The organism is Runella zeae DSM 19591 (assembly GCF_000423565.1).
Classification (GTDB): domain Bacteria; phylum Bacteroidota; class Bacteroidia; order Cytophagales; family Spirosomataceae; genus Runella; species Runella zeae.
Window position 1 is genome coordinate 136,866 of record NZ_KE384044.1, and the last position, 52,959, is coordinate 189,824.

General features: G+C 42.6%; 50 protein-coding genes, 1 other RNA gene and 1 pseudogene (1 of these 52 cut by a window edge). 32 read left to right on the top strand and 20 right to left on the bottom strand.

Annotation, left to right across the window (positions count from 1 at the left end; translation table 11 throughout):
- A protein-coding gene (locus G563_RS0130405) for a circularly permuted type 2 ATP-grasp protein (protein ID WP_028668658.1) crosses the window boundary here: on the bottom strand, nucleotides 1–23 show its beginning. The gene continues 1,408 nt to the left of window position 1, outside the view; the window shows 23 of its 1,431 coding nt (coding positions 1–23); its start codon is at nucleotides 21–23; its stop codon lies beyond the left edge, outside the window.
- Between the two features lie 196 nt (nucleotides 24–219).
- Between G563_RS0130405 and G563_RS0130410 the strand changes: the two genes are divergently transcribed.
- Nucleotides 220–1,770, top strand: coding sequence for a DUF5723 family protein (locus G563_RS0130410; protein WP_157585737.1), 1,551 nt, complete (start codon nucleotides 220–222; stop codon nucleotides 1,768–1,770).
- On the top strand, nucleotides 1,767–2,525 hold the full coding sequence (locus tag G563_RS0130415) for an enoyl-CoA hydratase/isomerase family protein (RefSeq protein ID WP_028668660.1): 759 nt from the start codon (nucleotides 1,767–1,769) through the stop codon (nucleotides 2,523–2,525). The genes G563_RS0130410 and G563_RS0130415 overlap by 4 nt, the downstream gene beginning before the upstream one ends.
- Before the next feature lie 8 nt (nucleotides 2,526–2,533).
- Here the strand turns inward: G563_RS0130415 and G563_RS0130420 are convergent, their stop codons facing one another.
- From G563_RS0130420 to ade, 4 genes are all read right to left on the bottom strand, one after another.
- Nucleotides 2,534–3,487 carry an endonuclease/exonuclease/phosphatase family protein gene (locus G563_RS0130420; RefSeq protein ID WP_157585739.1) on the bottom strand — a complete coding sequence of 318 codons (954 nt, stop codon included), beginning with the start codon at nucleotides 3,485–3,487 and terminating at the stop codon, nucleotides 2,534–2,536.
- Complete coding sequence (locus tag G563_RS0130425; RefSeq protein ID WP_028668662.1) at nucleotides 3,472–4,734, bottom strand: replication-associated recombination protein A; 1,263 nt, start codon at nucleotides 4,732–4,734, stop codon at nucleotides 3,472–3,474. Before G563_RS0130425 ends, G563_RS0130420 begins: the two co-directional genes overlap by 16 nt.
- Before the next feature lie 91 nt (nucleotides 4,735–4,825).
- The gene (locus G563_RS0130430) at nucleotides 4,826–5,407 is read right to left on the bottom strand and encodes an RNA polymerase sigma factor (protein ID WP_028668663.1); all 582 of its coding nucleotides are present in this window, start codon (nucleotides 5,405–5,407) and stop codon (nucleotides 4,826–4,828) included.
- A 96-nt stretch (nucleotides 5,408–5,503) separates the two neighbouring features.
- Complete coding sequence (gene ade / locus G563_RS0130435) at nucleotides 5,504–7,150, bottom strand: adenine deaminase (protein WP_028668664.1); 1,647 nt, start codon at nucleotides 7,148–7,150, stop codon at nucleotides 5,504–5,506.
- Between the two features lie 150 nt (nucleotides 7,151–7,300).
- Here ade and G563_RS0130440 point away from each other — a divergent pair, with 150 nt between their 5' ends.
- The 5 genes from G563_RS0130440 to G563_RS36300 all read left to right on the top strand — a co-directional run bounded on the left by G563_RS0130440 (nucleotide 7,301) and on the right by G563_RS36300 (nucleotide 13,390).
- Entirely contained in the window at nucleotides 7,301–7,636 is a 336-nt protein-coding gene (locus tag G563_RS0130440) for a hypothetical protein (protein WP_028668665.1), read from the top strand.
- Nucleotides 7,637–7,717: 81 nt separating this feature from the next.
- Nucleotides 7,718–9,952, top strand: coding sequence for a DUF5916 domain-containing protein (locus G563_RS0130445; protein ID WP_028668666.1), 2,235 nt, complete (start codon nucleotides 7,718–7,720; stop codon nucleotides 9,950–9,952).
- A 7-nt stretch (nucleotides 9,953–9,959) separates the two neighbouring features.
- Nucleotides 9,960–10,922 carry an aldo/keto reductase gene (locus G563_RS0130450; RefSeq protein WP_028668667.1) on the top strand — a complete coding sequence of 321 codons (963 nt, stop codon included), beginning with the start codon at nucleotides 9,960–9,962 and terminating at the stop codon, nucleotides 10,920–10,922.
- Between the two features lie 210 nt (nucleotides 10,923–11,132).
- Complete coding sequence (lepA, locus tag G563_RS0130455) at nucleotides 11,133–12,920, top strand: translation elongation factor 4 (RefSeq protein ID WP_028668668.1); 1,788 nt, start codon at nucleotides 11,133–11,135, stop codon at nucleotides 12,918–12,920.
- On the top strand, nucleotides 12,920–13,390 hold the full coding sequence (locus G563_RS36300) for a Uma2 family endonuclease (RefSeq protein WP_051211306.1): 471 nt from the start codon (nucleotides 12,920–12,922) through the stop codon (nucleotides 13,388–13,390). The genes lepA and G563_RS36300 overlap by 1 nt, the downstream gene beginning before the upstream one ends.
- On the opposite strand, the gene G563_RS0130465 is transcribed toward G563_RS36300, so the two are convergent.
- Entirely contained in the window at nucleotides 13,385–13,885 is a 501-nt protein-coding gene (locus tag G563_RS0130465; RefSeq protein ID WP_169579825.1) for a biopolymer transporter ExbD, read from the bottom strand. The two genes, G563_RS36300 and G563_RS0130465, sit on opposite strands and share 6 nt — an antisense overlap.
- Nucleotides 13,886–14,041: 156 nt before the next feature.
- Here G563_RS0130465 and G563_RS0130470 point away from each other — a divergent pair, with 156 nt between their 5' ends.
- The 5 genes from G563_RS0130470 to pth all read left to right on the top strand — a co-directional run bounded on the left by G563_RS0130470 (nucleotide 14,042) and on the right by pth (nucleotide 19,304).
- Nucleotides 14,042–15,667, top strand: coding sequence for a pyruvate dehydrogenase complex dihydrolipoamide acetyltransferase (locus G563_RS0130470; protein WP_028668670.1), 1,626 nt, complete (start codon nucleotides 14,042–14,044; stop codon nucleotides 15,665–15,667).
- A gap of 282 nt (nucleotides 15,668–15,949) precedes the next feature.
- Nucleotides 15,950–16,492, top strand: a complete 543-nt coding sequence (gene hslV / locus G563_RS0130480; RefSeq protein ID WP_028668671.1) for an ATP-dependent protease subunit HslV — start codon at nucleotides 15,950–15,952, stop codon at nucleotides 16,490–16,492.
- A gap of 328 nt (nucleotides 16,493–16,820) precedes the next feature.
- Nucleotides 16,821–17,867 carry a sensor histidine kinase gene (locus tag G563_RS36305; protein ID WP_051211307.1) on the top strand — a complete coding sequence of 349 codons (1,047 nt, stop codon included), beginning with the start codon at nucleotides 16,821–16,823 and terminating at the stop codon, nucleotides 17,865–17,867.
- Between the two features lie 47 nt (nucleotides 17,868–17,914).
- Complete coding sequence (locus G563_RS0130495) at nucleotides 17,915–18,664, top strand: LytR/AlgR family response regulator transcription factor (protein WP_028668672.1); 750 nt, start codon at nucleotides 17,915–17,917, stop codon at nucleotides 18,662–18,664.
- A gap of 79 nt (nucleotides 18,665–18,743) precedes the next feature.
- Nucleotides 18,744–19,304, top strand: coding sequence for an aminoacyl-tRNA hydrolase (pth, locus tag G563_RS0130500; RefSeq protein WP_028668673.1), 561 nt, complete (start codon nucleotides 18,744–18,746; stop codon nucleotides 19,302–19,304).
- Nucleotides 19,305–20,094: 790 nt separating this feature from the next.
- Here the strand turns inward: pth and ssrA are convergent.
- The 3 genes from ssrA to G563_RS0130510 all read right to left on the bottom strand — a co-directional run bounded on the left by ssrA (nucleotide 20,095) and on the right by G563_RS0130510 (nucleotide 22,390).
- Nucleotides 20,095–20,469: a transfer-messenger RNA gene (gene ssrA / locus G563_RS37510) on the bottom strand.
- A 121-nt stretch (nucleotides 20,470–20,590) separates the two neighbouring features.
- Nucleotides 20,591–21,943, bottom strand: coding sequence for a flavin monoamine oxidase family protein (locus G563_RS0130505; protein ID WP_028668674.1), 1,353 nt, complete (start codon nucleotides 21,941–21,943; stop codon nucleotides 20,591–20,593).
- Nucleotides 21,944–22,045: 102 nt separating this feature from the next.
- Nucleotides 22,046–22,390, bottom strand: a complete 345-nt coding sequence (locus G563_RS0130510; RefSeq protein ID WP_028668675.1) for a winged helix-turn-helix transcriptional regulator — start codon at nucleotides 22,388–22,390, stop codon at nucleotides 22,046–22,048.
- Nucleotides 22,391–22,555: 165 nt separating this feature from the next.
- On the opposite strand from G563_RS0130510, the gene G563_RS0130515 reads away from it, so the two are divergent.
- The 6 genes and pseudogenes from G563_RS0130515 to G563_RS36310 all read left to right on the top strand — a co-directional run bounded on the left by G563_RS0130515 (nucleotide 22,556) and on the right by G563_RS36310 (nucleotide 26,106).
- Nucleotides 22,556–23,314, top strand: a complete 759-nt coding sequence (locus tag G563_RS0130515; RefSeq protein WP_028668676.1) for a type 1 glutamine amidotransferase domain-containing protein — start codon at nucleotides 22,556–22,558, stop codon at nucleotides 23,312–23,314.
- 4 nt (nucleotides 23,315–23,318) lie between these two features.
- Nucleotides 23,319–23,693 (top strand): VOC family protein, encoded by a 375-nt coding sequence (locus tag G563_RS0130520; RefSeq protein WP_028668677.1) that lies wholly within the window; start codon nucleotides 23,319–23,321, stop codon nucleotides 23,691–23,693.
- A 164-nt stretch (nucleotides 23,694–23,857) separates the two neighbouring features.
- A complete protein-coding gene (locus G563_RS0130525; protein WP_028668678.1) occupies nucleotides 23,858–24,508 on the top strand; it encodes a hypothetical protein in 651 nt (216 codons plus the stop codon).
- 24 nt (nucleotides 24,509–24,532) lie between these two features.
- Entirely contained in the window at nucleotides 24,533–25,471 is a 939-nt protein-coding gene (locus G563_RS0130530; RefSeq protein WP_028668679.1) for a bestrophin family protein, read from the top strand.
- Nucleotides 25,472–25,487: 16 nt separating this feature from the next.
- Nucleotides 25,488–25,565 (top strand): annotated as a pseudogene (locus G563_RS39005) (NAD(P)-binding domain-containing protein); the annotation flags it as partial.
- 55 nt (nucleotides 25,566–25,620) lie between these two features.
- Nucleotides 25,621–26,106: an NAD(P)-binding domain-containing protein gene (locus G563_RS36310; RefSeq protein ID WP_229598591.1), complete on the top strand. Its 486-nt coding sequence runs from the start codon at nucleotides 25,621–25,623 to the stop codon at nucleotides 26,104–26,106.
- A 3-nt stretch (nucleotides 26,107–26,109) separates the two neighbouring features.
- On the opposite strand, the gene G563_RS36315 is transcribed toward G563_RS36310, so the two are convergent.
- Nucleotides 26,110–27,219, bottom strand: coding sequence for a PQQ-binding-like beta-propeller repeat protein (locus G563_RS36315; RefSeq protein WP_051211308.1), 1,110 nt, complete (start codon nucleotides 27,217–27,219; stop codon nucleotides 26,110–26,112).
- 62 nt (nucleotides 27,220–27,281) lie between these two features.
- A complete protein-coding gene (gene tsaB / locus G563_RS0130545; protein ID WP_028668680.1) occupies nucleotides 27,282–27,965 on the bottom strand; it encodes a tRNA (adenosine(37)-N6)-threonylcarbamoyltransferase complex dimerization subunit type 1 TsaB in 684 nt (227 codons plus the stop codon).
- Between the two features lie 146 nt (nucleotides 27,966–28,111).
- Here tsaB and G563_RS0130550 point away from each other — a divergent pair, with 146 nt between their 5' ends.
- The 4 genes from G563_RS0130550 (at nucleotide 28,112) to pgmB (ending at nucleotide 32,227) form a co-directional block, all read left to right on the top strand.
- Complete coding sequence (locus tag G563_RS0130550) at nucleotides 28,112–29,476, top strand: UDP-N-acetylmuramate--L-alanine ligase (protein WP_028668681.1); 1,365 nt, start codon at nucleotides 28,112–28,114, stop codon at nucleotides 29,474–29,476.
- 120 nt (nucleotides 29,477–29,596) lie between these two features.
- Complete coding sequence (locus G563_RS0130555) at nucleotides 29,597–30,637, top strand: aminoglycoside phosphotransferase/kinase family protein (protein WP_028668682.1); 1,041 nt, start codon at nucleotides 29,597–29,599, stop codon at nucleotides 30,635–30,637.
- Nucleotides 30,638–30,667: 30 nt separating this feature from the next.
- Entirely contained in the window at nucleotides 30,668–31,522 is an 855-nt protein-coding gene (locus G563_RS0130560; protein WP_028668683.1) for a TIGR01459 family HAD-type hydrolase, read from the top strand.
- 54 nt (nucleotides 31,523–31,576) lie between these two features.
- A complete protein-coding gene (pgmB, locus tag G563_RS0130565) occupies nucleotides 31,577–32,227 on the top strand; it encodes a beta-phosphoglucomutase (RefSeq protein ID WP_037328602.1) in 651 nt (216 codons plus the stop codon).
- Between the two features lie 203 nt (nucleotides 32,228–32,430).
- Here the strand turns inward: pgmB and G563_RS0130570 are convergent, their stop codons facing one another.
- Both G563_RS0130570 and G563_RS0130575 read right to left on the bottom strand, forming a co-directional pair.
- A complete protein-coding gene (locus tag G563_RS0130570) occupies nucleotides 32,431–34,026 on the bottom strand; it encodes a peptide chain release factor 3 (RefSeq protein ID WP_028668685.1) in 1,596 nt (531 codons plus the stop codon).
- A 63-nt stretch (nucleotides 34,027–34,089) separates the two neighbouring features.
- Nucleotides 34,090–35,799, bottom strand: coding sequence for a hypothetical protein (locus G563_RS0130575; RefSeq protein WP_028668686.1), 1,710 nt, complete (start codon nucleotides 35,797–35,799; stop codon nucleotides 34,090–34,092).
- A gap of 56 nt (nucleotides 35,800–35,855) precedes the next feature.
- On the opposite strand from G563_RS0130575, the gene G563_RS0130580 reads away from it, so the two are divergent.
- From G563_RS0130580 to G563_RS0130590, 3 genes are all read left to right on the top strand, one after another.
- On the top strand, nucleotides 35,856–36,362 hold the full coding sequence (locus tag G563_RS0130580; protein WP_028668687.1) for a SixA phosphatase family protein: 507 nt from the start codon (nucleotides 35,856–35,858) through the stop codon (nucleotides 36,360–36,362).
- A 48-nt stretch (nucleotides 36,363–36,410) separates the two neighbouring features.
- Entirely contained in the window at nucleotides 36,411–36,593 is a 183-nt protein-coding gene (locus tag G563_RS0130585) for a hypothetical protein (RefSeq protein ID WP_028668688.1), read from the top strand.
- An 87-nt stretch (nucleotides 36,594–36,680) separates the two neighbouring features.
- Complete coding sequence (locus G563_RS0130590) at nucleotides 36,681–37,613, top strand: SGNH/GDSL hydrolase family protein (protein WP_028668689.1); 933 nt, start codon at nucleotides 36,681–36,683, stop codon at nucleotides 37,611–37,613.
- Between the two features lie 87 nt (nucleotides 37,614–37,700).
- Here the strand turns inward: G563_RS0130590 and G563_RS0130595 are convergent, their stop codons facing one another.
- From G563_RS0130595 to G563_RS0130605, 3 genes are all read right to left on the bottom strand, one after another.
- A complete protein-coding gene (locus G563_RS0130595; protein ID WP_028668690.1) occupies nucleotides 37,701–38,249 on the bottom strand; it encodes a DUF2911 domain-containing protein in 549 nt (182 codons plus the stop codon).
- Nucleotides 38,250–38,288: 39 nt separating this feature from the next.
- Nucleotides 38,289–39,644 (bottom strand): M20/M25/M40 family metallo-hydrolase, encoded by a 1,356-nt coding sequence (locus G563_RS0130600; protein ID WP_028668691.1) that lies wholly within the window; start codon nucleotides 39,642–39,644, stop codon nucleotides 38,289–38,291.
- A gap of 64 nt (nucleotides 39,645–39,708) precedes the next feature.
- Complete coding sequence (locus tag G563_RS0130605) at nucleotides 39,709–40,167, bottom strand: hypothetical protein (RefSeq protein ID WP_051211309.1); 459 nt, start codon at nucleotides 40,165–40,167, stop codon at nucleotides 39,709–39,711.
- An 86-nt stretch (nucleotides 40,168–40,253) separates the two neighbouring features.
- On the opposite strand from G563_RS0130605, the gene G563_RS0130610 reads away from it, so the two are divergent.
- The 3 genes from G563_RS0130610 (at nucleotide 40,254) to G563_RS36320 (ending at nucleotide 42,240) form a co-directional block, all read left to right on the top strand.
- Nucleotides 40,254–41,204 carry a helix-turn-helix transcriptional regulator gene (locus tag G563_RS0130610; RefSeq protein ID WP_037328646.1) on the top strand — a complete coding sequence of 317 codons (951 nt, stop codon included), beginning with the start codon at nucleotides 40,254–40,256 and terminating at the stop codon, nucleotides 41,202–41,204.
- An 83-nt stretch (nucleotides 41,205–41,287) separates the two neighbouring features.
- On the top strand, nucleotides 41,288–41,719 hold the full coding sequence (locus G563_RS0130615; RefSeq protein ID WP_028668694.1) for a VOC family protein: 432 nt from the start codon (nucleotides 41,288–41,290) through the stop codon (nucleotides 41,717–41,719).
- A gap of 68 nt (nucleotides 41,720–41,787) precedes the next feature.
- Entirely contained in the window at nucleotides 41,788–42,240 is a 453-nt protein-coding gene (locus G563_RS36320) for a GyrI-like domain-containing protein (RefSeq protein ID WP_051211310.1), read from the top strand.
- A 66-nt stretch (nucleotides 42,241–42,306) separates the two neighbouring features.
- On the opposite strand, the gene G563_RS0130625 is transcribed toward G563_RS36320, so the two are convergent.
- Nucleotides 42,307–43,152 (bottom strand): cupin-like domain-containing protein, encoded by an 846-nt coding sequence (locus G563_RS0130625; RefSeq protein ID WP_028668695.1) that lies wholly within the window; start codon nucleotides 43,150–43,152, stop codon nucleotides 42,307–42,309.
- A gap of 406 nt (nucleotides 43,153–43,558) precedes the next feature.
- Here G563_RS0130625 and G563_RS0130630 point away from each other — a divergent pair, with 406 nt between their 5' ends.
- From G563_RS0130630 to hemL, 3 genes are all read left to right on the top strand, one after another.
- Nucleotides 43,559–45,307, top strand: a complete 1,749-nt coding sequence (locus G563_RS0130630; RefSeq protein ID WP_037328604.1) for a phospho-sugar mutase — start codon at nucleotides 43,559–43,561, stop codon at nucleotides 45,305–45,307.
- A gap of 280 nt (nucleotides 45,308–45,587) precedes the next feature.
- Nucleotides 45,588–47,270 (top strand): ABC transporter substrate-binding protein, encoded by a 1,683-nt coding sequence (locus G563_RS36325; RefSeq protein ID WP_051211311.1) that lies wholly within the window; start codon nucleotides 45,588–45,590, stop codon nucleotides 47,268–47,270.
- Nucleotides 47,271–47,405: 135 nt separating this feature from the next.
- Nucleotides 47,406–48,695, top strand: coding sequence for a glutamate-1-semialdehyde 2,1-aminomutase (hemL, locus tag G563_RS0130640; protein WP_028668697.1), 1,290 nt, complete (start codon nucleotides 47,406–47,408; stop codon nucleotides 48,693–48,695).
- 63 nt (nucleotides 48,696–48,758) lie between these two features.
- Here hemL and G563_RS0130645 read toward each other — a convergent pair whose 3' ends face one another.
- From G563_RS0130645 to G563_RS0130655, 3 genes are all read right to left on the bottom strand, one after another.
- On the bottom strand, nucleotides 48,759–49,157 hold the full coding sequence (locus G563_RS0130645; protein WP_028668698.1) for a type II toxin-antitoxin system VapC family toxin: 399 nt from the start codon (nucleotides 49,155–49,157) through the stop codon (nucleotides 48,759–48,761).
- The gene (locus tag G563_RS0130650) at nucleotides 49,154–49,390 is read right to left on the bottom strand and encodes a type II toxin-antitoxin system Phd/YefM family antitoxin (protein WP_028668699.1); all 237 of its coding nucleotides are present in this window, start codon (nucleotides 49,388–49,390) and stop codon (nucleotides 49,154–49,156) included. The genes G563_RS0130645 and G563_RS0130650 overlap by 4 nt, the downstream gene beginning before the upstream one ends.
- A 126-nt stretch (nucleotides 49,391–49,516) precedes the next feature.
- Entirely contained in the window at nucleotides 49,517–51,448 is a 1,932-nt protein-coding gene (locus tag G563_RS0130655; RefSeq protein ID WP_028668700.1) for a heparinase II/III domain-containing protein, read from the bottom strand.
- A gap of 419 nt (nucleotides 51,449–51,867) precedes the next feature.
- On the opposite strand from G563_RS0130655, the gene G563_RS0130660 reads away from it, so the two are divergent.
- On the top strand, nucleotides 51,868–52,959 hold a 1,092-nt coding region (locus tag G563_RS0130660), incomplete at its 3' end, for a carboxypeptidase-like regulatory domain-containing protein (protein ID WP_028668701.1).

A 52,959-nucleotide genomic window follows, 5' to 3' on the forward strand; every position in this document is an offset into this window, starting at 1 on the left:
TAATTCTTAAATGAAAATTGCATAATGGCAAAATATCGTAGGTGAGTTATTTGTTTTACCGAACAAGATATGGACAAATTAACAATTTAGCCAAATTTTCTATAACATATTTACAGAATTGCTTTATATATTGCTTTGGTTTCATAAATTATTGGATTATATCGTACTTTGCATCAACTTTTTACGTTTTCAGTCTTGACAATAAATCATATCAATTTTGTGAGAATAGCGCGACATTTGGTTTTGGTTATTATGGGATTGTTGGTAGGCGTTTCTAGCTATAGTCAACATTGGTTAGGCCTTTCTTCTAGCAATTATGCGGGCACAAACGCCCTTTATCTTAATCCTGCACACGCGGCTGATTCTCGCCATAAGCTTTATATCAATCTTATTGGGAACGATTTTTTTTTAATCAATAATTACCTGCGATTTGATGCGCCTTATTCTTTTTTGGGACTTATTACCAACACTGTTCCTAAAAAATACCGTAGTGAGCGCGGCTTGATTATCTGGCGCGAATCTTACTATGCCGAGCGTCTCAATGGCAAACCCAAGCACCTACATACGGGAGGCGACCTCCGAGGGCCTTCTTTTTTGTATTCTTTTAACAACAATCGTTTTGCGATTGGGCTTACATCTCGTGGGCGTTATTATCTCAATGCTACTAATGTGTCAGAAGAAACGGCGCGCGTTATTAGATATGGTACTAAATTTGTTGAACTTCAAGAAAAACTTTTTACTAACCAAAGCGCTTTGGTTTCAATTAATGGCCTCATTGAGCTAGGTGCTACTTTTGGGGCAGTGATTAAGGACGAAAATGAGTATTTTTTGAAAGTTGGTGGTACAGTCAAACGTCTCGTGGGAGTTTATAACCTTCATACAGATTTAAAAAACACCAACTATGAAGTACTCGTAGACGACCTAAATCCAAATCAACAATTTATCTTAGCTCGTCAACTGGAAATATTATACGGATACACCTCAGAGGGGGCTTATTCAAATATAAGCCCTAGTCCCAGTTTTTTGTTTGGTAAAAAATCTGCGGGAGGAGGCTGGGGCCTTGATTTAGGAATTGTGTATGAATTTCGGCCAGATTATCGAAAATTCAAAAGCTATGTTCCTCGTAGAGGGCGCGAGTCAGATTTTCATAATAATAAATATAAAATCCGTATATCAGCTGCCTTAAACGACGTAGGCGCTGTTCGCTATCGAAATCCAGATTATATCAGAGAAGTAGCTGTAGATACTACAACACTCAACCTAACAGCACGTGATTTTGGTAACATTAAAGGAACAGAAGGGTTATTTGTTGCAATAAATCGAAACCTTAATGTACGTCCCGCTGACAACCCCCGCCCCTTTACGGTGGGACTACCCACCTCAGCCAATGTAAGTGTAGATTATCATATTCAGGACAATTGGTACGTAAATGGCTTGTGGGTACAAGGATTAAGAGGCAGCAATAACCTTCACATCAAAACACAGTCGGTATTGGCGGTGACTCCTCGCTACGAAACCCGTTGGTTTGAAGTAGCTACCCCTTTGGCAATGATAGATAATTATCGAGTATTTACGGTAGGTTTGGCTGCTCGTGTTGGCCCACTAGTACTTGGTACCGACCACTTAGGTGGATTGTTAGACATAGGCAAACCCCAAGGACTCGACTTTTATTTTAGTCTCAATGTACCTATTCTTTATTCTAAACCCAAAGAAGTAACTCAGTGCTTTGACCCCTCTCCTAAAAAAAGGCTATTCAAAAAAAATAAATGATGGAAGCATACGTCACTACGGATATTTCGTCAGAGGGAATCGCTACCATTACGTTTTTTCACCCCTCCCAAAACTCCCTGCCTAGCCATATATTGTCGCTATTGGCCGAGACGATTACTCACACTAGCACTAATCCCCTCACCAAGATTATCATTCTTCAAAGTGGCGGCGAACGTACTTTTTGCGCGGGTGCCAGTTTTGATGAATTAGCATCCATCCAAACACCCGAAGAAGGTACTCATTTTTTTTCGGGTTTTGCGAATGTCATCAATGCCTGCCGTACAAGCCCTATCTTGATTTTGGGGAGAGTACAAGGAAAAGCAGTAGGTGGTGGCGTAGGAGTGGCCGCTGCTACTGATTATTGTTTTGCCACCCAACATGCCTCCATTCGTCTGAGCGAATTGCTCATCGGGATTGGGCCTTTTGTGGTAGGGCCTGCCATTGAGCGCAAAATAGGTATCGCGGCATTTACTGAACTTACCCTGCATCCTTCTAATTTTTATTCGGCCTCTTGGGCAAAAGAAAAAGGGCTTTTTGCCGAAGTGTATGATGATATTCCAGCACTCGACGAGGGCATAAGCAACTTTGCTCATCAACTTATTCAATACAATCCTGAAGCGTTAAAGGCGCTTAAAAAGGCATTTTGGGAAGCCACGGAGCATTGGGATAGCCTCCTGAAACAACGAGCTGCCATGAGCGGAACCTTAGTGCTGTCGAGTCATACTCAAAAAGCAATCGCAAATTTCAAAAAATAACCCCTTTTTTAGGGGCAAAACCGCAGCCCTATCTCCAAAGGCAAGTGATCCGACTTGGTCGGTTTTTCTATTTTAAAACTCGTGGTCTCCAACAAAGAATTGGTCAAGCAATGGTCAATCGGAATTCTCAATGGTAAAAAACTAGTAGGCCAAGTAGGCTGTACCCCAAATCCCTGACGGCTATTTTTTAGTCCAGTCTCTGAAATAAAAGATTCGTAAAAAACCGACCAAGGGGTAAGATTCAAATCCCCGATTATCACAGTTGGATTTTTTTCGCGTTTTATGATTTCTGCCATTTGTTTTACCTGTCGATTACGTATCAAAAAATCTTCCTTCCAAAGAGGATTGTAAGCATGACAAGCAATAATGGTCAGCGTTTTTCCCTGTACTTGGGTTGTAAGACGCATCATACCTTTGGTTTTGAAAGCTACCGCTGTATCCAATAATACTGGGACTTGACTTCTGATTACGACTCTAGTATTGGCTTTGGCCAAAACATCAAACCCATAAGGATATTGCTTCCCCAAAGTACTATCTAAATGCTGGATAAATGCCGGGGTAGCTTCATTGATAGAAATAAACAAAGGCTTATTGCTGACAATACGATTGGTGATAAAAGCATAATCTTTGTTTTTATAAAGTATGTTGGCATGATAAATCCTAAAATCAGCGGTCGTAGAGATATTTGCTTTAGAATAATCCAACCAAGGTATCACAAACCATCCATTCAAACCCAATGAAAATAAAGCGAGTAATAGTTGAAATGCGTCTCTACGTTTTTTTTGATATAAATATTGTCCCAAAAACCATAAACTAAGTCCCAAACTCAATAAAAAGTACTGAACTCGAAAGCTAGCAAAATGGTCTAGCCACCGACTATGCCGTCCCCAAAATCCTAAAAGCGAAGCTACAACTACCATCCAAACTCCTAGCAAAAGCGCCTTGTTTAGTATCCGTACCATTCGCCCCACCATTTTTGCAATTGTTTACGGATTTCATTTTCACGGGGGTTTTGACCTGGTTGATAGATCTGTGTTCCTTTCAATTCATCAGGCAAAAAATTCTGTTCAGCAAAATTACCTTCATAATTGTGCGAATATTGGTAATTTTTGCCATAGCCAATCTCTTTCATAAGTTTGGTGGGGGCATTGCGTAAGTGAAGCGGAACAGGCAGATGCGCCGTTTTTTCGGCCAATGCCAACGCTTCATCAATCGCCAAATAACTGGCGTTACTTTTGGGAGAGGTAGCCAAATAAATCACTACTTGCGACAAAATAATTCTGCTTTCGGGAAACCCAATCGCTTTTACGGCTTGCAAACACGCATTGGCCATGATGATGGCGGTAGGGTTGGCGTTGCCAATGTCTTCCGAAGCCAAAATCAACATCCGCCGCGCAATAAATTCGGGGTCTTCACCCGCATGAATCATCCTTGCCATCCAATAAAGCGCCGCATTGGGGTCACTACCTCGCATTGATTTGATAAAAGCCGACGCAATATCATAATGCTGTTCGCCCGATTTGTCGTAGCGGGCCAAGTTTTGTTGAGCTACTTCCGTCACCGATTCGTCGGTGACTATTATCGTTTCTTCACTAAAATGCGCATTGACTACTAGCTCAAATAGATTAAGAAGTTTGCGCCCGTCTCCCCCCGAAAGACGCAACAAAGCATCATACGACTCAAATTGGATTTGCTTCTTTTTCAGCACTTCGTCTTTTTCGGCGGCCTGATGTAGCATCCTAATCAGGTCATCTTTGGAAAGCGTATCTAGGATATACACTTGGCATCTCGACAACAAAGCGGAGTTCAGCTCAAAAGAGGGATTTTCGGTAGTAGCCCCAATGAGCGTGATTTGGCCTTTCTCAACAGCCGCTAGCAAAGCATCTTGTTGACTTTTGTTATAGCGATGGATTTCGTCAATAAAAACAATCGGCGAAAACAAGCCCGACGAGCGCCCCAAGACCTCCCGTAGCTCTTTTACTCCAGAGCTAATGGCACTTAAAGGATAGAAAGGACGCTTGGTCGATTCGGCAATTAAAAGTGCCAGGGTTGTTTTGCCAACACCAGGCGGCCCCCACAAAATCATGGAAGGCACCAAATTGTGTTGAATGGCTCGTCTTAATGCTCCTTGCGAACCAAGGAGTTTTGACTGACCAATGAAATCATCAAGCGACCGAGGACGCATTCTTTCTGGCAAAGGAGCAAGCATAGAGCAAGGCGGTTAATAGTGGCACAAAAATACCAACGCCCGTAGAGATTTTCTACGGGCGTTGGCGTAAATCTTTTAATTATCCTAGATCTTATACTGTCACGCGCTCCATGCTGAGTTGTTTTTTCATGCTAGTTAAAGCACCAAAAACAAGGTTATAAACCGATTGAATATTGATTTTCATGAAGTTAGAAATTTCTTCGTTTGTCATATTCACATAAAACTTCAAGAAAATAGCTTCCCGTTGACGGCGAGGCAACTTTTCCATTGCTTCATTTAGATTACGGTTTGTTTGGAGGTACTCTTCTTGGGCAATCACATACGACTCCGACGAAGCCGTATAAAGGTGATGATATTCCAAGGGGATTTCTTCACTACTTGTATTTTTTTGTTGGGCGTTGAGGTGTCTTACCAATTTACGTTTGATAGACGCCATCAAATAATAACGCACCGAAGTCGTATCGCCAAGCGTGTGGCGATGTTGCCAAAGTTCCACAAACAAATCGTGGATACAATCTTTAATCAGAGCTTTATCAGCGCTAAACTGAGTACAGTAGTTGTACAGTAGTTGAACATAGCATTGATAAAGTCTTGCAAAAGAGGCTTCGTCGTCTTGGCGGAACTGATTCCAGAGAGTCACCTCTTCGTGTGTAGTTAGATGAAACCGGGGCATTGGGTGGAGGGGTTTGGGGTTTAGAAACAATCACAGCCCAAATGTAATTTTCTTTATAATAAGTTGCAAAATAAAAAGTGTTTTTTTTACAATTAATTAAAGAAAATATAATTTGGTAAAATTGAACTTTCCCCCATCAAAAAGCCCTAAATCGCTCATTTTCAACGAAGGAATCACTAAAAGGCCCATAAAAGAAAGAGTCATAAAGGGAGAGGCCAAAGGAGAGCAAAGTTCTTGCTTAACAAAGTTGTCTATTATGGTATATTTTTTTGCGACTTCGTATCCATCTTCATCCGACATCAACCCAGCAATCGGCAAAGGTAATTCAAGGGCTTTTTGGGATACACTTTCTACCGCACTGATACCGCCTTGCGAATCAATCACTAGGTTGATAGCACGCGCAAGGCTATCATCGTCGCAGCCTACTGCAATGATATTGTGAGAATCATGCGCTACTGACGACGCAATAGCTCCCTGTTTCAACCCAAAGTTTTTGATAAATCCTACTGCTACGGGTGCAGGTTGATAACGATTTACCACCACTATTTTTAAAATATCGCGCTCTGTATCAGACACTATGCACCCGTCTTCAATCAGAGCCTCTACCTCCAAAGCGTTGGTAATCAGCTGCCCTTCGAGGGCTTCTATCACTTGTATTGTTACTGAGAGGGCAGGCGCTTCTAGCCGTAAATCAAGAGAAGAAATATGACGACAGTCAAACTTATTGACAATTGGGCTACGCAAATCAGGCAAAAATGTAATGCCATTTTCGGCTACCTTTTCGCCATTGATATAAGTAGATAAGACATTGAAATCTTGTAAGTTATCGACCAAAATAAAATCAGCAGGGTCGCCTTCTCTCAACAAACCTACAGGGAGACGATAATGCAGCACAGGATTGAGACAAGCAGCCCTCAGTACATCAAACAACGCAAAACCTTTGGCCAAAGCACGCTTTACGAGCTGATTGATATGGCCTTCTACAAGATTGTCGGGGTGCTTATCGTCCGAACAAAACATGAGCTTATTGGGATATTGACTCATGAGCGGAATCAAGGCTTCAAAGTTTTTGGCCGCGCTGCCTTCTCTAATCAATACATAGCTAAGCCCTAACTGAAGCTTTTCGTAGGCTTCGTCGTAGGTAAAACACTCGTGGTCGGTCGTGATACCTGCTTCGATGTATTTTTTAGCATCTTGCCCACGTAAGCCCGGTGCATGACCGTCGATAGGTTTATTGAATGCTTGTGCGAGCCTTATTTTCATCATCACATCTTCTTGTTCATACAGCACTCCCGGAAAATTCATCATTTCGGCCAGATAGCCTATTTCCTTCATCGACAACAACTTACGAATATCTTTGGGAGAAATAACAGCCCCTGCTGTTTCGAATGTAGTGGCCGGAACGCAAGAAGGAGCCCCAAAACAAAACTTAAACGGTACTTGACGAGCATCTTCTATCATATACTCCACTCCCGCTACTCCTAGTACATTGCCAATCTCATGAGGGTCTGAAACCGTAGCCACAGTACCGTGTACCACGGCCAAGCGCGCAAATTGCGCAGGCGTAAGCATGGAGCTTTCGATATGTACGTGCGCATCCACAAAACCCGGCATAATATAGGGCAATCCGACCTGCTCCTCTCCTATTATTTTTATACTTACGATTCGCTTATCTACGACCTGTATTTCGGCCAAATTAATGGTATGATCAAAGAGATTGAGTAAATTGGCCGTTAAAAGCATCATTCAATGGGGTTGTTAAGGGTCTACGATAATCTAAAAATATAATTTTATGTATTGCGGTACAAATTATGATTTGTTTTGCTGATACTCTATAAGGCAATTTTCGCCAAAGTTTCCCTACTTATTTGCTCGACCATCAAAAAATAAAGCATGTTTTCTAAATTTCGCTTACCCATGATTATCGTTCATACTCCTTTTTTGTGGGTAGAAGGTCTCACTTTTTTTCCTTGGGTATTTTGTCGCGAAAACAATCCCCCTGTTTGGCTCCTCAATCATGAGCGTATCCACTTACGCCAACAACTCGAAACAGGTATCTTACTTTTTTATATTTGGTATATACTTGAGTATCTTGTTCGACTCATTCAGTACCGGCATCGGTATCGGGCTTATCGCAATATCAGCTTTGAACGCGAAGCTTATAGCAATGATAAAGACCTTACTTATCTTACCAAAAGAAAAGCCTGGGCCATGCTAAAATATCTTTGACAGAATTTATAAAAGCAAACAAATCCCTAAATTTGTCTCAACCTAGCTTGTTTTTCCTACCTAAACTCAACAACATATTTGATGAAATTTCTACTTCTTTTTTTATGCCCTCTTTTGGCATTTTCGCAAGCTGACTCTCCTTATAAAGTCAGTTTTACAAATGAAAAAATAAAAATTGATGGTGTATTGGACGAGGCAGTTTGGCAAAATATTGAACCAATGGGTGAATTTTGGCAATATTTTCCTTCTGATACTCTCAAAGCTCAACACCGTACAGAAGTCAAAATGACTTATGATAACAAGTACGTTTATGTAAGTGCCAAATGCTATACCCGCAACAAAAAATTTGTCATCCTTTCTTATCGCCGCGACTACCGAGCCGGTGGTAACGACAATGTTACGTTTATTTTCGATACCTTCAACGACCGCACCAATGCCTTTCTTTTTGGTATGAATCCCCTGGGAGTCATGCGCGAAGCATTGTTGTACAATGGCGCTACCGACAACTCTTTTTTTAGTGAATTTTGGGATAATAAATGGGTTGGTGAATCCCAAATCTATGATGACTACTGGACCACAGAAGTGGCTATTCCTTTTACTACCCTTCGCTTCAAGGATGAAACACAACAATGGCTTTTCAAAAGTTATCGGTTTGACACCCAAATCAACGAAAATAGTACGCTGATACGTATTCCCCAAAATCAGATTATTATGAATTTGGGGTATTCAATCCCTGTCGTTTTTGAAAAACCTCTCAAAAAACCCGGGGCTAATATTTCTCTCATTCCATACATTGCCGCAGGTACAGGGCGTGATTTTGTCAATCCCGATAATCCCAACAACGGCAGTAGGCTTAATTTTGGAGGTGATGCCAAAATCGGAGTCACTTCTGGGTTGAATCTTGACCTGACTATCAACCCTGATTTTTCGAATGTAGAAGCCGACCGTCAAATCATCAATCTCACGCGCTTTGACATCAATCTTCCCGAACAAAGACAGTTTTTTCTCGAAAACTCCGATTTGTTTTCGGGCTTTGGGAGCTATGTCATCAATCCTTTCTTGCCACCTCAGAGCAATTTAGGTGGTGCCGGAAATCAGATTATTAGTCCCTTTTTTTCGCGTCAGATCGGAATTGCTAAAGATTCGACGACAGGCTTGGGCGTTCCAAACCGCATTTTGTATGGAGCGCGACTGAGCGGAAAAATAGACGACAATTGGCGCATTGGCCTCCTCAATACCCAAACCGCCGACGATGCTTTTAAGGGAATTTCGGGAGCTAATTTTACGGTAGCGTCTATCCAACGAAAAGTATTTAGTAGATCAAATATTGCAGGAATTTTTGTCAACAAACAGACCCTTCATCCCGATATTAGCCCTAATCTCACGCCCTTCAATCGGGTAGCCGGTTTGGAATATAACTTCACCTCACGTGATAGCCGCTGGCAAGGCAAGGCTTTTTATCACCAATCTTTTAGCGAAAACAAGCCTAAAGATGCCTTTGCCAATGGTTTTTCGCTGATGTACAGTGTACTCAAATACACTTTTCGATGGGCGCACGATTGGGTCGGAAAAGGATACGATGCCGAAGTGGGTTTTGTGCCTCGCAAAGATTATTTCCGTATCAATCCCACCCTTGGTTTTTCTTTTTATCCGCGCACAAAACTCGTCAATCGCTACAGTGTTGGGGTCGCCCTCGAACAATACACCATGCCCAATGTAGGTGTAACAGACCGCACCGCAGGGCCTTTTCTTTCGATGTTTTTCAATAGCTCGGCTCGAATGCTGTTTTCTATTAATCAAAATTACACCTATCTTTTTTCTGATTTTGACGCCCTTCGTAGCAATGGAAAACTTCCTTCACTGAAAAAAGGAGAAGGCTATACTTACTACAACGCCTCGCTCAACTACTTCTCAGACCAGCGAAAAAAATGGTGGCTTTTTGCCCAACCCCTCATCGGACAGTATTACAACGGCACTATTATGAGCTTGGCTGGGTCGCTCAACTATCGTTATCAGCCCTATATCGCCTTGGCTATGAACTTTACCTACAATCGAATCGACCTTCCGATTGGGAAAAACAATGTCTTTTTGGTAGGGCCTCGCCTTGATTGGACCTTTTCTAAATCCGTTTTTTTGACTACCTTTTTACAGTATAATAGTCAGTTTGAAAACATGAATATCAATACGCGTTTTCAATGGCGTTTTGCTCCAGTTTCGGATTTCTTTTTGGTATATATCGACAACTACAATACCACCAACGGACAATCACGCAATCGCTCGATTCAGGCAAAAGTCACGTATTGGTTTAATTTGTAAGCAATAAATGAATTACAGCACTTTATCAACAATAGGTTTAGGAATGGCGTCTATCGGACGGCCACATTATATCAACATCAAACAAGAAAAAGTTGTCAGTGAAGATTTGGATGCTTTTTGGCAACAAGGTTGGCGCGCCCTTGACCATGCTTATGCCGCTGGAATCCGCTATTTTGATACTGCTCCTGGGTATGGATTTGCCGAAAAACTCCTCATCGAGTGGCTTCTTCAACAGCAACCCCAAGATGTAGAAGTGGCCACCAAATGGGGATATACTTATACTGCAAACTTTGATATCAACGCCCCCGTTCATGAACTCAAAGAGCATAGTTTGAGCAAACTCAACCATCAATGGCAACAGTCGCAAGCCCTTCTGCCTTACTTTAAAACTTATCAAATACATTCGGCCACGCTCGAAAGTGGTGTTTTGGAAAACCAAGAAGTCTTACATCAACTTGCCGAATTGAAAGAACAACATCAACTAACAATGGGCCTTTCGGTAAGCGGAGAAGAGCAGCTTACCATTCTACAAAAAGCCCTTTCAATCCAAATCAACGGTTTGGACTTGTTTGATGCTTTTCAAATGACTTACAATATCCTCGACCAAAGTGTGGCTGACACCCTCCCTGAACTTCGTCAAAAAAACAAACGAATTATCGTAAAAGAAGCATTAGCCAATGGTCGTCTTTTTCCCACTGCTCAGTATTCACATTATATGCCTTTGTATCAAACCCTCAACCAATTAGCTACCGCTTATGGGGTTGGTGTAGATGCTATAGCTTTGAGGTTTAGTTTTGAGATGTTGGCACCCTGTATCGTATTGAGTGGAGGATATACGCCTCAGCAAATTGACGAAAATCTCAAAGCTCTTAATTTTAGTTTTACCCAAGATGAACTAGAAATTCTTAAAACATTTGCCGTTTCTCCTAGGGCTTATTGGCAAGAAAGAAAATCCCTTCAATGGAATTAGAACCGCCCTTCAAAAAGGGTCTTTTCGCGTCTAAAACAAAGTACAGAAGACGCACAACACAAACAATCCTTCCGAAGTCGCTGTTATTCGACTAATCTAACGTAATTTTGCAAACCAATTGAGTATTGAGTGGTTGAAAAAACGTATGGACTTCATTTTAGCACCCTACTTTTTGCTGCTCAATATGCTATATTCAATATTAATTTTTTGATGAAACACATCCGTAATTTCTGCATTATTGCGCATATTGACCACGGCAAAAGTACCTTGGCCGACCGCTTGTTGGAGTTTACAAAAACCGTCACCGACCGTCAGATGCAAGCCCAACTCCTCGACGACATGGACTTGGAGCGCGAGCGGGGGATTACCATCAAGAGTCACGCGATTCAGATGGATTACTTCTATAAAGGAGAAAAATACACCCTCAATCTGATTGACACACCTGGCCACGTTGACTTTAGCTACGAAGTGTCGCGGTCTATTGCGGCCTGCGAAGGCGCGTTGCTATTGGTTGATGCCTCCCAAGGAGTAGAAGCCCAAACTATCTCCAACCTCTATTTGGCCATGAACCAAGGGCTGGTGATTATTCCTGTCTTAAACAAAATCGACCTCCCCGGTGCCATGCCCGAAGAAGTCAAAGACGAAATGGAAGACCTCCTCGGCTGCGACCGCGACGACATCATCCCTGCTTCGGGCAAGGCGGGTATTGGCATCGAAGATATTTTGAATGCCATCGTCGAACGCATCCCCGCCCCCAAAGGCAACCCCGACACTGAGCTTCAAGCCCTTATCTTCGATTCTGTATTTAATTCCTATCGCGGGATTGAAGTAATATTCCGTGTTAAGAATGGCAGCATTCGAAAAGGAGATAAAGTAAAGTTTGTGGCGACAGGTAAAGAATACATCGCCGACGAAATCGGCACATTGCGCCTCGACAAGCAACCCAAAGATGTGGTCGAATGCGGCGACGTGGGTTATTTGATTTCGGGAATCAAGGTGGCCCGCGAAGTAAAAGTTGGAGATACGATTACACACGTAGAAAAACCTTCTAAAGAACCTATCAAAGGTTTTGAAGAAGTAAAACCAATGGTATTTGCGGGGCTGTATCCGGTCGAAACCAGTGAGTTTGAGGAAATGCGGGAAGCTATGGAAAAGCTACAGCTCAACGATGCCTCACTCGTATGGGAACCCGAAACCTCGGCAGCGCTTGGGTTTGGTTTCCGCTGTGGTTTCCTCGGAATGCTGCACATGGAAATCGTGCAGGAGCGTCTCGAACGTGAGTTTGACATGACGGTTATTACCACGGTACCTTCCGTAAAATTCAACGTCATTACCACTAAGGGGGCGATTTTGGAAGTAAGTGCGCCTTCCGAAATGCCCGAGCCCAACTATATAGAATGGATTGAAGAGCCTTTCATCAAAGCGCAAATCATCACCAAGTCAGAATACATCGGCCCAATTCTCAAACTTTGCATGGACAAGCGGGGCTTGCTCAAAAGTCAAAACTATCTCACTGCCGACCGCGTAGAATTGGTCTTCGAAATGCCTCTGGCCGAAGTTGTGTTTGACTTTTTTGACAAACTCAAAACCATCTCACGCGGGTACGCCTCACTCGACTACGAACTCCTCGACTATCGAGAATCTGATATGATCAAACTCGACATCATGCTCAACGGCGACGGAGTAGATGCACTATCGGCGATTGTACACCGCACCAAAGCCTACGAATGGGGCAAAAAACTTTGCGAAAAATTGCGCGAATTGATTCCTCGTCAGATGTTTGAGATTGCAATTCAGGCCGCTATTGGCCAAAAAATCATCGCCCGCGAAACCGTGAAGGCCATGCGTAAAGACGTATTGGCGAAGTGTTATGGAGGAGATATTTCGCGTAAACGCAAGCTTTTGGAAAAACAGAAAAAAGGGAAAAAACGTATGCGCCAAGTAGGTAGTGTCGAAATTCCCCAAGAGGCATTTATGGCAGTGTTGAAAATTAATTAATGGCAGGCGGAACACCTACCCATAGTTTAATTGGTAACAACATCGGTGATGAACTCCGCCGTGCTCTTAAAAATCGCCCTTGTAATGCTTATAATAGCGACCTTACAATTGCAATCAACGAAGAAAAATATCGCTATGCTGATGCCTCGGTGATTTGTGGGCCTATTGTTCATCACCCAGATCATCCAGAAGCGGCCACCAACCCTTTATTGATTGTAGAAGTAATATCCGAAAGCTCGGAATCATATGACCGTGGTGAAAAATTCAAAACCTATCGTCTGATTCCGAGCTTTTGTGAATATGTATTAATCGAGCAAAGAACTCCTCTGGTGGAAGTCTTTTACAAAATAGACTCAAAATCATGGCGTTACCGAGTATATGATCAGCTTCATCAAATTGTCCAATTTTCTTCCATAGAAGTCGAAATCCCGATGGAAGAAATCTACACTGGAATTCACTTCCATTCATAAACCTAGTTGGTTGATGCTTCCTATATTTAGTTTTTCACCATAGGGCACCCGATAAATAACTCCATACAACCGTATTTTATTTTTGGTAATGGTATTCAAAACATGTACCAATTGTCCATAGTTTGAATTTTTTAAAGGAATAATATACACCACACATTCTCTGTCATATTGACTAACGACCCGGTTTTTATGATAAATGAGACTTCGGTTCAGACTCTCATTTTCATAATCGATGGCCTCTTTCTTTTCAAATTCTTTGCCTGAAACCACCCCTATTTTTTCCCCGCCTAAAAATAGATGAATTGCCCTATCATGATTAGGTTTCCCAAAATAGCAGCCTATATTATATATATCAGGCAGATTCAGTGGAAATTGATTAGGCTTAGCTAAGGTATTTAGAATGAGCATCGCAAAAAACAATACCAACGCAAGCGCCGTAAAAGGCGTGAAGTCAAGCTGGACTTTAGATAGATAGTCAGGTCGTTGTCGTTTCATAGGAGTGAGCATTTATAAAGGTTAAGTAAATATATAATTAAACTTTATATAAGTCAAATTTTTTTGTGAAACAATTTAGGCAGAGAGTATGGAGAATTCTGCTAATTTTGAAACTCAAAACATAAAGGAACCCATCCATATTCATATCTCACTCATATGGCAGAAGTAATCCGAATGCCCAAGATGTCTGATACCATGACCGAAGGGGTCATTGCAGCTTGGCACAAAAAAGTAGGAGATGTAATCAAATCAGGTGATATTATCGCCGAAGTCGAAACCGACAAAGCCACCATGGACTTAGAGTCCTATCAGGAAGGTACTCTTCTGTATATTGGTGTCGAAAAAGGCGCCGCTGTACCCGTAGATGGTATCATGGCGATTGTAGGAGCACCCGGCGAAGATTATAAAGCCCTTCTCGACGGAGGAGCTTCCGAAGCCCAATCCACACCTGCGGCGGCCCCCGCCGAACAACCCGCTCCAGCGGCCGAAGCTACGCCAGCACCTACTGCTGCTGCTCCAGCACCTGCCGCCAATGTAAATGCCACGGTGGTACAAATGCCCAAAATGTCGGACACGATGACCGAAGGGGTATTGGTAGCATGGCTCAAAAAGGTAGGAGATAAAGTAAAATCTGGCGACATACTGGCCGAAGTCGAAACCGACAAAGCCACCATGGAACTCGAAAACTACGAAGACGGTACCCTCCTCTACATAGGAGCCAAAGAAGGCGAAGCAGTTCCGGTAGATGGTGTCATTGCTATCATTGGAGAAGAAGGCGCTGATTATCAAGCATTACTTAATGGAGGTAGTGCACCTGCCGCGGCTCCCGAAGCAGCACCAGCACCTGCGGCTCCCTCAGCTCCTGCGGCGGCCCCACAAACCTCTGACAATGGCTCTGATGCTCGCGTCAAAGCCTCACCCTTGGCCAAAGCCCTAGCCAAAGACAAGGGCGTAGATTTGACAAAAATCACGGGTAGCGGAGAAGGTGGTCGGATTGTCAAAAAAGACATTGATGCTGCTCAAGCAGCTCCTGCACCAGCGGCAGCAGCACCTGCAGCACCTGCTCCCGAAAAAGCAGCTCCAGCACCTGCCCCTGCCGGCGACTACGAAGATATTCCTGTATCTCAAATGCGCAAGACTATCGCCCGTCGTCTCAGCGAAAGTCTCTTCACCGCACCGCATTTCTACCTTACTATGGAAATTACCATGGACAAGGCGATGGAATTGCGCGGTAAAATCAATGAGGTAAGCCCTGTCAAAATTTCATTTAACGACATGGTAATCAAAGCAGCGGCTTTAGCCCTCAAACAACACCCCGCCGTCAACTCAGCATGGTTGGGCGACAAAATCCGCCGCTATCATTACGTCAACATCGGTGTAGCAGTAGCCGTGGATGAAGGTCTGCTAGTACCTGTCGTACGTGATGCTGACAAAAAAGTACTTTCGCTTATTGCAGGCGAAGTAAAAGATATGGCCGCCAAAGCCAAAGACAAAAAACTTCAACCGAAAGATTGGGAAGGCAATACATTCTCTATCTCCAACTTAGGGATGTTTGGAATCGACGAATTTACGGCTATCATCAATCCCCCAGATTCTTGTATCATGGCAGTAGGAGGAATTAAGAAGGTGGCTGCTTTCAAAGAAGACGGCACGATTTATCCTACCAATATCATGAAAGTAACCCTCTCATGCGACCACCGCGTAGTGGATGGCGCTACGGGATCGGCGTTCTTACAAACTTTCAAGAAATTGTTAGAGAATCCCCTCGGCATGTTGGTATAATCTTGTTTGTTATACTATGAGGCTGTCCAAAAAGTAACAGGTCACAAAATATTCTTTGGTTTCAACCTCATCCCAACCCTTCTCCTGCCAGGAGAAGGGCTCAAAAGTCCCTCTCTCCTGAAAGGAGAGGGGGATTTAGGGGGTGAGGTTGAACAGACACCGAAGATAATTTGGTGATACCAGACTTTTTGGACAGCCTCATTTTTTATGACTATCAGATTGTTGCACTCCTAACAAACTCGATTACATTTAGTAGTACATTGAACAGTTACGATAAAAAATATGCAAAAAATTCATGCTACCACCGTCGTAGGAATCCTTCATAATGGAGAAGTAGTACTCGGTGCCGACGGGCAAGCCACTATGGGCAATACCGTCGCCAAAAGTAATGTTCGCAAAGTCAGAAGCTTGGCCGGTGGGAAAGTAGTAGCGGGCTTTGCAGGCTCTACTGCCGATGCTTTTACCCTTATGGAGCGTTTCGAAGAAAAGCTCAACGCCTATGGTGGCAATCTCAAACGCGCCGCCATCGAGCTTGCCAAAGATTGGCGCACCGACCGCTTTTTGCGCAAACTCGAAGCCATGATGATTGTAGCTGCCAAAGGTGAAATGCTCGTCATTTCGGGTACGGGCGATGTTTTAGAACCTGACAATCAAGTAGCTGCTATCGGCTCGGGAGCTATGTATGCACAATCAGCGGCCTTGGCACTCAAAAAACACGCCACTCACCTTTCAGCCGAAGAAATGGTAAGGGAAAGTCTTCACATTGCGGCCGATATTTGTATTTATACCAACCACAACTTGGTAGTAGAAAAAGTCAAAGAATAATACCACGAGACTTCAAACAAAAAGGGAAGACACTGAGGCGTCTTCCCTTTTTGTTTAAAATAGCTGTAAGGGTCAAATATTTCATGGCTGCTAATGCATTCTCAAAAATGGTGAAATGATAAGTGGGTTGGTAAAAAAAGTGATAAACTACCTTATTCTAGGGGTCAATTTATCTAAACTCCTCAAAAGAGTTGGTACTTACAAAAAAGGGGTTGGCATTCCTAAAAAACCAAGTCATACAAAAACCTTTTTCTGAATTGGTAAATCCCTTCAAAAGCCAAGATATTTGTCAAACTTTACCAATAAATAATGGAAAATTCCCGATGACATGAATCGATGGTGGAAAAAATACTGGTGGCATTGTGCTCTATGGACAAGCTTGGTCGTAGCCCAACTGGTTCAGGATTATGTTGCCTACAGCAGTCTCATCAACGATATTGGATGGGGTCAGGAGTTTTTCTGGATTGGAATTGTGGTAAGTGGCGGAATCGTTTCGGTTTATGGCTATGGCTACATCTTGTCTTTATTCAATTGGCGCAAACATGTCTTTCCTTTCATAGCGGTTACGTTGGCATTCATATTTGTATTTCCATTGTGGCAAGGCATTTGGCGTTCTTACCTTGCCAACTTATTTTTCGATAATTCTACTCCTTCGATTAGCCAACTAACTCATTTTTCTTTTATTTTTTTTACTTCAATCACCCGAGGTTGGGCGTTTGTGGGGCTAGGTTTTGTCATAGCATTTTACAACGATTATCTGAATTCTCAACGACAAAAACAGCTTCTTGAAAAAACGGCTCTTTCCGCAGAATTAGATTCTCTTAAAAACCAGATTAATCCTCACTTTTTGTACAATACGCTCAGTTATTTATACGCACAAGCACGCCCCTTGTCGCCTCAGCTCAGCGAATCTATTCTGATTCTGTCAGACATGATGCGATATAGCCTTCACCAAACCGACGAACAGGGCCTTGTATCGCTTGAAAAAGAAATAGAACACATCAACAATTATATCCAAATTCACCAACTTCGTTTTGACAACAAACTAGCCGTCAATTTTTCTAGCGAAGGCAATTTGGCCCATAAACGCATCTTGCCCTTGGTATTGATTTCGTTTGTTGAAAATGCTTTTAAACATGGAAAAACAGGCGACCCCAATCATCCTATCACTATTGAGCTACGTGTGGGCAATGATTCTTCGCTATGGTTTAACATTAAAAATCGCAAATCTGAAGGCCCAAAAGAACATTCGAGTGGTATAGGCTTACAAAATGTTCGCCGCCGCCTAGAACTGGTTTATCCCAATCAACATCAACTTCATATCTCCAATACAAATGCACTTTTTGAAGTAAGCCTCTCTATCAAAAAAGTCTGATTATGGCCAACAATCCCTACCTTTACGGTTCAGAAAACCTAGAAAGTATGCCAAATCTCCGCTGCCTTGCTATCGATGACGAACAACACGCCCTCGATATTTTGATTGATTATACTGCCAAAATCCCTTCATTAGAGCTTATTGCTGCCACTACCAACGCCATTGAAGCATTTCAACTGATTCAAAAGAGTAAAATCGACCTCATTTTTTTGGATATTCACATGCCCGAACTTACGGGGATTCAGTTCTTAAAACTATTGGGAAGCCAAACCAAGGTCATTTTGTGTACGGCATACCCCCAATATGCCTTGGAAGGATATGAGCTTGATATTGTCGATTATTTGCTTAAACCTTTTCGTTTTGACCGTTTTCTGAAAGCCGTCCAAAAAGCGCAAACCCTCATTGAAGCAGAACACAACGACCCAAAACCCGACACTACTCCTGATACGACGGCGTTGTTGGATGATTATATATTTGTCAAAACCGAAACCAAAGGCAAACTCTTAAAAGTCAATCTAGGAGCGATTCGTTATATCGAGGGTTTGGGCAACTATGTTTCCATATTCACCGACGACAAGCGTATCGTTACGCTACTTACTATCAAGGAGTTGGAGGAAAGGTTACCCAAACCTTACTTTCTGCGAGTTCACAAATCTTATATTGTGGCTACTGCCAAAATTCAAGGTATAGACGGCAACCAAATCCTAGTTTCGGAAGGTCACATTCCTTTGGGAGACACATACCGAGAGTTGTTTTTTGCTACCTTACAAGAAAAAATCGTTTCTTCTAAGAAATAATTCATCTTCCATTTTTAGGAAAAGAATTGTTGTTTTGCATCCTCAAAACGACTTTTCCGTCATTCATTCAATTAACAATATGAAGTATCTTATCGTGGGCTTAGGCAATATTGGCCCAGAATATGCCTTTACTCGTCATAACGTTGGCTTTATGGTTTTGGACAGACTTGCCGCCCAGCACGACGTCAAGTTTTCGATGCAAAAACTAGCCTACACGGCCGAATTTAAACATAAAGGTCGGCAGATATACCTTATCAAACCTACTACCTACATGAACCTCAGCGGTAAGGCCATTAGGTACTATATGGAAGCGTGGAAAATCCCCCTTGAAAATATTTTGGTGATTACGGACGAAATCCAATTGCCACAAGGAAAAATCAGAATTAAACCCAAAGGCTCCAACGGCGGTCACAATGGTCTTCGCAATATTGAAGAATTGTTGGGCACGCAAGAATACGCCCGTTTGAGATTCGGAGTCGGCAATGATTTTCCCAAAGGACAGCAGGTAAAATTTGTTTTAAGTAATTTTCCAGAAGATTCTTTTGAAGAATTACTCATCGATTTAGACCGCGCTGGAGATGCAATACTCAGTTTTTGTACTTTAGGATTACAGAATGCTATGAATAATTTCAATCAATGATTGTACTTTTTAAAGAATTTTATTTTTTTGAAAATAAAAATTTTATATAAGTTGTATTATTCTAAGCAGAATAAAATTCTTTCAATATAAAAACAACTTCCAAATAAGTTCTATAAACTACTGACTTTAAGAAGTTTATTTAGAACAATGTTTCGATTTATCAAAAATCAAAATTTGGATTTATAAAATTTATTCCGACCTTTGTATCGTTCAATCAGCGCAAGCAAATTGAACTTTAAGATGAAAACGCTAGTTAAGATTAATATAGTTACATAAAGACTAGGTTTTGGATTCTTTAAAGCTACGCTAAATAAAAAAGGAAAGATGTTTTTTTTAGAAATAGTGACTTTTTAGAATCAAAGCTCGTCTAAACTAGTAAATTTCAAAGCTCCGTATCAGTGTCATTTAGATTAAAAAATACACGCTACCGAGCCTCTCAAAGTGGAACCAATCAGTCAGCTGAAAGGTTTTTGAGATAGAGGAAACGAATTTGAGAAAAAGATAGAATTAGTTTTTTCATGTAGAAAAGGTTAAGGGTTTAGGAATAGTCAGTATAAAGCCCCGCTCACGATAGCGGGGCTTTATCTTTTTAATGCTTGTGTCGCTTTTTATTTTCAAATTAAGCCTCACCCAAAGTACATTTCATATTCTCAATTTAAGACTGTTAGCGTTCAAAGGAGAACTGTCTTCCCTCAATTAATCTCTAAACTTCTTATGTTTCTTTGTATTTTGTGACTGTTGATGTGACTTTAAAGCCGAAAAGCCCACTATCGTCACCGATAGCGGGCTTTTGTGGAGTCGGCGGGAGTCGAACCCGCGTCCAGAACAAGGAAACCGTACGCCTTCTACACGCTTAGTTTTGATTAGGTTTTCGAGCAAAAGTAAGGTTCAAAACAGACCTAAGCAATCGCCTTATTTGCTAGTGTCTCACCGCGTGTTAGCAACGTTAGCGCGGCCAGTCTTGCGTTTCGACGCCCCTTGACCCAACCAGCAAGACGGAGGTTGGAGAGACGATGGCTAATGATTAATCACTCCGGATTAAGCAGCCATAGCGTAGCTATATTCGCCAGCTATTGTTTGAGCGTGTTTTTAACAGGACTCGCGCACACGTCCCGACGTGCTTATACGTATTGCCTCAACTCGCTGTCAAAACCATGGCGACCCCAGGGCATTACGTTTTTGCCAATTAGGCTTTTGGGGAACAAGATTTTATTCGCTAAAAGTTCACTGACACTGAAAAATAATTTCTAAAATACCTTCTGGATTGACAAGGAGAGGCTTGGCATTTATGATAAGTCAAGTATCTTATCGGCTTCTCTGATACCGCTGAGATAAGCGCCATGTACCGTAGAAAAATAATCTATTTCGGTATGCTCGCCCGCGAAAAAGAGTTTATTATCAATACTTTCGCCCAACTCAGCAAAATGCCGCAATTCTGTTTCTGTACTCGTATAAGAGTATGACCCGTATGTATTGGGATTGCTATTCCATTGGGTCCTAAGCATATAGAGTGGAATGGGAATATTATTTCCATACATGTCTTTTAAATGAGTCATTATGGCATCTGTAATTTGTGCATCGCTCATATTCTCCGTTTTTTGGCCATATTCGGCATAGGCGAATGTCATGAGAGCATTTAGGCTTGAATCATATTTTTTGATATTCACAAAATAATTGAATTTATCAGCCTCTTGAGGAGTATAAGAAATGTATTGTACATCATCCCAAAAAGCTTTATCCCAGACCAACAAAAACTTATTGACGCAGTTCATTCCTATTTTCTGAATAGCCTCTTGTTTTTGGCTCGGCAAAGCAGGCACAAATTCAATCACATTTTTCTTGAGCACTCCTAAGGGAACCGTAATTAATACATAATCGGCCTCACTTATGGAGGAATTGTGCGTGACCCGAACCCGCAGCCCGCTATAATCGATTTTCGTAACTCGCTCTTGAAGTCTCACACTAAGTCCCTGAGCTATATAAGTGGCAAGGGTATCGTAGCCGTTGGTGACGATTTTTTCGACGCCTCCAAATTCTTCCCCTTCGTTGTACAAAAGCGACGACAGCTTGTCTAAATCACCTGTGTCGAAAGTAACATAAGTAGAAAGCAGAAATCGCCAAAGACGATCACTGAATTTGGCAGGATAGAAACGCTTAAAAACCGTTTCAAAACTTTGATTAGCAGCACCTTTTTCCATTAGAGAATCTAGGATTTGATACAATTCTTCTTCTGCCGACGTGTAGATTTCTTGCGCTCTCGGCCTTCCGCCAAGGTCATATGACTTGATGCTTTCATCGTCGGTAAAAAAAGTCTTCATTCCAGCTTGTTGAGCCAAAGCAGTGATGGGGTTTTTGTCAATACCATGAATCCAGCTTGCTCCTTCGTCAAATCCAAACCCTAAACGACGATTGGTTCTCAAGCGTCCTCCTACTTTTTCTTGGGCTTCCAATACTGTGACCTTATATCCATTTTCGGTCAACTTTTGAGCTGCTGCAAGGCCCGCTATTCCTGCACCAATCACAATTATCGTTTTATTGGAGGATAGCTCAGCCGATTCATTACAGCCTATCAACGATGGCACTAGCAATGGATAGGCTACCCCTTTCAAGGTTTTTTGGAGGAACTTTCGTCTTTTCATAAAGGCAAAAAGATTCTGAAGAAATCAACACAAAAAGATGTTTGATTATTAGACGACGATTCTCCTCATTAATCACATTTATAGACCTTATTGAAGTTTATTTTAATTTTCTATCCCCATTTCTTTCATCAATTCTAGGCCGTAATTCCGAATCGTATTAACGACCTCGATGGCTCGTAACCCTCTCTCCGAAATCGTGTATTCAGTTTTTGGTGGAACTACTGGATATACTTTGCGAGTAACAAATCCATCGTCTTCCAACTCACGAAGCTGGGTAGTGAGCATCTTCTGCGAAATGTGAGGAATGTCTTTCTGCAATTCACTGTACCGCATCACGCGGTCTTTCAGGCGCCACAAAATCGGCATTTTCCATGTCCCACCAATGCGGTCCATCGCAAACTCTACAGGATTGTAATACATTTTGCCATTGTATCTGAAATCTCCCATTGGAAATTATATCAAGTATTTAGTAAACCTATCTTCAAAGATAAATATACATCCTCGTAATTCTATACATACTTTTTAGTGCGTATCGTACAAAAAAGTGGTACACATGGTTTTGAGTGTTTGACGAGACAATTTTGCCTCCATAAACAACCAAAACACATCACAATGATTACAGAAATTAACAGCTACGTACATTTCCACGGCGCACCTACTAAGGGTAAAATTTTAATGGTGGCAAGCTCACCAAGTGTCTCACAACAAACGGGTTGGCCGATTGGCTTTTGGGCAGCCGAGCTCACTCACCCTCTTCGTGTATTTCAGGAAGCTGGCTACGAAGTAGAATTGGTATCGACCGAAGGTGGCAAATTGGAGATGGATACGTATTCCAATCCAACTGATGCCAGTGGGTATTCTGCTCACGACGTGATTTCGCTCGGCTACATGCAACAGTCGTGGTTCAATGAAATGCTCACCAACACCAAAAAACTAACCGAAGTAAAGGCAGACGACTATGATGCGATCTTTTTGGTAGGCGGACAAGGCCCGATGTACACCTACAGGGGCAACCATGAGCTAGAGAAACTTTTTGCTGATTTCTACGAAGCTGACAAACCAAGTGCCGCCGTTTGTCACTCGACGACATTATTGCTCGAAGCTAAAAAATCGAACGGAGAACTGATTGTAGCAGGAAAAACGTGGACAGGTTTTGCGGATGCTGAAGAAGAATTTGCGGACCAAGCCGTTGGCATGAAAATTCAGCCCTACCGTATCGAAACCGAAGCTCAAAAATTAGCAGGAACGACCTTCAAAGTCGCCGCTCCCTTCTCTTCGTACGCTATCCAAGACGGAAATTTGATTACGGGTCAACAACAAAACAGCGGAGCCGCCGCTGCTGAGTTGGTAGTGAAGGCATTAAACAAATAACGCTATGCACGCTGTTAATTGGTTCGAAATTCCTGCCATAGACTTAGATAGAGCCTATCAATTTTATTCAATAGTTCTCAACGGCAATGTCCGCAAAGGAACATTCGGCAATGGCGATTTAATCCTGTTCAATGTACCTTTCAACAACGGTGAGGCAGTTGGGGGCTCCCTCGTCGTTCGTCCTGACCTACAACCAAGTACCAATGGAGCTGTACTTTATCTCAATGCTTTTGGTAAACTCACCGAAACCGTCGGCAGGGTTGAAAAAGCTGGCGGAAAAGTCATCGTCCCCGAAATCAACCTTGGCAAATTTGGCTTTGCTGCCATCATTATTGATAGCGAAGGAAATAAAATCGGGCTTTTGTCACACGAATTGTAAAAGCAAACTAAGGAAGGAATCGCGCGAAAATTAAAAAATAGTCAGCGTTACTCTACGGCTAAGTGTTATCCGCAGATTAACGCTGATTTACCCTCTAAAGAAGCACACTGTATTTACAACGCCCCCGTTTTCTTTCTATCACTATTTTAGCTGCATCGTCATTCATGAAGCGTACTAAACTTAACTACCGTTTTTTGCGTCTGTCACTGTGGGTAAGTTTCATGGCCAATACCGTCTTAAATGCCCAATCAGTAGAAATATATGCTGGTCATAAGCGAGTGGGAATTGATTTGATGTGGTTTAAAAACTTCAAAAACCCCAAAAATGAAACCACGCCGTTCCTGTTTTTTAGCCGTAACCGAGCAAATACCGATTACCAAAATTCGCCCACTGCCTTTGGCTCAACCAACGCCGTTTCTTACAATTTCAAAAATGGACTAGGTATCGTAGGCGTAGCCTCGCTGCTCAACGCAGGCTTTACGCCCAAGGTGGGGATTCAATACTACCAACAAAAAGGAAATTTTATGTTTTTTGGATGGCTTGTGACTGATGTAAAAAAAGAAAACAACGTCGATTTGTTTGGTCTTTTTCGCTACCAACCCGCCATCAATCCGCAATGGAAAGGCTTTTTTCAAGCCGAGGTATTTCCCGTTTATAATCCCAAAAATCAATTTTGGAGCCTCACACAGCGGTTCCGTTTGGGAGCCAAATACCATGCTTGGGCAGGGGGAGCAATGCTTGATTTTAATCAATCAGGAAAAAGTACGCTTACGCACACCCAAAACGTAGGAGCATTTATAAGATACGATTTTTAAAGAACCCCCAACCGTTTAAACACCATGATTCTTCGCAAAGTTTTTAACCCCATTGCCGTTGCTCGTTACATGCGTACCGAATTACTTGCTTCGGCAGGTCTTTCTGTCGCTGTTTATTTTTTGTACCACAACCAACAGCTCGAAAAAGTAGTTTTACCCTTTTCCGTCGCGGCTATTTTAGGAAGTGCCTTGGCCATTTTTCTAGCTTTTCGTAACAACAATTCCTACAGCCGCTGGTGGGAAGCCCGTACGATTTGGGGAAATATTATCAACAATAGTCGCATTTTTGCGCGCCAAATCACCGCCAATGCCGACAACGCCGTGGCCATTGGCAAGGTATCTCAGACCTTAGCTGATGACTACAAAAAAGAATTGATTTACCGCCAGATAGCCTTTGCCCATGCGCTGCGTTTACATCTTCGTCGGCAAACTAGCTGGGAAGAGCTTTCATCCTTACTTTCTCCAAAAGAAATAGAAGCCCTTGCAAACAAGTCAAATAAACCCAATTATTTACTTCAAAATCAGGGCATTCGTATCAAAGAGGGAATGCGCTCGGAGCTTTTGGGGGCTTTTGACAACATTAGCCTCGAACCTACGCTGGCAGGCTTCAACAATTTCCAAGGGGCTTGCGAACGCATTAAAAACACGCCTCTTTTGCGCCAATACCACTTTTTTACCAAATTATTCATGGTGGTATTTATGGCCATTCTTCCGTTTTCTTTGATAGGTGATTTCAACAAAATGGGTATTCCTGAGCTAATGATTCCAGTGAGTATACTCGTTTCGTTTGTATTTGGGGTAATGGGTAAAGTGGGTGAGGTCAACGAAGACCCGTTTGAAAATCGAATTACGGACGTTCCGATGACGTCGATTTGCAATACGATTGAGCGGGACTTGAAAGAAATGCTGGAAGAACGTAACTTACCTTCACAAATAACCCCTCAAAGCGGTTTTATCTTTTAACTTCAATTATACATTCATGAAAATAGCAATCATCGGTTCAGGCAATGTCGGTGGGGCATTGGCTCAAAAGCTCATTAAGGCAGGTCACAGTGTTTTGGTAGGGGCGAAGTTTCCCTTGAGCGAAAAATCAATCAAGCTAGCCACCCAAATTGGCGAAGATAGATTTACGACTTTTGAAAGGGCAACACCAAAGCGATGTCGTCATTCTTACCACTCCTCCCACGGCCATCTCCAGCATTGTAGCCACCGAAGAAGACCTATCCGACAAAGTAATCATCGATGCTACCAATTCTATTGGGCGCAAGATAGAAGATGTGTACCCTACTGTATACCATTACCTCATCGAAAAGACCAAAGCCAAAGTAATAAAATGCTTCAACAGTACAGGCTTTGAAAATATCCTCAATCCCGTTTACAACGGAATAGCAGCGGATATGTTTATGGCAGGAGAAAATCAAAACGCTAAAGACATCACTAGGCAACTAGCGATTGATTGTGGGTTTGGCTCCTGTATTGATTTTGGCAAAAGCGATAAGGTCGAGCTTCTGGAAAAATTGGCCCAAGTGTGGATCAACCTAGCCGCCTTTCAAGGCTTGGGACGAAACATTGCGTTTCATGTTTTGAAAAAACAATAGGACTTATTGCTGTATTCCACTCACACCCGAATAATACACCTTAGCAGCGCTTGTGAGCACCGCAGGAGAGGAATAAATACTCCCTCCTGTTCTAAACTCCCATTTTTTCGCCCCTGTACGGCTATCTAAAGCATACAGGCGGTCGTCGATACCGCCGATATACACCGTACTGTCTGTCACGGCGGGTGAAGATTGAATACGATTGGCGCTTACTGACTCCCACTTTTTGGCACCTGTTTTGACATCAAGTGCGTATGTTCTTGAATCTATACTTCCTGTATAAACGACTCCATTGGCTACTACGGGCGATGAAAAAATAGGGCCATCGGCTCTATATTCCCACTGTTTGGCGCCAGTTTGGGCGTTGAGGGCATACAGCTTGCGGTCAAAACTACCAATAAACACTACGCCCTCAGATACCGTAGGCGAAGAGCTTACTTCTCCACTTGTCGCAAATTTCCATTTTTGGGTGCCCGTTTCGGCATCCAAAGCATAGACATTATAATCGTTGCTTCCTACATATACGACGCCATCGGCCACCGACGGCGACGAATCTACCCCAGAGCCTGTTTTGAATTCCCATTTTTGGGTGCCAGTTTTGGCATCTAGGGCATATACATTCGTAAAACCTCCTACATATATTTTTCCATTAGCAAGAGTTGGGGAAGAAATACTAATACCATCGACCGAAAATTCCCATTTTTTAGTTCCTGATACAATATCTAAAGCATACAACTTGCTCCTAAAATTGGAAGCACTCCCCATGCCAACAAATACAGTGGCATCTTGTACCAATGGAGCCGACGAAATACCCATTCCTGCGTCAAACTCCCATACTTTGGCACCTGTTTTGATATCTAAGGCATATACTTTTTCGTCGGAACTCCCCACAATCACCAGCCCTACTCCCAGCGCAGGCGACGAATGTACGGCACCTTTTGCCTCAAAATCCCACATTTTAGTGCCTGTTTTGGCATTGACGGCATAGAGTTTATTGTCACTACTTCCCACAAAAACCGCATCAATGCCTTTGGGAAGAGGGTCACTTTTTTTTGAACAGGCACTTACCAATATTATTAACAGACCAAGAGAATAATTGAGTATTTTTTTCATGCGTTATATGTAAAACGTAATTATGACTTTGAACGAAGTTTAGAAAGAAAAAGTATGACCATTTATTTTTTAGGAGTAGTAGTCATAAATTCCTTTAGATAGTACGGCTCAAATTCGGCTACATTTTCAAAACGTTGTTGCTTCCACAAATCCATAGCCAATTGCCCTACCGTTTTGGCCGAGGGATATATTACCGGAACTCGAAAATGTGCATTAGAATGATGTTCTAAAACCTGCCGACACTTGGTGGCGCCATCCCCAAAAAATACAACCCGTGATTTTTGAAGTAAATCTTCAAAAGAATCTAAATCAATAATTTTGGCTTGGGTAGGTTCTAATTCTTGCAGCTTGCTGTCGTATATGGCACAATAAACCTCCATACGCCGAGCATCGAGCATGGGGCAGAAAAGCGTCGTTTCATCAAAAAAATCAACAATTTGGGCGGTCATTGCGGCAAGGGTATTGACACTGACCAGTGGCTTATCTAAGGCAAAACAAAGCCCTTTGGCCGTAGAAACCGCAATTCTTAGTCCAGTATATGAGCCTGGGCCTTTGGCGACGGCAATGGCGTCAAGGTCCGAAAGTGTAAATCCAGCGTGGGTGACGGCATTGTGTATCAAGGTCGTCAACATCCCCGAAGACGACTTCTCGGCCAATAAATCATAGCTTACCAATAGCGCATTGTCTTGGTGTAATGCGACAGAGCAGCCACGAGTAGAGGTATCAATACTTAATAAAAGTGACACGTTTGTGGGGGTATTATTTGAAAAGTTTGATAGTTTAAATGATTGGCTGTTAATTTGCTTTTGCAAATAACAACTCTATTCATCAAACTTTCCAAGTTCGGAGGTAGAATCATTGGAAGTTTTTTCAAACTCAGATACCAACACAAATGCAAGTTCATTTTATTGCCATTGGTGGAAGTGTGATGCACAACTTGGCGATTGCCTTGCATCGCAAAGGTTACCAAATAACCGGTTCCGATGACGAAATCTACGATCCAGCTCGCACAAGGCTCCAAAAATTAGGTTTATTACCCGCCGAAATAGGATGGTTTCCTGACAAAATCCATTCCAATCTCGATGCGGTGATTTTGGGAATGCACGCTCGTAAAGACAATCCTGAGCTTGCTCGCGCCCAAGAATTAGGTTTAGCGATTTATTCTTATCCAGAATATATTTACCAACAAAGCCTCCATAAACAGCGTGTTGTGATTGCGGGGAGTCATGGCAAAACCACTATCACGTCGATGGTGCTGCATGCATTGCGGGTCAATCAACGTCAGTTTGACTATCTTGTAGGTGCACAGCTTGATGGCTTTGAGACCATGGTAAAGCTATCAGATGAAGCCCCGCTTATTGTGGTAGAAGGCGATGAATACCCCGCTTCGCCTACCGACCTAGCCCCCAAGTTTTTACATTATCATCCTCACATCGCCCTTATCAGTGGCATTGCGTGGGATCACTACAATGTATTTCCTACTTGGGAAAGCTACGTAAAGCAATTTGAACAGCTCGCTGACTCTCTGCCCAAATCAGGTGTGCTGATTTTTGACGAAACCGACGACATGCTCGATGTCATTGGCAAAAATGAAAGGGTAGATATAAGGCCTGTTCCCTATGAAGTACACGCCCACAAAATCGTTAACGGGCAGACCTTCCTGACTACTACAAACTATGGTGACGTACCTTTGTTGGTATTTGGGGAGCACAACATGAAAAATATCAGCGGTGCACTAGCTGTCTGCGAAGAACTTGGGCTCACGACTGAGCAGTTTTATCGGGCTATTCAGACCTTCAAAGGAGCGAGCAATCGTATGGAAACATTAGGTAAAAACGAACATGCTGCTGTTTTTAAAGATTTTGCCCACGCTCCATCCAAAGTAGAAGCCACCACCAAAGCCGCCAAATCGCAATTTCCTGAAAGAGAACTTATCGCTTGCGTAGAGCTTCACACTTTTAGTAGCCTCAACAAAGATTTCATCGGACAGTATGCTCACAAACTCGATGCCGCAGATACCGCTATTGTCTATTACAACCCACATACGCTCACTCATAAGCGGCTTGCCCCTATCGAACCCTCTGATGTAAAGGACGCTTTCAAGTTGGAGCGTTTGGAGGTGTTTACCGACGTCGAAGCACTTCAGCAGTTTTTGCGGTCTCAGTCGTGGCAACATGCCAATTTACTCATGATGAGTTCGGGCACTTTTGGCGGATTAGATTTAAAAACATTAACGAATGATATTCTAAAAAGCTAAACGTCAACTATTTTTTATCTGCTACTCCAAACCAAACCTTGCCAACCTCAGAGAATTCTCTGAGGTTTATTTTTTGGCTACAAAATGACGCATTACGCTATCTTTGCAAAAATTTTTAATATGCGTTTTGTAGATTATCCTTCCATCATCAGATTTGCGTGGGCCGACTTCGATGCAAGCCGCCCCATCGACCACATTGAAGACATAAGTGCCCGAGTATCGACCAATCACGTTTTTAGAGTTAATCTCGAAGGAGGCGACCGAGTTATTGCCAAGCTTTCTTATTTTGGCAAATATGAGCATTTCAAAGAAGACCATCGGCTCATTCATACCTTAGCCAACAATCTCCTCTATCCTTTTGAAAACGTACTAGCAAAATCTCTGGTCAAAAACAACCAAGTGTATGTCTATCGCCACCAAGAAGAAAACATTGATGTTTGGGTGGTGTTTTACAACCCTATCCGCGTGGCCGAAAAGCTTCCACGACGACTAGAAGAACATCACATTCGAAAGCTTGGCAACGAAATAGCCCGCTTCCACAAAGCTTGTGCTAGTGTAAGCTCAGTCATGCCAAAGTCTTCTAAAACGTTGCGTTCGGACATCCAAGATTTACTAGATATGCTCGATACCGATACGGGTCGCTATGAACACCGCATGAACATCGACGCCCTACGCCAACAATGTAACCTCTTCTTAGAAAATCGTAAAAAGATGGTGGCAAGCTCGGTAGAAACCATGCCCGTTTTTTTAGATTGGAACATCGGCAATTTTTCAGTTACCGAAAAATTAGAGCTTTTTTCGCGCTGGGATTATGACTGGTTTCGGATCAGCTACCGTGTCATGGATTTCTATTTTTTCAGTCGCGTATGTTCAGATGCCGGCGATCGAACTGTGTTTTCTTACCTCATCAGTCCTTTGGCCGAAGAGCGTTTTGGGTGGTTTTTGGAAGAATACCACAAAGTATATCCCCTTACTGAGCGTGAAGTACGATTTTTGCCCGAAGCATATCGCTTCTTTATTCTCAACTATGTCATCAAATATGGACGGTATTTTTTCCACCGTACCTACGCTACCAAACTCCAAAGAGAAGCTTACGAAATTTATTTCCCCTCGATTGAGACCTTTTCGGTAGACCCCATTTTGAAAAACTTAAATCTATAATCATATCCATCAAAAGACCATTGTGCCTGCATGTTAGCTTTAGAAAACTTTACAGATATTGCCGACCGTTATCAAGTGTTTTTCTTTGATGCCTTTGGAGTCCTCAAAAACTCTAATGGGCTTATCCCCAATATTGTGGATACGTTTGCATATTTGCAGGCACAGCAAAAACAATTTTATATCCTTACCAACGATGCCTCCCGCAGCCCACAGCAGCTTGCAGAGTCGTATTGGAAACTAGGCTTGCAAGACATCACCCCCGACAATATCATCTCTTCTGGAATGCTTGCGCGGGAGTATTTGCAGCTCAAAGTAAAGCACGGAGTAGTGGCTTACCTTGGCACCGAAGATTCGGCTCACTACATCGAAACAGCCGACTTAAAGACCCTTTCGATTACGAATCTAAATCTCGACAAAGCCTCCGAAATAAGCGCACTCGTACTACTCGACGACGAAGGCTTTGACTGGAACGAAGACCTCAACAAAGCAATCAACCTCCTCCGCCGCCGTAATATCCCGGTCATTGTAGCCAATACCGACAATACTTATCCCATTTCCAAAACCCACGTAGCTATTGCCATCGGTGCCGTAGCCGATATGCTCGAAAGCATCGTCGGAAAACAGTTTATTCGTTTTGGGAAACCCGACGCTCAGATGTTTATGTTTGCCTACGACCGAGTCATCACCCAAAACCCTGAATTGGGCAAGAAAGATATCGTAATGGTAGGCGATACCCTTCGCACTGATATCGCCGGAGGAAATAAATTTGGCCTTGATACCGTATTGGTACTGACGGGAAACATTCCCGCCGAAGACGCCGAAATCAGGATTCGAAGCACAGGCATCATCCCTACTTATGTGTGCGAGTCGGCGGTTGTATCTTAATTTCCCAAGACATCACATGTGTTAGGCATTATTTTCACCTATGATTTTATAACAATGAAAGCATTCTTATTTGACTTAGACGGCGTAATCGTAGATACCGCCCATTTTCACTACCAAGCTTGGCGACGCCTTGCCAATGAAAAACTGGGCTTCGACATTTCGGAAGAATTCAACGAAAACCTCAAAGGAATAAGCCGTACCGAATCGTTAGAGCGGATTTTAGCCCACGGCAATAGCACCCTCGACGAGGCGACCAAAGCCGCCTACGCGACCCTCAAAAACGAGTGGTATGTAGAGTTAATCAATAAAATGACACCCGATGATATTTTGCCAGGTGTGAAGGTTTTTTTGGAAAAAACCCGCCAAGGTGGCATCAAGATTGGACTAGGGTCGGTTAGTAAAAATGCCAAGCCGATTTTAGAAAAAATTGGCATTGTGGAGGATTTTGATGTCATCATCGACGGTACCAAAATTTCCAAAGGAAAACCCGACCCTGAAGTCTTTTTGAAAGGTGCCCAAGAACTCCAGATAGCTCCTCACGACTGTGCGGTTTTTGAAGATGCGGTAGCAGGTATAGAAGCCGGCAAAAGAGCAGGTATGAAGACCGTGGGAATCGGCCAAGCGGAGGTATTGAAAGAAGCGGATATTGTATTTCCCAACCTTGTCGATGTAGAGATTTTTGAGCTGCTCCAAGCCTTATTTTAAGGCTAGTTTTGGAGCCGTTTCATAGCCAAAAAAAGACAGGATTTTTTTTGGAATAAATTGTTTTCTATCTATATTTGCACAACTAATAATGGTGTGGATATAGTCGGAAAGCTGTTCGAGAATTTCGGGCAGCTTTTTTCATTTTCTTGAAATCAGCTAAATGTCTCAAAATGAGACATTACAACCCAAAATTCTCTACTGTTTTAATTTTCAGTCACTTTAAATTCGGAAGTCGTATGAAACTGTATGTCGGGGTTGTTGTCGCGGTTCATGCGAAGCATCCACTCTGAGTCCGCCAAAAATACTGGATTATCATCTTTGTCGTATCCGATCTGAGTACCCTTCAAACGGATAAATTCTTGGAGCTTTTTGGGGTCTTCGCTAGTGATCCAGCAAGCCCTCGAAGTACTCATCGAAACCCACTTACATTTGGCACCATATTCGTGTTCGAGGCGGTACTGAATCACCTCAAATTGCAGCTCTCCTACCGTCCCTACTACCTTCCGATTGCCGGGTTGTACCGTAAACAACTGCGCTACTCCTTCGTCGGTCAATTGCTGCACCCCTTTCTCCAATTGCTTCGATTTCATAGGATCAAGATTGATAAGCTCTTTGAAGATTTCGGGTGAAAAGCTTGGAATACCTGCGTACTGTAAATTTTCTCCTTCTGTAAGGGTATCCCCAATCTTGAAAGTACCGGTATCATACAACCCAATCACATCTCCGGGGAAGCCTTCATCTATGACTTCCTTAGCAGAGGCCAGAAAGCTATAAGGATTGGAAAAGCGTACGCCCTTATCAAGACGTGTATGATGATAAAACTTGCCCCTTTCAAACACCCCTGAGCAGACCCTCAAAAACGCAATACGGTCGCGGTGACGTGGGTCAATGTTAGCATGAATTTTAAATACAAATCCCGTAAATTTCTTCTCAAGTGGCTCCACAACGCGCACATTGGTAACACGCCCCACGGGCAAGGGAGAAATTTGGCAGAAAGCCTCTAACAACTCTCTTACTCCAAAGTTGTTGACGGCACTTCCAAAAAACACGGGTGCTACTTTCCCGGTCAAATAGGCGTCTCGGTCAAACTCATCATACACTCCTTCAATCAGCTCCACATCCTCACGAAGCTGATTGGCATCGCGCTCTCCTACTTTTTGATCTAGCTCATCCGAATCCAACTCCAAAAGCGCCACCTCATCTTCTACTTTGGTTTTGTTCACTTTGAAAAAATACATTTGTTTTTCCAACAAGTGATACACGCCTTTGAAGGTAGCTCCACCATTGACAGGCCATGTCAAGGGACGAACTTTGATGTTGAGTTTTTGTTCTAATTCATCCAATAAATCAAACGGATTTTGGCCTTCTCTATCCATTTTATTGATAAAGATAATCACGGGGGTATCACGCATACGGCAGACCTCCATGAGGCGCTCGGTTTGCTCTTCAACACCCTTTACACAATCAATCACCAAAATGACCGAATCGACCGCTGTAAGGGTACGATAGGTATCTTCGGCAAAATCTTTGTGACCAGGAGTATCTAATATATTGATAAGCAAATTATTGTATTCGAATGTCATGACGGAGGTAGCCACAGAGATACCACGTTGCTTTTCAATCTCCATAAAATCCGAAGTAGCTGTTTTTTTGATTTTGTTGGATTTTACGGCTCCTGCGGTTTGAATAGCCCCTCCAAAGAGCAGCAATTTTTCGGTCAGTGTGGTTTTTCCAGCATCAGGGTGGCTGATAATGGCGAATGTACGCCGTTTGGCGATTTCTTGTTGAAGATTACTCATTGTAAAAGTAGAATTGCAAAACTAGGATTTTTCGAATCTGAAAAAGTCCGCAAAGTTAGTAGCTTATTTCCGAAAATCCTGAATTTTAAATCGTTGAGTCGTATAAACTACGCGCGTTTTGGAACCTTCATGATACATCAATCCCAACTGATAGTCTCCTTCGGGGATATTGTCTTGGTATATCTGCGCCGCAAATCCTTTCCCAAAGTGATTTCCAGTCTGAATAAATGATTTTCGCCCATGGTTTGGATGCTGACGCACAGAAGCCAAATAAGCCGTCGAATCATCTCGTAACACTAAAAATACCGCATTTTCGGGTGAGCTTTCATCCAACACCACGGTTTCGTTTTGTATTTTGTTGATCATTACCCCTCCATAGGCGGGCAATGTATCGAGGTCAAAGCTAAACGGTATCTTCACTAACTGACTAGAGTCATAAGCCATGAGGTTTTTGGATGAAACAATGGGAGTGGGCAAATGATAAATACCTCTTTGTATGGCTTCATCAAAATACTGTTTCACGACCAGATTAGTCATGGTTTCTAGCTTGCCACTTACCCTACGATGATGCGTTAAGTTGTAAGCATCCGCGACCAGTGTATTCCTAAAATTAATGACATCAGGCGCCGCAAACAAATAAGTTCCCAAGGCAAATACCATTCCAAAGGCCGTCATCACTACCGCCAAAGTACTCTGAAAACGCCTAGGAAAAATCAGCAAAAAAGTGACATACAACGACACTACTGCCATCACTGAGTATATCATATAGCGCGCGGGAGTTTCGAGCGCTTGCCCTGCCCTGGCGGTTGCTACGCCTAAGCCTGTCAAAAGCAGCCACGCCAATAAAGCCACAAGCGATAAATTGGCTGAATTTTTGAGAAATAGACTTAATATAGGTGCTGGTGATTCATTTTTCAAAAACACCGTTCGGAGATAAGAAATAGCAAGGCGCAAAGCCAAACTAATCAATGCCAATGAAACACTTGCTCCCAAAATAGCCACCTCCGTAAGACGCCCACGCAAGTAAGAGGCCGAAGCCCCAAAAAAAGAAAGAAGGGTCAAAAACGAATTTTTAAAACTTTTTTCTTGTCCCAATGAGCCAAATCCAAACGGATAGTACCAATAAAACACCACCGTCGTAATAGCGCAAGACACTATCCATATAATGGCCTTGGGATAACGAGCCTGTAACAAGGGAATCACCACGCCTACGTACATTCCAAACAAGCCGTTACCATTGGTATAAGTTGTCAAAAAACCCGCTATGATGGCGCCTACCAAAGCCCAACGCTGAGGCATCGCCAATAAATAATACGTAGCAATCCCTAGTACAAAAGAAGCGGTATACTGCCAAAGCGCCGCCGCCCAAAAAATATTTTCGTGATAAGCAGGCGTAAACAACAACAACCCCACGGGTAGTACGCAATAAAAAGGTATCTTATTGACAGATAGCACTTTCCAGAAATAACCAAACAGCAATATGGCCAAGCCACTCCCCGCCACAATGAGGGTACGATAGTTGACTTCGCCGGTGAGCAAGTAGTCTATCCAAAACACTAACTTGGCCGTAATGACTCCATGACCATTGTGTTTGTACTCCAATTCGCGCAAGAAGTGCCAAAGATTAGGAGCATCTTTGAACTTAATAATGTATTCCAAATAAGCGTAATCATCGAAAAAAGGAATATTTACAGCATTTTGAAAAACGAATCGGTAAAAAAAGAATGCAACTATAAGCAATAAAGCAGCAACTACGTAGTTTAAAATTTTCATGCAGACAATACTTGACGAGCCTGCAAAGATAGGCTATTTTTGTAAAAATGACTTCGATGAAAAGACACCTATACGTAGTTCGCCACGCCAAAGCAGAAGATGGTTCTTCTTTTTTCGGCGATTTTAGTAGAGAATTAACGACCGCCGGCCAAATCGACGCCGCTCGCATGGGCAAATTCCTAGCCGACAATGGTCTCAAACCTGATTTGTTGGTAAGTAGTTCCGCTGCTAGGGCCTATCAAACAGCTCAAATCATGGCCGAACAACTCGGGTATGAAGTGGAGAAAATACAAACAACACGCCAACTATACGATGAAGGCCCTAAAGCTTATTTAGCGGCTGTCAATACTGCCCCTCAGAGTTGTCAGCATCTGTTGATTTTTGGTCACAATCCCGACGTCACCTATTTTGCGGAATATCTTTCCAATTCTAATATTGATTCTATGTCCAAAGGAAGCGTTGTTAGAATTGATTTTGACAATCTCGAATGGGCAGAAGTCTCAGCTCGTACAGGTACTTTTGTGAGCTACGATACTCCTAAGCAGCTTAGACCCAATCTCTAAAATCCAATCTTTTACTTATTTAAGGCCGCATCTGTTGTCTTCTTTTGTATGAATCGTAACCGAAAAATATTTCTCTTTGGTAGCCTTATTTTTGTGGCGATTGTGGTTTTTGTAGCTATTGATATGGCTAGCCGAACTACCGCCCCTTGGAATAAAAAAAAACAAATTATCAGGGCTTTTGAGGTCTCACCTGAGGCTGATTCTATTGCCATAGATACTACTCGTAGGTAAGAGAGCCTAGAATGAAATAGGGAGAAATCATCGTTTGTTTACTTTTTATCTTAAAGTAACGACGAAATGACTCCCAAAAGCTCTTTTATGCACCCGATACGATTGTTGTGTTTGGTGTGCTTGGTTCCACTATCAGTATGGAGCAATGGCCCCAAGCCCTTTCCCAAAAATGTGCATCGTATCCTCTTCCTAGGCAATAGCATTACTTACGGAGGTCATTATATCACCGACATCGAAACATACCTGACTCTCAAATACCCCAAAAAAAGCTTTGAATTTATCAATGTAGGCCTCCCAAGCGAGACCGTCTCTGGCCTTTCGGAAGAAAATCACGCTGGTGGACGCTTTCCAAGGCCCGATCTACACGAACGATTGGCACGAGTATTGGCTCAAACTCAGCCCGACTTTGTATTTGCTTGCTACGGTATGAACGACGGGATTTATCTTCCTTTGGAAGAAGGTCGTTTTCAAAAATTCAAAGATGGTATCACCTGGCTTCACGACGAAATCACGCAGCTTGGAGTGCCGATTGTGCACCTTACTCCGCCTGTTTATGATGAATCAAGAGGCAAAGACAAAGGCTATGCTGCGGTACTCGACCATTATGCTGATTGGCTTCTTCAACAACGTAAAATCCAAAAATGGGAAGTAGTGGACATTCATTCAGAAATGCAAAACTACCTGACTCAGCGGCGCAAAACCAATCCTGAATTTAGTTTTGCCAAAGACGGTGTTCATCCCGACGCCCTTGGGCATTGGCTGATGGCAAAGCCGGTATTGGCGTATTTAGGCCAAAAAGACGTCCAACCAGCCGAAACTTTGGAAGATGCGATTGTTTTTCATCCCAAAAGCAAAGAAGTGCATAAATTAATCTCTCAGCGTCAACAACTTATGAAAGACGCTTGGCTCACCTCTACAGGTCACAAACGCCCCGAAATGGCGGTTGGTCTACCGCTGGAAGAAGCCAAGAAAAAAGCCCTTGAGATAGAAAAAGAAATTAGAGAATTGCTAAAAAAGTAGGCATAACCCCGATAACCCCGGCAACGTTTTGAACGTTGCCGGGGTTGTTTGGAGTTGCTTTGAACGTTGCCGGGGTTTATTCTAGTATCAAAAAGTCATCGGCACCTCTACTACCGTATCATCCCACCCAAGTCGCATCACGGCTTCGGTACCTTTGGGAAATTGAATGGCGAAATTTTCGATAGGAGCCTCCGATTTTTTGGAAGGGACATTCACTCTCAACACGTCATTTTCTTGCTTGTATTGATAAGCCCCCCAATAATCCAAATCCTTATTGAGGATAATAGTCCATTCGGTTTCGCCCGGAATAGAAAACAATGAATAAGTGCCCGCTTTCACTTTTTTTCCTTGGATAGTCACATCCTTATAAAACTTGATTTCGGTATTTTCGTTGGCACCTGTACGCCATACCTTACCATAAGGCACCAATTTGCCAAATACTTCACGGCCATTTTTGGCGGGGCGACTATAAAGCACCCGTACCAAAGCCTGTTCGGTACCTTTACGGTCATGGGCAAAATTGTCGGGAAAATAAGCCGCATCCATTGGGCTTTTATCAACATTGCGGAAACCTTGAGCCTGAGCTGCGATACCCAATAAACCCAAAGCACAAATGAATAGAGTTGTTTTGAACATGATAAGGGAATTTAAAAATAGATAAATTGATAAATATCACTATCTCATACTGGGCCGAGGCAACACAGGAAGGCTTTCGTGTCCTTCTTCTCCAACTGCCTGTACTGCAAAAAAGTAATTGTCTTTTGAATAAGGCAAAGTTAGGCCGTTTTTATCCGTAAAAAACTTTTTTTGCCAAAAAGGCCAGTGGGTTTCGCGCATCAGTACATAATACCCCTTTACTTTTCCCGCTTTGGGGGCTTGCCAAAAAAGAGTGGTGGTATTGGTCAGATTTCGTGCTTCAAGGGTTACATTTTGAGGCATGGAAGGAGCCTTCGCAAGATTGGCAAGGTTTGCCAAGTTGACACAAGTATTTTTTCTCAAATACTCAAAATCCATGTTTTTGGCATAATCTCCGTACTCCGTTCCATTTTCGGTGCGTAAGTCTTGGTGTTGGTTATTAAAATTTTCATTCATTTCGGTAATACGCACTGCCGCAAAATCACGGTTAACAAAAGGAGTATGGTCTCCTCCGCGCAGATAACGGTCGTTGCGGTAAATGAGTTTGATTTCCAGATTATCAACGTACCTCTCCCCTATTTCTTTGACATAGCGTGCCAAAGTACGGGCTTTTCCGTCATTTTCTGCACCATATTGGCGAACGCCATTGGCTCGTTTGTCGGTCTCAAAGCCTGAAAGTCCTTCACTAAAAACCCTCAGTTTGGTATTGTCAATGAGTCGGGTATCGGGGCTATGATTGGAGCCCATGATGTCGTTGTTGAGCAGTGCTTCCAAATTCCATTTTTCGTTGGCTGCTCGTTCAGCTAGATGATTAGCGCCCAGCAATCCTTGTTCTTCGCCACTTACGGCTACAAAAATGATGGTAGCTGGAAAAGAATATTTGCTCATCACACGCGCTAGTTCGATGACCGCCGCCGTGCCACTGCCGTCGTCGTTGGCACCGGGCGCATCGGATTCTCGATTGCTGACATTGCTCACCCTACTATCAATATGCCCACTTACCATAAAAATACGGTCGTCGTTGGGATCCGTGCCTTTCAGGGTCGCCATTACGTTTCCTATTTCGTGTTCTTTGTCCACCCTTCTGCCGTCGGGTTGGAGCATCCACGAATCAATCGTAGCAGTCATGCGTCCTCCTGATTGTTTGGCAAATTCGTTGAACCGGCTCAAAACCCAGCGTCTTGCTGCTCCGATTCCTTTTTTTGGATCAGAAACTGAGCTTAGCGTATGTCGCGTACCAAAACTCACGAGCTTATCAACATGGCTTCGTAAACTATCAGGCGACACTTCACTAATCATAGTCACAATAAGTGGGTCACGCTGAACAATTTGCTGGGCCTGACTTCCTAGCGTAAAGCCAAAGTAGATTCCCAAAAGTGTGGAGATTTTTCTCATATACGTCATTAGTTAAATTGATGAAGAAATTTTATATATATGATAACTCCCCAAACCCCTCTTTTTACTCATTTTTCTTAAACTTTAGTGTCAGTTTGGTCATGCGTGGAGGGTCGTATATAGTACTGCGCGTTTCCATTTCAAAATGGTCTTCATACACATTTCTTGGGTAGATATTCCAACCACCTGTTTTGGCTACGGTATCGCGGAGCGCAATTACGTTTTGTTTGGGATATACTTCCCACTGAAACATTTTGGTTTCGGACGCCCCTTTAAAATGCCCTTCAAATGCCCCGCTTGGGTCAAACCTTACCCAATCCATGTAGGTATCAAACTCCACTCCACTAATATGCGGGATGTGTTTACCTTCCTTAAAAACGGGAGCATCGTCCATCAAAATCTCTTGAATATACCACTTAGGCGCATCCGTAAGTCGAGTTTGGGCTTCTTTTACATCTTTGGCCGGACGATGACAGGCTCCTACAAATACGCACAGTAAAGCTAAAATCAATGGCGGTTTCATACTTTTTTACCAATTTTGAAATTGTATCCAATACTATCACCTATCCCAGAGTTTACAAAATTCTTGTTGTAAAAATCACCTTTTTTATGAATCGTATCGATCGCCTTACGGCTATTCTGATTCAGCTTCAATCCAAACGTGTAGTCAAAGCCCAAGAGATAGCCGACCGTTTTGGAATAAGCTTGCGCACAGTATATCGCGACATCCGCGCTTTGGAAGAAGCGGGAGTGCCGATTGGGGCCGAAGCAGGAGTCGGGTATTTTTTGGAAGACTATCACCTTCCGCCAGTCATGTTTTCAAACGAAGAAGCAAGCGCTTTGCTTTTTGGGGCTAAACTCATCAAAAAAATGGGGGACGAATCGCTCAGTGAAAGCTATGACTCGGCTTTGTACAAAATAAAATCGGTACTCAAACGCCACGAAAAAGAACACCTAGAAGATTTGGAATCCCGCGTGGCCGTATTGGCACGTCAGCAGTCCCCCCCGTTTGCGGTAAATTTGTTGAACCAAATCCAACAAGCCATTGTGCGTCAGCAGGTGCTTTTGATTGACTATGTTACCAATCTCAGAAACCAAACTTCTCAGCGCGAAATCGAGCCCATTGGGCTAGTTTACTATGGCTCGCATTGGCATTTGATTGCTTTTTGTCGGCTAAGGGAAGATTATCGGGATTTCAGAGTTGACCGCATCCAGACACTTACCAATACCGAACGTTTTTTTCCAAAACAAAATTTGCTGACCCTCCAATCCTACCTCGACCAACTCCGCGTGCAAGAAGACCTCCAAGAAGTCAGTGTATCGGTACATGTGGGGGCGGCGATTTTTATGCAAGAGCAGCGTTATTCTTTTGGGTTCATCTCCGAAGAGCTAAACGGTAAATATGTCCAAATGAAATTTATGACGCAGGCTTTTGAGGGATTGGCCAGATGGCTACTTAGCTATGGTAAATATGTCCAAGTTGAACATCCCCAAAAACTCAAAAATTTGATGAAAACATTGGCCCTCGAAATCCAAGAACATTATCTCAATTCCTACTGACATAGGGTTGTCACTATGAGGATTTACCTTTGTATCCACAAACCTTCCTCATTTATTAATTCATTTTTAAACCAACAACAACCATGTTAACAGTCAATCCTTATTTAAACTTTACTGGCAACACCGAAGAAGCTTTTAACTTTTACAAATCAGTATTTGGTGGAGAATTTAGCAGCTTACAGCGTTTTAAAGATACCCCTATGGCCGCTGATATGCCTGCTGAAGTCCACGAAAAAATCATTCACATTGGCTTGCCTATCGGCAACGGTACCATCCTGATGGCAAGCGATGCTTTGGAATCGCTTGGTCAGAATCTTGCCCAAGGCAACAATTTTTACATCTCACTTCATCCCACTTCTAAAGAAGAAACTACGCAGCTTTTCAACGGACTTTCTGAAGGAGGATCGATTGAAATGCCACTTGAAGATGTGTTTTGGGGCGCTTATTACGGGCTTTTTACTGACAAATTTGGCATTAAATGGATGATTAACTACGAATATCCTGCTCACAACTAATCAAATCTTCTATACCCCATAAAAGTGGTTTGGTAGCCTAAAACTACCAAACCACTCACCATACAGCCATGACTATCAAAGAAACTTTTCCGTTCAATGCGCTCGTTTTTACCACGATGACAACCCTCCCCCAACTCGCTGACCACGTAGGCCATGTAGCCAAAGCGATGTACCAAGAAGCGGCTCGTTTGTCAGTGATGCCGACGGGAGCCATTCATTGGAAATATACCGGAATAGACGGCAACCCTGCTACGGTTTTTGAGCTCGAAATTTGGCTACCTATTCAAGAACGCGATATAATAGCAGAAGGATTTGAATGGAAACACATTCCTTCTTTCAAGTGCTTATCGTTGATACACGAAGGTGACTGGGAACGGATGCCCGAAGCGTATCAAAAAGCGATGGATTATGTGGCGGCGCATCAGTTGACGATGACCTCCGAATGTAGAGAAATCTATCAGCATATGGATTTTGAAGTAGCTTCTCACAATGTCACAGAGATTCAGATAGGCCTTCAATAAAAAGAGGCAAATACTTACTAAACGAAATGGGCATGTAGTCATTACATGCCCATTTTGTTTATAACCTTATACCAATTTCAAAGCCCGTTCTTCGGCTTTCTCTTCTTTCCAGTGTTTCCAGCGTGGCCCCAAAACTTTATTAAGTCCTTTATCAACAATAAAATGCCGCGTGATATTCCACAAGCCTCTTACACGCGTAAAGGCGTTGTCGTTGGCACGGAGTGCAATCGAAAATCCACCATCTACATAGTGTATAAAATGCCAAAAAGTAGAAGGGATAAAGACGGTTTCGCCGTGCTCAAGAGTAGTATCCCAGCCAGTGGCTTTTCTGAAAGCTGGATAACGCTCATAATCAGGCTTTAGGACATTCATGTGGCTTTGTACCGTAAAAGGATGCTGGTACAGATAGGGCCCTTGGTCGGGGGCAAAAAGCACAACTCTTTTTCGAGTCTGAAACTGAGTCAAAAACACCGATGAGCAATCTATGTCATAATGTAAATTCACGACTGCATCTTGCCCCCCAAAAAACATGAATGGATATTCTTTCACAAAACCATCCATGATAGTCGGCATTTTCACATCCTTCACTAGTTCAGGCGCATGTTGAAAAATATTATACAAAAACATCCGAAGTTCGGTAGGCCCCGCCTGAATTAAGTCTAAATACTCCCCAAAGGGCATGTGCAATTTAGGTGCCATATAACCTTTGCCTGCATCATGAAAATCATTTCCAAACAGAGGAACCTTCAGATGTCCGTAGTTATTTTTCAGATACTCAAAAGTCCATTTGTGGGTAGCGGGCCAGTCGGCGGCCAAGTCCCGGAATACGACAGGTTTTCCGGGTAAAAGATATTGGTCTCTAAATTCCTCAGGAGTGAGACCAGAACGTTTTTCAATAGGCTGTAGCTGCATTTTTCTGATAATAATATTGTGGTAAGTAACTCTAAAAACTATAAAAAATCATACCATAGCAAGCCCCATCTCAATGATTAGTCATTCATTTGCTAATGAGGACTCTTGTACACATTCAATACATTTATCAAAACAGGGTTCCTCAGGGGCTTTTTTTTATAAAACTTTAAGACCTTCTCAATTTGTTCCCTTGAAAGTAGAAAAACACATTAATAATTCATCTGTCAGTCTATTATTTTTTGATCAAGACGCTTTAATAGAGTATTTCCAAAGTTTAAAAAAAATAGTCTCTCTTCTCAAACCAACACTAATATTTCTTTAAAAGATAAACTTGCATCATTCGGGTGAGTTAGTAAATTTGGGGATGTTTGTCTTTTAATGTATAAATCCAAAAATTGTAACCTCTATGCTCGAAGCTGCAGTACAAACCAAAATAGACCAGTGGCTCAGCGGCAACTATGACGCTGACACCAAAAACACTATCCAACAACTCCTTGACCAACAGAATTTTACAGAACTAACTGATTCGTTCTATAAAGATTTGGAGTTTGGAACAGGTGGACTTCGAGGATTGATTGGGATTGGCTCCAACCGCATGAACCAATACACTGTAGGAGCAGCTACCCAAGGATTGGCCAACTATCTCAACAAAACATTCCCCGGACAACCTATAAGTGTGGCAATCGCTCACGACAGTCGTATCAAATCAGACGAATTTGCCCAAGTTATTGCTAATATCTTCTCTGCCAACGGTATAGAGGTGTATTTATTTGACGGGCTTCGTCCTACTCCTGAGCTAAGCTTTGCTATTCGGGCACTGGGCTGTCAGAGTGGGGTGGTCGTTACGGCCTCGCACAACCCTAAAGAGTATAATGGCTACAAAGCCTACTGGACCGACGGTAGCCAAGTAGTAGCACCTCACGACAAAAATGTGATTGACGAAGTAAACGCTATCCAATCAATTGATGACATTAAATTTGAGGGTGATGCCTCCAAAATCCACGCGATAGGCGAAGAAATTGACAGCAAATACATCGATCAGATCATATCCCTCTCTATCTCGAAGGAGGCAATTGCCCGCCAAAAAGACCTCAAAATCGTGTACACGCCCATCCACGGTACGGGTGTGACGCTTGTACCAAAGCTCTTGGCAAAAATGGGCTTTGAAAACGTAACGGTTATTGAGGAACAAGCCGAAGCCAAAGGAAATGGGCTTTTCCCAACTGTAGTATATCCTAATCCTGAAGAATCGGAAGCGATGGCTTTGGCGGTAAACAAAGCCAAAGAAATCGACGCAGATTTGGTACTTGGCACCGACCCCGATGCCGACCGCGTAGGTATTGCGGTCAAAAATCACCACGGCGAAATCCAACTTCTCAACGGAAATCAAACCGCTACTCTCCTTATCTACTATCTATTGCAAGCTTGGAAAGAAGCAGGAAAGTTGACAGGAAAAGAGTTTGTTTGTAAAACTATCGTGACCACTGACCTCATCGACAAAATGGCGGCTGGTTATGGAGTTCATTGTTATAACACCCTTACCGGCTTCAAATACATAGCCCAAGTGATTCGCGAATTAGAAGGACAACAGCAATTTATTGGTGGTGGTGAAGAAAGCTACGGTTATCTTATCGGAGATGCTGTTCGCGACAAAGACGCTATCGCAAGCTGTGGCATGATCGCCGAACTTACGGCTTATGCCAAAGACAAAGGATTGAGCTTATTCGACATGCTCATGGAAGTATATAAGCAATTTGGTTTCTACTACGAGGGGCTGATTTCGCTTACCAAAAAAGGAAAATCTGGCGCCGAAGAAATCCAACAAATGATGGCGGATTTTCGTGCCAATCCTCCTCAGTCCATTGCTGGCTCCCCCGTGGTGCGTATTGACGACTACAAATTTTTGAAACGTACCGAAAACGGTCAAACTGTCGACATCCCTTCTGGCAGTATGGGAATTGAATCCTCTAATGTGCTTCAGTTTTTCACGGCTGATGGTACCAAATTTACCTGCCGCCCATCTGGAACCGAGCCCAAAATCAAGTTTTATGTAGGTGTAGTCGGCGAACTAGACAGCAATGAAAACTTCGATGCCGTCTATGAATCACTTAAGCAAAAAGTACAGTCAATCGGGGCTGAACTTAACCTGAAATAGGGGATTTTGTATTATTTTGAACAAAAAATTTGCTTCAATAGAAGAAAATAACGTATATTCACGCTACGTTTAGAGCTCCGACTCATCATCGGGGCTTTTCATCATAGGTTAAGTGTGAGAAAAGCCATACGCATATAGCGTAATGGCTTTTTTGTTTTGGTACTTCTTAGCTATTTTTACATTTCTATTCGTTTCCCCAAAGAACCATACTACTGAATGTCCACTACGAAGAAAGTAAGCATTCAGTATGTCAAACTTTTAAAACCCGGACAGACTCATAATGAGAAAATTCATTTTGTTTTTTTTTCTATCTCCACTTCTTCTTCAAGCACAAGGTACGGATGCTAACTATGAGCGAGAGTATAAGAGTGCCGTAAGTTTATACAAATCAGGCGACTATACCGCAGCTTTGCGAAGTCTTACTCCTCTCACGGCGGCCAAATACCAAAATGGGCTTGCACCTTTTGCACATTACTATTGGGCATTAGCTTCGCTCAAAACCAACCGTTTCGGCGAAAGCCGTCAGATGCTACATCAGCTCAGAGAACGATTTCCTGATTGGAAAAAAATGGACGATGTCTTGTACTTACAAGCCGACTTAGCGTTTCGGGATAAACAATTCGGCCAAGCCCTGGACTATTTGCAAGACATCACATCGGCGGTTGTAAAAAAAGATGCGGAAAACCTAAAAAAGGTATATGTCAATCAAGTTCAAGACTTAGCATACCTCAAAAACCTATATCGTCAGTATCCTTCTGACCGAATAGTAGCCCAAAAAATCATCGACCTTATCCAACAAACTTCCAACGACAAGGCAGACTTAGAACTGTCTGACCAGTTGACTAATCGTTTTGGAATTGTTCCTGCCAAAACTACTACTTCAGTAAACCCCATCAAAAAAGGGCAAAACAATCTTCAAAAGGGGTATTATAACATAGGAATTGCTTTACCATTCAAGCTTCGCGAATTTAGCCCGAGCCAACGTTTCCGTAGCAATCAGTTTGCCTATGATATGTACGAGGGAATGAAAATGGCCAAAGCCAAACTACAACAAGAAGGTATTTTGGTCAGTCTTTTTTCGTATGATGTAGGTAGTGAACCGGAGGAAATGCTTGATGTGGTAAACAATACCAACTTTGCACAAACCGACCTCTTGTTTGGCCCTGTTTATAGCGAGCCTGCTAAACTAGCCGCCGACTATGCCGACAACAACAATATCTTTTTTATACACCCCACTACTCTTACTACCGATATTCTTACCAATCACCCCAATACTTTATTGTTACACCCTTCTTTTGAGCGTCAAGCTGATAAGAGCTTTGAATTCATGAGATCGCTGCCTGCTTCTATGGGACGAAAAGTCGCTATTTATTATGGCTCTGCTCGCCGTGATTCGGTATTGGCGGCAGCTTACAAATCCAAAGTAGATGCGGCTGGATACCAGACTGTTGATTTTAGAAAAACCCGCGAAAAAATTGATTCTTCGGCTACTATTTCAGAAACAAACAAACCTAGCCACGTAGCTGTATTTAGTAGCTCCGAAGGAGATGGTACTAAAGTATTGGCCATGCTCACAAAAAAACGACTTAAGCCTCCAGTACTCACAACAGCTACCGCTTTTAACATCCAAACTTTCCAACCCGCTCTCATAGAAGGACATACCGTGTATTGGCTAGATACTGAGTTTGTGGATATTACTAAACCACAAGTACGAGAATTTCAAACCTTGTATTTCAACAAAAGAAATACGATTCCGTCGATTTATGCTATGCAGGGTTATGATGCATTATTGTTTTTTGGGCGAATGCTCCACAAATATCGTAACCAACTCCGCACCGGTTTAGAAACTCGCACTTATGAAGACGACTACTTGCTTTCGGGCTTCAACTACCGAAACTCCAGCGACAATCAAGTAGTACCCATTCTTACCCTAGATGATATGCACTGGGTACCAGCTAAATAATAAAGTAAACTTGGCATGTTTCTGAAACAACCTCTTGCAAACATGCCAAGTTTGTTCAAAAACAAATACCAAACTCGGCATGTTTTGATGGCAATCTCCCACCAACTTGCCATGTTAAAATCTATTCAAGTAATCATGCAACACACTCAAAGTCAAGAACTTTTTCAAAAAGCTAAACAGTACATTCCAGGAGGAGTCAACTCACCCGTAAGGGCATTTAGAGCAGTGGGCGGCTCACCCATTTTTATTAAATCAGCCAAAGGCCCCTATATCTATGACGAAGACGGTAACCAATATCTAGAGTTTATTAATTCTTGGGGACCTATGATTTTGGGACACGCCCACGAGCTCATCGAAAAAGCCGTATCAGATGCTATCCAAAACTCTTTTTCTTTTGGTGCCCCTACCCGCAAAGAAGTAGAAATGGCCGAGCGCATCGTAAATATGGTGCCTTCGGTCGAGAAGGTTCGGATGGTCAATTCGGGAACGGAAGCCACGATGTCGGCGATTAGGGTAGCAAGAGGCTATACCGGTCGCGACAAAATCATCAAATTTGAAGGATGCTACCACGGGCATGGCGATAGTTTTTTGATTGCTGCGGGAAGCGGAGCCGTTACGATGGGCGTTCCTGATAGCCCCGGCGTCACTAAAGGCGTTGCCAACGACACCCTTACGGCACCTTTCAATGATTTGACGGCACTACAACAACTCGTAGCGGCGAATCAAGGCCAAATCGCCGCTTTGATTCTGGAGCCTGTGGTAGGCAATATGGGCTGCGTATTGCCCGAAAAAGGCTATCTAGCAGCAATTCGTGAGCTATGTACCAAAGAAGGAATTGTCCTCATTTTTGACGAAGTGATGACTGGTTTCCGCCTCGCCAAAGGGGGCGCACAGGAGCGTTTTGGGATTATGCCAGACATGACTACGATGGGCAAAATCATCGGTGGCGGAATGCCCGTCGGGGCGTATGGCGGCAAGCGCGACATCATGGATTGCGTATCGCCTGCGGGACCGGTTTACCAAGCTGGTACCCTCTCAGGAAACCCTATTGCAATGTCGGCAGGCTTGGCGATGTTGGAATATTTGGACAATCACCCCGAAGTATATACGCGTCTTGATGAAGTAGGTCTGAAAATCACCGCAGGCTTCCAAGATTCTTTACAAAAATTAGGCTTAAACTTCACTATCAATCAGATAGGGTCGATGTTTACGCTTTTTATGACTCCCGAAAAAGTCACCAATTTTGAAACGGCTAAATCTTCTGACTTGCCACTATTTGGACGTTATTTCCAAGCGATGCTCAAAAGAGGAATCTATTTAGCGCCTTCCCAATTCGAAAGTCTCTTCTTCTCTTACGCGCTCGAAGATAGCCACATTGAGCAGTTGATTCAGGCTAATGAAGAAGCATTGAAAGAGGTGATTTGACAATTAACCCCGGCAACGTTTTGAACGTTGCCGGGGTTGGTTTAAACGTTGCCGGGGTTGGTTTTACCAAATAACTTTTAATCCTTCGCTCTCGTACTTATGCACATTTTCATCGCAACTGATAAGCGTAAGGTTAAGTTGAATAGCTTGCCAAATAAGCATTTTATCAAAGGGGTCACGGTGATAAGCTGCCTTGAGTTGATGATAACTACTTGTGGTCTCTGCCGTCAAAGGAATAATCTTAAAGCCCGTTGCTAGGGCTGCTTGCGGAAAATCTTCGGGTCCATAGCCTTCTAACATTAACTTACCAATTGAGTATTTTAAGGAAATTTCCCAAAAACTGACTGCACTTACCGAAACCTCGTTGTCAGTATTTATAAGTACTTTTTTTGCGATAGAAGACAACTTCTGAGGCTCTGTTATAGCCCAAATAAGCGTATGGGTATCAAGCAAATAACTCATACATTTAAAAAATCTTCTTCCGTTATTCCAAAATCACCCGAAAACGTAACTTTCCCTTTATTAGCCAAAATTCCTAAAGTACGTTTTGTAGACTTACGGGCTGATTTTGGAACTAGATAAGCTACGATTTCCTTTTTTTTTCCAAAAGCAACGGCCACTTCTTCTCCTGCTTGCACTTCTTGAAGTATTTCTGAAAATCGCGTTTTCAGCTCTCCTACAGTCATTATCTTCATTTTATCTTTTTTTATTCAAATGTAGGTTTTTCTTGACAAGTTGTCAAGAAAAACCTACATTTAACCCCGGCAACGTTTTGAACGTTGCCGGGGTTGTTTTGAACGTTGCCGGGGTTGTTGTTTTGATTAATTCCCTACAATCACAAATCCTGCTTTCCCTTTTTGGGGTAAAGTTTTGTGAGTCAATATGATACGCTGCACCGGCAGGTTATCCCATTTGGTTTTGAAACTTACATATTCCATACCATCCGTAGAAGGGAAATCAGTCGAAACAGCCCATAGTTTGGGGTCATATTGTAGCGTAAAACTTTGACCTTTAGGCGTTTTCAACGACACTTTTCCGGGAGTGGCGGTATCTACTTCATTGACCGTCATAAATACCTGCTGCAACGACGTGGGCTTTTGGGCCAATACATAATCATCGTTGATTTCTACCGAATTCTTAATACGATTGAGCTTCACCGTACGATTCCACGTTTGAATACCTGCTTCTTTGGCATACGAGGGGGCTATATCCATACTCAAAGTCGCCTCTTTGTCCGACACCGTTGGTTTTATATTTTTTGCTTCGTAGCTACGTCCCGCCAATTGCCCTAAACCATTGATAATAGGCAAATTGTGATATTGGGACTGCGTAAACCAAAGTTCATAGCGCTTTGACGAAAACGTGCGAGCTGTATAATTGCCCCTACCTGCATCGATGATGATAGGCTCGCCATTGGCGTACAGCAAAAAATCCCCCACATCGTTGTGATTATGACTTTCGGCATTGTGCCCACCGTGCGTTGCCATAAAAATACCATTGCCTGCCCGTGCTGTCAATACCTGAATATCACCAAACCAAGCATCTTTGACAGGCTCAAAAGTGTTTTTGTCACTTCCTATTTCCTTCACTGTCAGCAAGTTTTGAACTTTACGCATCCGATGAAAACCATTGTTTGAGATGGCCGTAGGATATTTTTCAACCGCCCATTTACCAAACTGCGTCAATTGTGCATCATTGATTTTTTTGCCAAAACGATACAGCATAATTCCGTCGGGTTTGAGCTTAGGGTCAGCATCCGCAAAATTGACAAAGTAATCGTTTGCAATGTGCGTTTTATACACATAGGAGGCCATTTTTTGAATCAAAGGCTCACCATAAATATTCACCTTGCCCTGAGTGGCACCATCAAGTAGCTCCAAACAATCAAACACACAGGCCCCCGCCGCAAACCAATAACTCGGCCCTTCGTCGCAGCCGCCATCTTCGCCCAAGCCATTGAGGTACAAATCCAACCCCAACATGGCCCCATACAACGACTGCGCCCGACGCGCCTCGTCTTTTTCGAGCAGCAGCGTGGCCGTCATCCAATTAGACATAATCCACGGATTCCAGTTGTTGACGGCATTTTTTTTGCTCATCCACCCATAGCGGTCGGGGTTTTTGAGCATAGGGATAAAAATCCGTTGATTGGTTTCGTGGTAGATACGCTTCCGAATAAGCTTATTGATTTTATCGAGTTTGTCGCCCACAAAATAATCCGTTAGAGCCAAAACCGAGCCTGTTTCGGCTGCAAACAAATCAACGATGTGGTCTTCGACATTGGGCAAACCTGTACCGCTGATATGCGCCGGAACACCCCAGAAACTCTCTTCACACATCGACCATACACCATTGAGGATAGCCTCCGTGAAGCGCCCTTTGTCTTCCATACTTTCGGCCAACACCAAGTCTATCAAGGCATTACGCTTAGCAAAAGAGATTTTACTGTGGCGTTCGCGGTCGCCTGAGCGTACAAAATCTAAAGAGATAGAAGCCGAAATAGGCTCAAACTTATAATTGAGCAGTTCTTCGCCGGTACGAATCGTACGCGCCATGACCGAATCCGGCACCGCCGCTTTCCATTCAGTGGGCGTTTTGGGGTAAGGTTTGAATTGATTTTGGGAAATTAGTGCCTGTTTGACGGCCTCTATCGAATATTTATTCCCCAGAATATTACGTTGAGTGACCTGCGCTTCACTCCTGAACTCCCCCAAAAGAAGCACAGCAAACAAAAAAACAAAAGATTTGAACATGGTTTAGAAAAGGGTTTAAGAATCGGTTTGGGTATAGATGGCAAAAAGCACTCGTAGATACTTAGAGACAGCAAAAAATGTAGCCATTACTTGTCTTCTAAACTCCTCCAAACCAAAATTCTACTCTTTATCAGGCCTTTCCGTTACTTATATTCCTATCCTACGTCCATACTAAAAGTCATAGGTTAATATAAAAATTATGATTTGAAGGGTCCTATTTAATACATTGTTATTTTTTACCCGCAGAAGTCCGCTGAATAATACAAACGCAGATTTTCGCTGAAAAAGAGGGGCCTATAGCCAATAATCTGCGTTTCTCTGCGATTTCAATTTGCGCCAATCGGCGGGTAAAATTAAAAAAACACTTAGCTAACACTGTATTTAAATAATAATGCTATTAAACTTCAAATTTTTCTAAAATGTACAAACTTCCAGTAAATTACTGCTTTCTTATCCCCACCACAATCCTTCTATTCTTACTCCCCTACTTTAGTCAGGCCCAAAACACAAAAGGCACTGTATTAGACGCAAACACAAAACTACCCGTAGCCTTTGCTAGTATTTATCAACTAAAAACCACCAAAGGAACTATCACAAACAGCAATGGTGAATTTAATATTCCTATTTCAAACAAAGGAGAAATAGAAATAAGAATAAGCTGTATTGGGTATAAAACGTTATTCCAAAAACTAACCTTTAACAAAAACAAAGTTGTTATCTTTCTCACACCTGATGAGGCTAGCTTACAAGAAGTAGTCGTCATGCCCGATAGTTTATTAAAAACCATTCTCAAGAAATCGTATCAAAACATATCTTCCAATTATGCTCAATCTCCTATGGAACTCACAGGGTTTTATAGAGAAGTACAAAAATCCACTACTGACGACCATTTCTTATATTTTGGCGAAGCCCTACTTAAAGTACAACAAAAGGGGTACAATCATCCCAATGAAGATGCTCAAATTGAAATACTAAAATCTCGCATCATCAATTTTCCTCATAGTGATAGTATCGACAATGTAAAATACTATCGAGGGCCTTTCATTCCACAGTGGGGTGATTTTGTGCGAAATAGATCCAACTTTTTAAATCCTAATTCATTCAACAAAACATACATTTATCATTTAGATGCTATCACTACTTACAACAACAAAGAAGATAGTGTATACGTAATCCGTTTTAGCTCCAAAAAACCTTCTGACAAGAAAAGCGGAAAAATATGGATTAATAAAAAAACATTTGCTTATCTCAAAATAGAATTTAACAACCAAACTCATGAAAAACGGGTGCATTGCAAATTGTCGTTTAACTTTGTGATTTACATTCTTTTAACTATGACACGAGAAGAGTTACATAAACTAATAGATTGCGAGTACGATAAACTTGAATCAATGCCCTTGGGCCACACATTGTACGATTTAGAAGTAAGGGTTGAAATGATCAAGCAGAAGGTTGGTCAAGCCCTGCTACAGAGCCAAACCGGTGCGTGTAATGATCGTCGAAAAAAAAAA

Coding starts and splice junctions, on each gene's coding strand:
- G563_RS0130415 (WP_028668660.1), top strand. CDS start 1,767: ATGATGGAAGCATACGTCACTACGGATATTTCGTCAGAGGGAATCGCT.
- G563_RS0130420 (WP_157585739.1), bottom strand. CDS start 3,487: ATGGTACGGATACTAAACAAGGCGCTTTTGCTAGGAGTTTGGATGGTA.
- G563_RS0130425 (WP_028668662.1), bottom strand. CDS start 4,734: ATGCTTGCTCCTTTGCCAGAAAGAATGCGTCCTCGGTCGCTTGATGAT.
- G563_RS0130430 (WP_028668663.1), bottom strand. CDS start 5,407: ATGCCCCGGTTTCATCTAACTACACACGAAGAGGTGACTCTCTGGAAT.
- ade (WP_028668664.1), bottom strand. CDS start 7,150: ATGCTTTTAACGGCCAATTTACTCAATCTCTTTGATCATACCATTAAT.
- G563_RS0130440 (WP_028668665.1), top strand. CDS start 7,301: ATGTTTTCTAAATTTCGCTTACCCATGATTATCGTTCATACTCCTTTT.
- G563_RS0130445 (WP_028668666.1), top strand. CDS start 7,718: ATGAAATTTCTACTTCTTTTTTTATGCCCTCTTTTGGCATTTTCGCAA.
- G563_RS0130450 (WP_028668667.1), top strand. CDS start 9,960: ATGAATTACAGCACTTTATCAACAATAGGTTTAGGAATGGCGTCTATC.
- lepA (WP_028668668.1), top strand. CDS start 11,133: ATGAAACACATCCGTAATTTCTGCATTATTGCGCATATTGACCACGGC.
- G563_RS36300 (WP_051211306.1), top strand. CDS start 12,920: ATGGCAGGCGGAACACCTACCCATAGTTTAATTGGTAACAACATCGGT.
- G563_RS0130465 (WP_169579825.1), bottom strand. CDS start 13,885: ATGAAACGACAACGACCTGACTATCTATCTAAAGTCCAGCTTGACTTC.
- G563_RS0130470 (WP_028668670.1), top strand. CDS start 14,042: ATGGCAGAAGTAATCCGAATGCCCAAGATGTCTGATACCATGACCGAA.
- hslV (WP_028668671.1), top strand. CDS start 15,950: ATGCAAAAAATTCATGCTACCACCGTCGTAGGAATCCTTCATAATGGA.
- G563_RS36305 (WP_051211307.1), top strand. CDS start 16,821: ATGAATCGATGGTGGAAAAAATACTGGTGGCATTGTGCTCTATGGACA.
- G563_RS0130495 (WP_028668672.1), top strand. CDS start 17,915: ATGCCAAATCTCCGCTGCCTTGCTATCGATGACGAACAACACGCCCTC.
- pth (WP_028668673.1), top strand. CDS start 18,744: ATGAAGTATCTTATCGTGGGCTTAGGCAATATTGGCCCAGAATATGCC.
- G563_RS0130505 (WP_028668674.1), bottom strand. CDS start 21,943: ATGAAAAGACGAAAGTTCCTCCAAAAAACCTTGAAAGGGGTAGCCTAT.
- G563_RS0130510 (WP_028668675.1), bottom strand. CDS start 22,390: ATGGGAGATTTCAGATACAATGGCAAAATGTATTACAATCCTGTAGAG.
- G563_RS0130515 (WP_028668676.1), top strand. CDS start 22,556: ATGATTACAGAAATTAACAGCTACGTACATTTCCACGGCGCACCTACT.
- G563_RS0130520 (WP_028668677.1), top strand. CDS start 23,319: ATGCACGCTGTTAATTGGTTCGAAATTCCTGCCATAGACTTAGATAGA.
- G563_RS0130525 (WP_028668678.1), top strand. CDS start 23,858: ATGAAGCGTACTAAACTTAACTACCGTTTTTTGCGTCTGTCACTGTGG.
- G563_RS0130530 (WP_028668679.1), top strand. CDS start 24,533: ATGATTCTTCGCAAAGTTTTTAACCCCATTGCCGTTGCTCGTTACATG.
- G563_RS36315 (WP_051211308.1), bottom strand. CDS start 27,219: ATGAAAAAAATACTCAATTATTCTCTTGGTCTGTTAATAATATTGGTA.
- G563_RS0130550 (WP_028668681.1), top strand. CDS start 28,112: ATGCAAGTTCATTTTATTGCCATTGGTGGAAGTGTGATGCACAACTTG.
- G563_RS0130555 (WP_028668682.1), top strand. CDS start 29,597: ATGCGTTTTGTAGATTATCCTTCCATCATCAGATTTGCGTGGGCCGAC.
- G563_RS0130560 (WP_028668683.1), top strand. CDS start 30,668: ATGTTAGCTTTAGAAAACTTTACAGATATTGCCGACCGTTATCAAGTG.
- pgmB (WP_037328602.1), top strand. CDS start 31,577: ATGAAAGCATTCTTATTTGACTTAGACGGCGTAATCGTAGATACCGCC.
- G563_RS0130570 (WP_028668685.1), bottom strand. CDS start 34,026: ATGAGTAATCTTCAACAAGAAATCGCCAAACGGCGTACATTCGCCATT.
- G563_RS0130575 (WP_028668686.1), bottom strand. CDS start 35,799: ATGAAAATTTTAAACTACGTAGTTGCTGCTTTATTGCTTATAGTTGCA.
- G563_RS0130580 (WP_028668687.1), top strand. CDS start 35,856: ATGAAAAGACACCTATACGTAGTTCGCCACGCCAAAGCAGAAGATGGT.
- G563_RS0130585 (WP_028668688.1), top strand. CDS start 36,411: ATGAATCGTAACCGAAAAATATTTCTCTTTGGTAGCCTTATTTTTGTG.
- G563_RS0130590 (WP_028668689.1), top strand. CDS start 36,681: ATGCACCCGATACGATTGTTGTGTTTGGTGTGCTTGGTTCCACTATCA.
- G563_RS0130595 (WP_028668690.1), bottom strand. CDS start 38,249: ATGTTCAAAACAACTCTATTCATTTGTGCTTTGGGTTTATTGGGTATC.
- G563_RS0130600 (WP_028668691.1), bottom strand. CDS start 39,644: ATGAGAAAAATCTCCACACTTTTGGGAATCTACTTTGGCTTTACGCTA.
- G563_RS0130605 (WP_051211309.1), bottom strand. CDS start 40,167: ATGAAACCGCCATTGATTTTAGCTTTACTGTGCGTATTTGTAGGAGCC.
- G563_RS0130610 (WP_037328646.1), top strand. CDS start 40,254: ATGAATCGTATCGATCGCCTTACGGCTATTCTGATTCAGCTTCAATCC.
- G563_RS0130615 (WP_028668694.1), top strand. CDS start 41,288: ATGTTAACAGTCAATCCTTATTTAAACTTTACTGGCAACACCGAAGAA.
- G563_RS36320 (WP_051211310.1), top strand. CDS start 41,788: ATGACTATCAAAGAAACTTTTCCGTTCAATGCGCTCGTTTTTACCACG.
- G563_RS0130625 (WP_028668695.1), bottom strand. CDS start 43,152: ATGCAGCTACAGCCTATTGAAAAACGTTCTGGTCTCACTCCTGAGGAA.
- G563_RS0130630 (WP_037328604.1), top strand. CDS start 43,559: ATGCTCGAAGCTGCAGTACAAACCAAAATAGACCAGTGGCTCAGCGGC.
- G563_RS36325 (WP_051211311.1), top strand. CDS start 45,588: ATGAGAAAATTCATTTTGTTTTTTTTTCTATCTCCACTTCTTCTTCAA.
- hemL (WP_028668697.1), top strand. CDS start 47,406: ATGCAACACACTCAAAGTCAAGAACTTTTTCAAAAAGCTAAACAGTAC.
- G563_RS0130645 (WP_028668698.1), bottom strand. CDS start 49,157: ATGAGTTATTTGCTTGATACCCATACGCTTATTTGGGCTATAACAGAG.
- G563_RS0130650 (WP_028668699.1), bottom strand. CDS start 49,390: ATGAAGATAATGACTGTAGGAGAGCTGAAAACGCGATTTTCAGAAATA.
- G563_RS0130655 (WP_028668700.1), bottom strand. CDS start 51,448: ATGTTCAAATCTTTTGTTTTTTTGTTTGCTGTGCTTCTTTTGGGGGAG.